Genomic DNA, 55,121 nt, shown 5'->3' on the forward strand with positions numbered 1-55,121 from the left:
GCTTGATCAACCAGAGGCCTTGGCCATCAGCATATTTGCCTGCGTCAAGGTTTCTGGCCCGCATCTGAGTAAGCGCATTCAGCTTCACAGCCCACCTTTTCGCATTTTGGGACTCGAACATGAGAGCCTACCCAATAGTCCACCTTTTGACATGCGAAATTGTGAAAATCAATGTTCAGCTATGTTGGGGGTACTCCGCGCATAGCATTGTGAAATAACGAGAAAAAATGCCAATATGTTCAGCTATGTGAAAATCGCTGTGAGTCCTCTTCTGGGCACCATTTCAATGACAATCGAGACCCGCTCCACGCCTTGCCGCTACGGCATGGGGCGATAGCGTTTGCGTGGTTTACGCGGGGCCTCTCCATCAGCTACGACCCCTGCCGAGAGTCGCGGAAATCCGCGGTTTTGCAGCAATGGGACTAGGGAAATGGATCTCGATTTCACCGAAGAGGAAAAGGCCTTCCAGCAGGAAGTCCGCGAATTTCTGAAGGAAAAGCTGCCCGCGCGCCTTTCGGAAAAGGTGCGCACCGGCAAGCGCCTGACCAAGGAAGACATGGAGGAATGGCACGCCATCCTCAACGAGCGCGGCTGGCTGGCCAATCACTGGCCGGTCGAATGGGGCGGCACGGGCTGGAGCGTGATGGAGCGCTTCATCTTCGAAACCGAAAGCGCCATGGCGCATGCCCCGCGCATCGTGCCCTTCGGCATCTCGATGCTCGCGCCGGTGCTGATGAAATACGGCAGCGAGGAACAGTGCCGCCATTACCTGCCGCGCATCCTCGACGGGACCGACTGGTGGTGCCAGGGCTATAGCGAACCGGGCGCAGGTTCGGACCTCGCCAGCCTCAAGACCGAGGCAGTGCGCGAGGGCGATCACTACATCGTCAACGGCCAGAAGACCTGGACGACGCTCGGCCAGTATGCCGACTGGATCTTCTGCCTCGTGCGCACGAGCAAGGAAGGCAAGAAGCAGGAAGGCATCTCCTTCCTCCTGATTGACATGAAGACGCCGGGCATCGAAGTGCGCCCGATCAAGCTGCTCGATGGCGATTTCGAGGTGAACGAGGTCTTCTTCACCGATGTGAAGGTGCCGGTCGAGAACCTCGTGGGCGAAGAGAACAAGGGCTGGACCTACGCCAAGTACCTGCTGAGCTACGAGCGCACCAACATTGCCGGTGTCGGCATGTCGATGGCGCTGCTCGACCAGCTCAAGGAAGCGGCGCAGACCACCATTCGTAACGGCAAGCCGCTCGCCGATGACCCGTTCTTCGCGCAGCGCGTCGCCAAGCTCGAGATCGACCTCGAGAACATGAAAACGACCAACCTGCGCGTGCTCGACGCGGCGGGCGCGGGCCACACGCCGATGGCGGAAAGCTCGATGCTCAAGATCCGCGGCACCGAGATCCGCCAGGAAATCACCGACCTCTTCCGCCGCGCGGCGGGCCGCTATGCGCAGCCCTTCGTCAGCGAGGCGCTGGAGGAAGGCTTCAACGGCGAGCCGGTCGGCCCCGAATGGGCTGCGCCGGTTGCGGGTGCCTATTTCAACAATCGCAAGCTTTCGATCTTCGGCGGCTCCAACGAGGTGCAGCGCGAAATCATCACGAAGGCCAAGCTGGAGCTTTAACCGACATGGATTTCTCGATTGGTGAAGACCGGCAGATGCTGGTCGATTCGTTCTCGCGCTTTCTCGCCGACAAGGCGGGCTGGGAAGCGCGCAATGCCGCGATCGAAAGCGACGAAGGCTTCGACAAGGACGTGTGGCAGGGGCTCGCCGAACTCGGCGTGCTCGGCGCGCTGTTCGGCGAAGAGGCAGGCGGTTTCGGCGGCACGCCGTTCGATGTCGGCGTGGTGTTCGGCGAAGTGGGCCGCGCAATCGCTGTCGGTCCGTTTCTCGCGACGCTGATCGGCGGTCGTATCCTGGCCGATGCCGGCGATACCGACACGCTAGAAAACGTCATCGCGGGTGCGACCATGCTGACGTTCGCGCATGAGCCGGCGGTCAACGCAGACGGCAGCATTGCCGATGCGACGACAGCAAGCGCTTCGGGCGACGGCCACACGCTGACCGGCCGCAAGGGCGTGGTCGACTACCTCGGCGCGGCGGACCTCGCGGTCGTCACGGCAGAGCTGGATGGCCAGCTGGCGGCATTCCTCGTCGACCTGACTGCCTCGGGCGTCGAACGCCGCGATTATCCGCTGGTGGACGGCGGCACCGCAGGCGAGCTGGTGCTCGACGGTGCGCCGGGCAAGCTGCTGGCGCGCGATGCGAAGGCTTCGGTCGACGCGGCGCATGCCATGGGGCTGGTCGGCACGGTTTGGGAAGCGGTCGCGGTGATGGACGTGCTGCGCGACAGCACGATCGACTACCTCAAAACGCGCAAGCAGTTCGGCATCCCGATCGGCAAGTTCCAGGCGCTGCAGCACCGCATGGCGACCGTCGCGCTCGAGATCGAGCAGGCGCGCTCCGCGGCGATCAATGCGGCGGCCAATTTCGACAAGGGCGAGACGGCGCGCGACCGCTTCGGCTCGGCAGCGAAATATACCGTCGGCAAGACCGGACGCCTCGCTACCGAGGAAGCGATCCAGATGCATGGCGGCATCGGCATGACGTGGGAGCTGCCGCTGTCGCATTTCGCCAAGCGCCTGACCATGCTCGGCCACCTGCTTGGCGACGAGGACGAACACCTCGCGCGCTTCATGGAGCTGTCGAAGGCGGCTTAATTTAGGGCTGCTCGGCCGGCACTGGCGGAGGCGCCGGTGCCGGCGGCAGGTCGCCGCGCGGATCGCTCTGCTCGAACACGACGACCGGCGGAGGCGCAGGCGGCGACGCTTGTCGCCAACCGGTCGATATGGCAAGTGCGAGGGCCGGGGCGCCGAGCAGGAGGAAGCAGCCGAGCACGACGCGCAGGCTTTCCTTCACCGGAAAACGCCCCGTCAGCATCAGCAGGCCGATGGTCGCTACGGCGAGGACACACAGGATCGTCGCCGTACTGCCCAGCAACGTGCCGTTGATCCATCCGATCGCGCTGCCGAGCGGGCTGCCGCCGCGCGCGTCGAACAGGCTGGCCGAGGCGAGTACTTCGGTCATTCGCGCACCAGCACCTGTGCAACCCTGCGCTTGCCGGCGACGCGCTCGAGCTGGACGAACACGTCGATGCTCTCGCGCACGTAATGGCGCACATCGTCGCGTGACAGCGTCGATCCTGCCTGCAGGACGAGCAGGGCGAGCTGTTCGATCGCGCGTTGCGGCGTGTCGGCATGGATCGAGGTCATCGAGCCGGGATGGCCGGTGTTCACTGCGCGCAGGAAGGTGAAAGCCTCCCGCCCGCGCAATTCGCCCAGGATGATGCGATCGGGGCGAAGGCGCAGCGCGGCTATCAGCAAGTCCTCGGCCGTGACGGCCGCTTCCGAAAGTTCGCCGCGTGCAGCAATCAGGCCCACCGCGTTCTCGTGCCGAAGCTTCAGTTCCTCGGTATCCTCGATCAGGACGAGGCGCTCCTCCTGCGGGATCTCGGCGAGGAGGGAATTGAGGAAAGTCGTCTTACCGCTCGAAGTGCCGCCGGCGACGATGATGTTCTGCCGGTTCGCCACTGCACTGCGCAGGTAATCCGCCGCCTCGCGGCCGCCCAGCGCGCGGTGCCGGCTCTCCGTTTCGAGCGCCGCTTCGCCGCCTTCGAGCGAAGCAAAGGCGTCGGCTTCATCCCAGTCGGCAAGCGAGAGATCGGCCGATACATGCTTGCGGATTGCGAAAGCATGGCCACTGCGTGTCGCGGGCGGGGCGCAGATCTGGACGCGCGAACCGTCCGGCAGGCTTGCAGCGAGCAGCGGCTGGGCGCGGCTGATCCCTTGCGACGACTGGGCTGCGATCTGCTTTGCGAGGCGCGAGAGGCGCTTCTCGTCCAGCGCCTTTTCCGTGTGCCGCTCGACCTTGCCGCCGAGGCTCTCGATCCAGATTTCGCCGGGCCGGTTGATCCAGATGTCGGTGACGTCCTCGCGCGCGAGATAGGGCGCGAGCGGCGCAAGGAAGCTGTCGAGATAGTAGCCCGCTTCCACCTCAGCCATCGACGGTCGAGAAGTCGAGATCGCGCGCGACGAAGACGGAAACGCTCGTCCCGTGGCGCACCTTGAGCGTCGGGAGGACGCGATTGCCGTCCTGCACCTGCACGTTCTGGGTGCTGCCGGGCAGGGCGACGATGACCCCGTCGGTCGCCTCGCTGGTCGCGATGCCGACGCCTATGTCGAGCACCGACTGGAGGACAGCTCCGCCGAAGCGTTGCCAGAACTTCGTATCGACATCGCCCTTGATGCCTGCGCGGCCGAGCGGGTCGGATGCCGGGGAATCGAGGGCGATCGTCACCCCGTCCGGGCGAATCAGACGCGTCCAGCGCACCCGTGCCCGTTTCTGCCCGGGTTGCAGGTCCGCCTCGTATTCCCCGTAGAGCCTGCTGCCGCGCTGGATGAGCACGCGGCTACCGTCGAAACCGCGCACGTCGAGTTGCACCAGGGCGCGCACGCCGCCGGGGCGGGTGGAATCGAGCGCGGTCTCGAGGACTGCGGGTATCACCGTGCCCTTGGGAATGGTGTAGCCGGGATTGCTGAACCGGTTCGCCGTGACGCGGCCTGTCTCGGTCGAGATGGCCTGGGTGACCTGGTCGCCCGAGCCGAATGTGCGGTCGAATACGACGGAAGGCGGAGGCGGTGCCGGCTGGAAGCTCGGCGGGGGAGGCAGGCTCTCGACGGCGGAAGACGACGGGGGCGGCAAGGGCTCGGCCCGTTGCAAGCGGATCGGCGCAGCTGCGATCGGCGGCCTGGCCTGCCGCGCGATGGGAGGGGGCGGCGCAAGGTCGAACCGACCGGGCACTGCGAGCGGCGCGGGTGAAGAAATGCGTCCGCCGGCAATGCCCCTTTCGGGCTGCAGCATGGGTGACTGATCGGCCGTGCGGCTGGCATTCATCGCCATGAAGATGCCGATCGAACCAAGCAGGGCGACCAGCAGGAACGCGTAGAGGCCGAGATTGCCCGGCTTGTCTGCAGCGACCACGGGCAGGCCGTCGTCCTTGGGTGTTGCGGTGTCAGCCATCGACCTGCTCCGGACGTTCGTTGCGGCGTGCGGTCGCCTTCTCCTTGTCGATCCGGAAGACGAGGCGTTGCCACACGCGGTCGATCACGAACACGTCGCCGCGCATGTGTCCGTTGACGACCTGTTCGTCACCGGTCGGCCCGATGGCGAACACCGCGGGCAGCGGCTGGTCGGGCGCGAATTCGATGCGGGTCACCCGGCCGTCGTCGCTGATCCTGCTGGGGCGCACCTCGCGGTCGCCGCGCACCCGGTAGCGCCAGGTCTCACCCGTCGGTTCGGGTTCGGCGAGCATGGCAGGCTGCTCGGCAGCGAGGCCGTTTGCTGCTGCGCCATAGTCGAAGCGCACGAGGTATGCTGCCATCAGGTCGCTGCTCGTGCGCAAGGAAAACTCGTAGGTGCGCGTCGCGGTCTCGACCCGCAGGTTTCCGGTTGCACCATCCGCGAGCGGGCGGATTTGCAGGCCATCGCCTTCGGCGGAAACATTGACCTGGAAATAGGGCGTATTGTCCGAAGTAATCCGCTCGATCTGCTCGCCCGGTTCGAGCAGGACAGTCAGCGTCGTCATCGGCAGGGCGGTCAGGATGACCGGTTCGCCCGGCGTCCACTGGACCGACTGGATGCGTGGGTTTTCCGCAGCCGGGACCGGGCTCACCTGCGCGGCGAGCGGCGACAGGCCGGCGAGGCACATGGGCAGGATGGCGAGCGCGATCCTCACTGTGCCGGCGCGCTTTCGGCTGCCGGGCGCGGGGTGAGGTGGCGCACGGCGGTCGGGGCTTCGACCGGCTCGGGCATGGTTTCCGCGTCGCGGCGATAGCGCGTTACCTGGAAGCCGAGCGGATTGAGCAGGCGGTCATCCTCGCTCATCGCATCATTGGTGAATTGGTAGCTGATCACCGCGGCCCAGTATTGCGGCGGTTGCGGCTGGGCGCCCGGATCGGTCCGCTGCGTGGTGAAGCGCACGAGTGCCGAATTGGCCGAGAGCGAAGAGATGCTCATGATCTCGGTCTCGATCGTGCCGCCCGACGGCATGTAGGCGAGCGGACTTTCGGGGTCCGAAGCGAGCATCTGGCGCTGGTAGCGCTGGCGCGCCTCGCCCGTGCTCCACAGCGAAACCTTGCGATAGTCGCGCTGCACGCTGTCGCCGTCGAAGCCTTCGCGCGAATGGATATATTGCGCGAGGAAAGAGCGGGTCAGTGCGGTATCGGGCGCAACGACCGCCTCGTCGAGCGGGGCGAGCGTTTCGACATTGCCGGTCTGGCGATCGACCAGCAGCGTATAGGGTTCGACCTGCTTGAGCGGCAGCATGATGACGATCGCGATTGCCAGCAGCGCGGCGATGGCGAGCGAAACGCTGGCAACGATCCACGCGACGCGGCGCGATTTTTCGAGGTCTTCGGTCACGCTGGTCGCCCAGCTGTCGCGGACCTCGTATGGCTCGTCGAGGAAGTCTTCGTGCGCGTTCATTTCAAATCATCCCTCCGGCGCGATGCAATCGATCCGCGATAGGCGGACCTGCGCCAGCTCGTCCCAATCCTGTCGATAGTCGCCGATGCCGCCGCGCTCCCGCTACCCGTGGCAGGAGCGGACGCCTGCCGGTCGCGGTCCGCCGCCGAAGCGGTCGAAAAGCCCGGGGACATACGGCCGGGCGCGTAGCCACGCTGCGAGGTGACGATCCGCTCGACGCTTTCCGCCGTTCGCTCAGCACGCGAAGCGGTCGGGGCAAGCGCAGCGGGCGCAGGCTGCAGCGTGGTGAACTGGTTCGTGCTTGTCGAGGATTGCAGGATCGGAAGCGAGGGCCAGCCGCGCGAGAAGGCGACCTTGCCGAGCAGCCAGATCATCCCGAACTTCACCAGCGTGAAGGCGAGCGCCATGGCGAAAATCTCGATCGGGGCGGATGGCGCGGCGTAGCCCAGCGCGCGGATGCGCAGCGCGTCGGCCAGCCAAGGCTCGACCATGGCAAGCTCGACCGCCAGCACGATGGTGAGGCCGATCGAGCCGATTACCACCAGCACCAGCCCCTTGACCCAACCGGCGAAAATCCCGCGCGTCGCATCGAACAGCAGCAGCGCCGCAGCCAGCGGGGCGAGGGCAAGCAAGAGCCCGCCGAGAATGCGTAAGAGCCCGAGCGAGCCGACGGTGCCCGCCAGGTAGAGCAGGCGCGCATAGCCGAATGCCGCATCGTCCTGCAGTGCGGACCCGGCGAAAGTCGGGCCGAGCGAACCACCCGCAAGGGAGGTGTTGTCTCCGCGGCCCGTTCCGACCTCGATCAGCCCGCTCAGCGTGTTGTCGACACCCTGTAGCCGGTCGACGAAGCCCGCCCCGGTCGCCGGAAGCGAAGAGGTGACTAGCGATCCGGCGATCTCTGCCGGCCCGAGCAATACGACATTGTAGATGAGCGTGCGGAAAGCGGGCCATGAAAAGGCCAGTGCCAACACGATGCCGACTTTCACCGCATCCAGCACCACGTCGCGTGCTCCCGGCGTCGGCCCGAACAGCAGCCTCACGCCATAAAGGGCGACGAACAGGGTCAGCATGCCGGCCATGAAGGTCGATGCCGCGCCGCCGGGCTCGCCGAGCGCCGCGTAGCCATAGCTGCCGAGCAATTGCGCCTGGCAATCGATATGCGCGAGGGTTCGCGATAGGAACTGGTCGCCGGTTATGATTGCGGGGCAGGCCATGGATCAGGCGGCCCTCTCGATCAGCGGGGCGAGCCAGGCTTCCGGATCGGTGCCCATCTTGGCCGAAATCTCGTCGAACAGGCGCACCGTGCTTTCGCGGCCCGACAGGATGGTCAGCAAATCGTTCTCGCCCGTCAGGTCGAGCCGGGCGACGACGCTGTCCTTGCCGTGCCGGATCAGGAAGCAGTGCGAATTGTCGGGCAGGGTGCGCACCAGGTCGAATTCGTGGCGGGAAAGGCCGAAACCGTTGATGTAATCCTCGGCGCGGGCCTTAGGATTGATCATGAAGATCTGCGTCGCGGCCTGTTCGAGGATCGCGCTTGCAATGCGGCTTTCAAGAGCGTCCTGCGCGCTCTGGGTGGCGAAGCCGACGATGCCGTTGCGTTTACGGATCGTCTTTTCCCAATCCTTCAGCCGCTGGACGAAGATGTCGTCGTCGAGTGCCTTCCACCCTTCGTCGATCACGATGACCGCCGGGCTTCCGTCGAGCCGTTCGTCCACGCGGTGGAAGAAGTAGAGCATGGCCGGGGTCCGGGCTGCCGGATCGTCGAGGATCGCGGTCATGTCGAAACCGACGGTCATCTCGGACAGGTCGGTCGTGTCCTGTGCATTGTCGAACAGCCAGGCCCGCTCGCCTTCGCCCCACCACGGGGCCATGCGGGCGTAGAGGTCGTCGCTGCGAGGCCGGTCGCTCCCGCGGAAAAGCTCGACGAGATAGCGCAGGCGGCGGCGCTTCATCGGCTGCTCGAAATTGGTCGCGACGGCATCGCGCAGCATGTCCATCTCGCTCGGGCCGACATCGCCCGCCAGCACTGCCAGCCAGTCGAGCAGGAATGCGCGGTTTTCGGCCGTGTCCTCGAGCTGGAGGGGGTTGAGGCCCGACGGCTGGCCGGGCGAGAGCCGGTCGTAGCGCCCGCCGATAGCGCGAATGAACAGCTCCGCGCCGCGATCCTTGTCGAACAGGATCGTGCGCGGTGCGAACTTCTGCGCCTGGGCGAGCAGGAAGTTGAGCAGCACCGTCTTGCCCGAGCCGGAAGGCCCGATGACGGTGAAATTGCCGAGATCGCCCTGGTGGAAATTGAAGAAATAAGGCCCGGCGGCAGTCGTCTCGAACAGGGTGACGGCATCCCCCCAGTGATTGCCGTGCGCGCGCCCGACCGGGAAATTGTGCAGCGAGGCGAAGCTTGCGAAATTGGTCGTAGAGACCAGTCCGCGCCGGCCGATATATCGGAAGTTCGCGGGGAACTGCGCCCAGTAGGTCGGCTCGAGCGCGATATCCTCGCGCACGCCGGTAATGCCGAGATCGGCCATCAGCGCGATGACTTCGGCAACATGCGAATTGAGCGTTTCGAGGCTCTCGGCATGGACCGCGATCGTCGTGTGATGCTCGCCGAAGCCTGCGCGTCCGGCGGCGACTTCGTCCTTCGCCGCTGCAAGTTCGTCGCGCAGCGAAAATGCCTCGTCCTCGGCCGATTGCATGCGCCGCAGCACCAGGTTCATGCGCGATAGCGCCTCGCGCCGTTCGACAAGTGCGAAGCTCTGGCTGATGTCGATCTCGAACGGCAGGCGCGACAGCTCGTCGAACATGCCGGGCATGGTTCGCCCCGGCCAGTCCTTGATCGAGACGAGGGCGCTGAAATTGCGCTTCAGGTGGCCCGAAGGCGCCAGCTCGACCGCGTCGCGCCCGAAGCTGATACGCCGCGCAGGTACGTGCAGGCCGAGATCGCCATGCGGGATCTGGACGGGTCGCATGTCGTGATTGAACAGGTAGGAGAGGAATTCGAGCGGTTCCGACCGGCGGCCCTCGGGGGTCTCGTAAACCTCCAGCACGCGCGGCTCGTACTGGCCCAGCGCTGCAACCAGCGCATCGACCGCGTTGCCGAGCGCGTGCCGGTCCGCAGCGATCCGTGCTGCATTGGTATCGGTCTTGCGGCCCAACCAGCCCTGCACGCGGTCGGCAATGCCGACCTTTCCCTGCAACGGGCGCCTTACGATGGTGAGGAACAGCTCGTTCACATAGAGCTGCTTTGCATCGAAGCGCCCGCGCCAGCGCTCGTCGAGTTTCGCTGCGAAACCATCGCCCTCGTCGGGCGAGAGCGACACGGCAGCCGAGCGCCGCACGAGGTGATGGTAGACCGCAAAGCGCGAGCTCGAAAGCGTGCGCAGCATCGCGTCGCGCAGTTCGGCGCGGTAATTCAGCTCGTCGCTGTCGGCGGTCTCGAACATCAGGCCGCCGAGCCGGATGGTCTGCATCAGCATGCCATCGCGCGTTTCGATCGTGCGTTCGTCGATATGCCGCGCATAGGGCAGGTGCTGCCCGGCAGGGGCCTCGCGGGCGATCGCCCTCTTGTCGCGGGTCAGGGGCGGTAGGAGTTGCATCGCCACAACGCGTGATTCTTGACCCGCGGGCAGTAGCGCACGCGTGTCAGCCAGAGATCGATGATGCGCGGCTCGCGCACGCACAGGATCATGCCGATGCCATGGATGAGCAGGGCAGCGAGGATGACCCACCAGCTTTTCAGGATCAGGAAAAGCTCCGCCGTGACGATAAGATTCACGACGAAATAGCTGTAGGTAACGCCGGCAAACATCTGCGGCCGCGTCAGCCCGGTAAACAAAATGTCCTGGCGCAGAGATTCTGCCATAGAATCGCGCTTGCCTCCCCATCCCAGCAAACGGGGCATGGGACCGCATTTCCGTAACAATTGCAACCGCGTTGCCGGTCGAAATCAGTCGCGCGTTAGCCTTGTCGCATGGCGGCACACATAAATGTGCGCGGCCCGCGAGGGGCAATTTCGCCAATGATGGGAGAGAAATGGTGCGGTCGAGAAGACTCGAACTTCCACGGGTTATTCACCCACAACGACCTCAACGTTGCGCGTCTACCAGTTCCGCCACGACCGCACTCGAGGGTTAGCGGGACGAGAGCCGTCCCGCTCGGTAGGAGCGCGCCACTAGCAAAGCGATATTGACTCGGCAAGCGCCTGTTTGCGCAGTTGCGAGAAATAATTCGGGACGCGCGCGATCTTCGGCGCTAGCGCTCGCCCTTCCAGCCGATCTCGGCATATTTCGCCGACTTGGGAATATTGGTCGCCGCCTCGTTGATCGTCAGGCTCTCGCCCGGTGCCAGCGTGTCCTGCGGCGGCATGACGATCCAGTCGTAGACCTTGCGCTCGCGCTGGTCGCGCATGACGATCAGGATCGGCGGTACGCGCACCGTCTCGCGCCCGACATTGGTGATGGTGCCGCTCGCGCCGAAGAATTCGGTCCCGTTGGGAAGCGTGCGGCGGTCCTGCTGGTCGGCCGGGAAGTCGAGCACGAGATCGGGCTGCTCCGGCCCGAACAGCGGGCGGCTGACCGGCACCCAGTCTGGGAAGCCGTAATAGCTGACTGCGACGACCGTGCCGGTCGCGACCAGCGCAAAGACGGCTGCCGCAGCGGTCCAGATCTTGAGCGGGTTGCGGCGACCGCGGAAGGGCGGCTCGTATTCGAACTGCGAAACCTCGTCGTAGTCCTCTTCCGGCGGCGGGGCCGGCTGCGTCTCGACGACTGAGGGAACGGGCTCCGGCTCGGCCTCGACCGGCTCGTCCCTTTCGGGCGCTGCGATCGGAGGCGGCGGATGCGGTGCGTCGTCTACCGCCTCTTCGGCCTGCTCGTTCGCGGCCGGTTCCTCGACAGGAGCCGGTGCTGGTGCAGGCGGCGGAGGAGGAGGGGGCGGAGGAGGAGGGCTGGCTTCGGCCGTGCGCTGCACGCCGTCGAACCCTGGGCGCGCGCTGGGCGAAGGCGCTGCCTTGGCCGTTTCGGGCGCGGAAATTTCCGGACCGTCCTGGAACCAGCTGTGCCGGCATTTGGCGCAGCGCACGGTGCGGCCTTCCACGCCGATGGCACTGTCGGGAACGACGTAGCGCGTCGAACAGGCGGGGCAGGCGATAATCATCGTGACCGAAGTTCTTACGTTCCCGCGACTTGTGCAACAAGGCTTGCAGGCTGTGGGCAGCCGCGACAGTGGCTTTTTTCCACATGGAAGGACCGCTATAGGCCCGCAACGATGCTAATTACCGGCCAATCGAGCCCGTTTTCGGGGGCGCCGTCATGACCGGCCCTGACGGCGAGGTCGTCACATTCGACAATGTCGGCTTGCGATACGGCCCGGATCGCGAGGTGTTGAGCGACGTCTCCTTCACGCTTTTTCCCGGCAGTTTCTACTTCCTCACCGGCGCGAGCGGCGCGGGCAAGACCTCGCTCCTGAAGATGCTCTACCTTGCGCAGCGCCCGTCGCGCGGCGCGATCCGCATGTTCGGGACCGACGTCATCACCCTGCCGCGCAAGAAGCTGCCGGCCTATCGCCGCCGCCTCGGCGTCGTATTCCAGGATTTCCGCCTCGTCCCGCACCTGTCGGCGTTCGACAATGTCGCACTGCCGCTGCGTGTCTCGGGCGTGCGCGAGAGCGATCTCGCCAAGCCGGTCGCCGACATGCTCGACTGGGTCGGCCTGTCGCACCGGCTCGATTCGAAACCTGCAACTCTGTCCGGCGGTGAACAGCAGCGCGTCGCCATCGCCCGCGCGGTGATCGGGCGGCCCGACATGCTGGTGGCCGACGAGCCGACCGGTAACGTCGATCCCGACATGGCGCTGAAGCTGCTGCGCCTGTTCGAGGCGCTCAACCGGCTGGGGACGACCGTGGTGGTCGCGACCCACGATGTGCACTTGCTCAAGAAAGTGCCGGAATCGCTCATCATGCGGCTCGACAAGGGGCGGCTGTCCGACCCGACCGGCGCGCTGCGCTACCCGCCGCGACCGATGACGCAGGGGCGCAGCGCATGAAGAAGCCGCCGACCGTCGGCCGCTCGATCGTGCGCGGTTTCTCGCGCTTCGGCGGCCAGCGGGCCGCCCAGCTCGTCCCGCAAGCGCGGCTCGCAGGGCCGATGCCGTGGGTCATCGCGATCATGGTAGCGCTCGTCGTCGTCGCTGCGGCGGGCGGGCTGGCCCTGAGCAATATCGCGGGCACTGCGCGCGCCGAGCTTGCCGGCGGCGCGACCGTCCAGATCCTCGAAGCCTCGCCGGAGCTGCGCGAGCGGCAGGCTGCCATCGCCATCGCCTCACTCGAAGCGGACCCGGCAGTCGCCTCGACCCGCCGCGTGCCCGACGAGGAACTCGATGCGCTGCTCGAACCCTGGCTCGGCGTTGGGGTCGACAACGAAACCGTGCCGGTCCCCGCATTGATCGACGTGCGCCTGGCAGGTCCGGCGACGCAGGATGTGCTCGACCGGCTGCAACGCGATTTGGCGGAGCGCGCGCCCGATGCGCGGATCGATGCACAGGCAAGCTGGCTCGGCCCGGTATTCGACGCGATCGCCTCGCTGCAATATCTCGCACTCGCGCTGGTCGTGTTGTTGGCGCTGACAAGCGTCGCGGCAGTGTGGCTCGCAGCCCGCAGCGCGCTCGGCGGCAATTTCCCGACGATCGAGGTTGTGCACATGCTGGGCGGCACGGATGCGCAGATCGCACGTATTTTCGAGCGCTCGATCGGCTTCGACGCGACGCTCGGCGGGGCTGTCGGCCTTGCTGCCGGAGCGGGCGCGGTGCTGCTGCTCGGCAGGCAATTCGATGCGCTCGGTTCGGGCATGATGGCGGGCGGCGCCCTCGGCATGGTCGATTGGGCGATCATCATCGCGATCCCCTTCGCTGCCATCGCCATCGCCATGATCACCGCGCGGCTGACCGTGCTCCTCGCGCTGAGGCGGATCCTGTGATGCGGCGTTTCCTTGCAGGCCTGGCAGTCGTGTGGTTCCTCGGCTTCCTGTGGTTCACCATCTGGCTGCCCGGTCCGCTCGACGCGAAGACCGGCGATGCGGCCATCGTGCCGACCGGCGCGGCTGGCCGTATCGAGCGCGGGCTCGAACTGCTCGACCAGGGCAAGGTCGAGGCGCTGCTCGTCACCGGCGTCGATCCCGAGGTGAAGCCGGGCGAATTCGCCGCGCAGTTCGAGGTTTCCGAGCAGCAGATGGAATGCTGCGTAACGCTCGGTTCGATGGCGGTCGATACGCGCGGCAATGCGACCGAAACGGCGGAATGGGTCGAGGGACGCAAGCTCAAGTCGGTGCGCCTCGTGACGACCGACTGGCATATGCGCCGCGCCCGCGTGGAACTTCGCCGCGCGCTGCCCGACGACGTGGCGATCCGCAGCGATGCAGTGCCGTCGGAGCCTTCGCTGCGCATCCTCTTCCTCGAGTATCACAAGCTGCTCGCGACCTGGATTTTCGGGCTCTGGAGGGGCTGAGCGGCAATGACCCTCCTGCGCAATCTCCTCTACTATCCCGTTTTCTATATCGGCAGCCCGATCCTCGTGCTGATCGCGATGCCGATCATGTTCATCAACGCCGAGGCCTACCGCAAGTGGGTGCGCATCTGGGCGCGGTTCCATCACTGGTGCCTCAAGAACCTGCTCGGCATCCATATCGAGATGGAAGGCGGCCCGATCGAGGGGCCGGCGCTCTATGTCTTCAAGCACGAAAGCATGCTCGAGGCGCTCGATCTGCCGCGGATCTTCGAATACCCCGCGCCCTTCGCCAAGCAGGAGATGTTCGACCTGCCCGGCTGGGGGCTGGTGGCCGAGCGCTATGGCTGCGTGCCCGTCGCGCGCAACCAGGGGGCGAAGGCGCTGCGCAAGATGGTCGCGGCGGCGAGGGAGCGCTCGTCGCAAGGGCGCGAGCTGGTGCTGTTTCCGGAAGGTACGCGCATCCCGCATGGCACGGTTGCGCCGCTGAGGCCTGGGTTCGCGGGGCTCTACAAGCTGCTCCACCTGCCGATTGTGCCGGTCGCGGTGAACTCGGGGCCGCTCTACCATCGCTGGATCAAGCAGCCCGGGACGATCACCTACAAGTTCGGCGAGACGATCCCGCCCGGCCTGCCGCGCGCCGAGGTCGAGAAGAAGGTCGAGCAGGCGCTCAACGCGCTCAACAGCTGATCAGTGATCCTTGCGCCCGAAGTCGGGCCGCGCATCATCCTGCCCTTCCTCGATGATCGAACGCCGGATCGCGCGGGTGCGGCTGAAGAGCTCGTGCAGCTTCTCGCCATCGCCATTGCGGATCGCGCGCTGGAGGGCCGAGAGATCCTCGTTGAAGCGCCCGAGCACTTCGAGCACCGCATCGCGATTGTTGAGGAAGACATCGCGCCACATCACCGGATCGGACGCGGCAATGCGCGTGAAATCGCGGAAACCGCCGGCGGAATACTTGATCACCTCGCCGCGCGTCACATCCTCGAGGTCGGAGGCGGTCCCGACGATGGTATAGGCGATGAGGTGCGGGATGTGGCTCGTCACAGCGAGGACGAGGTCGTGATGCTCGGCATCCATGATCTCGACCTTCGCGCCGAGACCTTCCCAGAACTGCGTGAGTTTGGCGACGGCATCGGAGGGCGCATCCTCCTGCGGTGTGAGGATGCACCAGCGGTGGCTGAACAGGCTGGCGAACCCGGCATCCGGCCCGCTTTGCTCGGTACCGGCAACCGGGTGGGCCGGGATGATGGTGTGATCGGGCAGGGCCGCGGCCAAGGCCTCGCCGACCGATTGCTTCGACGAGCCGACATCGGTCACCACCGCACCGGCAGGCAGGCTGCCGGCGAAATCGCGCGCCGCATCGGCCATTGCGCCGACGGGCACGCAGAGGATGACGAGATCGGCATCAGCGACAGCCTCGCTGGCGGTTTCCTTGACGGAATCGACCAAGCCGAGCTGTGCAGCGCGCTCGCGGGTCTTGGGATCGGCATCGTAGCCCGTCGTGGTGCAGCCGGTCAGGTTCTCGCGGATCGCAAGGCCGAGCGAGCCGCCGAGCAGGCCGAGGCCGATGATCGCAACGCGCTCGAAACTCATCCCGCCTGCTCCGCTTGCTCGCGGATGATCGCGGCGATCGCGTCCATCTGCTCGCGCGTGCCGATGGTGATGCGCAGCGCATGGGGCAGCCCCTGTCCCGGCAGATGCCGCACGGCATAGCCGCCGTCGGCCAGTGCCTGCAGCGCAGTCTCGGCCGAAAGCGCGCCTTCGAACAGGACAAGCAGGAAGTTCGCCTTGCTCGGCACCGTGCGGATGCCGTGATTGCCGAGCGCATCCATCGCCTCGGCAAAGCGCTGCAATTCGGCGGCATTATGCTCGCGCGAATGTTCGACGAATGACTGGTCGCCGCAGGCCGCTTTTGCCGCCGCCTGCCCGTGGTTGGTCACGTTGAACGGCCCGCGAATGCGGTTGAGCGCATCGACGATATGCGGCGCGCCGGTGCCCCAGCCGATCCGCTCGCCGGCAAGCCCGTAGATCTTGGAGAAGGTCCGGGTGACGAGCACGTTCTCGTGGGCGGCGGCGAGTTCGAGGCCTCCGTCGTCCTCCGCCGCCGTGAGATACTCGCCATAGGCCTGGTCGAGCACGAACAGCACTTCGCGCGGGAGGCCGGCATGGAGGCGCGCAATCTCCTCGCGCGGCAGGTAGGTTCCGGTCGGATTGTTCGGATTGGCGAGGAACACCACCCGCGTCCGGTCGGTGACGGCTGCGAGCAGCGCATCCACATCCATGGAGTAGTCGCGGTCCTCCGCCTCGACCGGCGTCGCGCCGCAGCGGCGCGCAGCGATGTCGTAGACCGAGAAGCTGTAGCGCGAGAACAGCACTTCATCGCCCGGCCCGGCATAGGCCTGCGCGGCAAGGTTGAGCAGTTCGTCCGAGCCCGTCCCGCAGACGATCCGCGCCGGATCGACGCCGTGCAGTTCGCCGATCGCCGCGCGCAGGGCAGTCGCATCGGGATCGGGGTAGAGCGCCGGATGGCGGGCCTCTGCCATTGCAGCCAGCGCCGCCTCGCTGCAGCCGAGCGGGTTCTCGTTGGCGGAAAGCTTCACGAGCTCGCGCCCGTCGCTCGCCTTGGCCTTGCCCGGCACATAGGCATGAATGCCCTCGATCCAGGGCTTTATGGTCGGCCGGTTGTTGTGCGGTTCGTCTGCCATCGTGGGTTTCAGGCCATAAAGAAATACAGCCCTTCGACAAGTTCGGGGCGAGCGGATAGAGAAGCTTTCCCTAGACCCGTTCGCGCGGGACCTGTCGATGCACTCTTGTTTCGTGTGACCCAAGGCCAGATTTGAGCACGCCCTTCCAGACCCTCTCGCTTCCGACCGACCTGCCGCTCGACAGCGGACAGGTGCTTTCGGGCGTGCAGATCGCTTACGAGACCTATGGCGAGCTGGCGGGCGACAAGTCGAACGCGATCCTCATCTGCCATGCGCTGACGGGCGACCAGTATGTCGCGAGCACCCATCCGGTGACCGGCAAGCCGGGCTGGTGGGAACGCATGGTCGGACCCGGAAAGCCGATCGACACCGATCGCTACCACGTGATCTGCGCCAATGTGATCGGCAGTTGCATGGGCTCGACCGGCCCGGCGAGCGCGGCTGCGGATGGCGCGCCCTATGCGATGCGCTTCCCGGTCATCACCATTCGCGACATGGTCCGCGGGCTCGTCGCGCTGCTCGATGCGCTCGGGATCGAACGGCTCCATGCCGTGGTCGGCGGATCGATGGGCGGGATGCAGGCATTGAGCCTCGCGGCCAACTGGCCCGAGCGCGCCGAGCGCGTTCTCGCCATCGCGACGACCGCTCGCCACTCGGCACAGAACATTGCTTTCCACGAAGTAGGGCGGCAGGCGATTATGGCCGACCCGAACTGGCAGGGCGGGGACTATTACGGCGGCGAAAGTGCGCCCGATGCCGGCCTCGCGGTTGCGCGCATGGCGGCGCACATCACCTACCTGTCCGAGGAAGGGCTGACCGAGAAATTCGGTCGCCGCTTGCAGGACCGCGAGGAAAAGACATTCGGCTTCGATGCGGATTTCCAGGTCGAGAGCTACCTGCGCTACCAGGGCAGCGGCTTCACCCGGCGCTTCGATGCGAACAGCTACCTCTATATCACCCGCGCGATGGATTATTTCGACATTGCCGAAGAGCACGCCAAGGACGGGCAGGAAGGCAAGCTTGCGGATGCCTTCGCCGGCACGAAGGCGCGCTTCTGCGTGGTCAGCTTCGACAGCGACTGGCTCTACCCGACTTCGGAGAGCCGCCATGTCGTCCACGCTCTCAATGCCGCCGGCGCGCCGGTCAGCTTCGTCGAACTGTCCGCACCGTTCGGGCATGACAGCTTCCTGCTCGATGTCCCCGCGCTCGACCGGGTGGTGAAGGGTTTCCTCGATGGGTGACGCATTGCGCCCCGATCTCGCGGTGATCGCCGCCCATGTGCCGCAAGGCGCGCGCGTGCTCGATGTCGGCTGCGGCGACGGGGTGCTGCTCGCCACCTTGCGCGACGAGAAGGGCGTCGATGCGCGCGGGATCGAGATCGATCCGGTATGCGTCGAGCGCTGCGTCGCGCGCGGGCTGTCGGTGGTGCAGGGCGATGCTGACAAGGACCTGACCTTCTATCCCGACGGCGCGTTCGACGTCGCGATCCTCAGCCAGACACTGCAGACCGCCGCGCGGCCCGACCACATGCTGCGCGAACTGCTGCGCGTCGGCAGCCGCGCCTTCGTCAGCTTCCCCAATTTCGCCTACTGGCGCATGCGCTGGGCGCTGATGAGCAAGGGTCGCATGCCGGTGACGCGTCATCTGCCGGTCAGTTGGTACGAGACGCAGAACATCCACCACGTGACGGTGAAGGACTTCGAACAGCTCGCCGCCGACCTCGGCATCGTGATCGAGAACCGCTGGTTCTTCACTCGCGAGCACGAAGTCGCGAAGGGCGGCGCCAACTGGCGCGCGGAATATGCACTGTTCGAAGTGAGCGGGCGCTAGGCCTTCAACCGCTCCACATGCCACGCGACATGGTCGGCCATGAAGGTCGAGATGAAGTAATAGGAGTGGTCGTAACCCTCCTGCATGCGGATTTCCGGCTGCATGCCCGCTGCCTCGCATACCTCGACGAGGCGGTGGGTCTGGAGCTGTTCGTCGAGGAAGTTGTCCGCCGTTCCCTGGTCGACGAGGATGTGGTCGTGCCGCGCACCATCCTCGATCAGGGCGACGGCGTCGTATTCGCGCCAGCTCGCCCGGTCATCGCCGAGGTAGCGCCCCAAGGCTTTCTCGCCCCAGGGAACCTGGCTCGGCGCGACGATCGGGCTGAAGGCGCTGATCGACCGGAAGCGTTCGGGATTTCGCAGCCCGATCGTCAGCGCACCGTGGCCGCCCATCGAATGGCCGGTGATCGACTGCCGGGTCATATCGAGCGGGAAATTCTCGGCAACCAGTTCGGGTAGCTCGCGCTCGATATAGCTGCGCATGCGGTAGTGCTTGCGCCACGGCTCGCGCGTCGCATCGACATAAAAGCCAGCGCCCTTGCCGAAATCGTATTCGTCCGCCGCGTCGGGAACATCGTCACCGCGAGGGGATGTGTCTGGCGCGATGAAGGCGACGCCCGCCTCTTCGCAGGCGCGTCTGAACTCGCCCTTCTCGGTGACATTGGCATGCGTGCAGGTGAGGCCCGAAAGGTACCAGATCAGCGGGACGGGCCGGTCCTCCTCCATCGGCGGGAGGAAGAGCGAGAAGGTCATCTCGCAACCGGTCTCTTTCGAGCGGTGCTTGTAGACACCCTGCGTGCCGCCATGGGCCCTGTTTTCGCTGACGGTTTCGATGGCGGTTTCGATGGTCATTCCTCGTCCTTGGTCGGGATGGGTGCGACAAGCGCGTCGTGACCCCAATGTTCGAGCAGGCGCAAAGTGTCCGCGCCCGAAAGGCCGATGGTGGCCGTGTTGCGCAGGGGATGGACGTTGACGCGCCCGGCTTCCGCCAGTCCCCGGTCGATGACGACCGTGATGCTGCCCGGTTCGGCATTGATCATCGCGAGCGGGGTCACCGAACCGGGCGAGATGCCGATCAGCCGCTCCATGTCTTCCGCCTTGCCGAAGCTCACGCGCTTGCACCCGATCGCTTGGGGCAGGGCTTTCAGGTCGACGCGGATTTCGGCCGGCACGGTGACCAGCCAGAAGTCGCCGCCTGCATCCTTCAGGAACAGGTTCTTGGTGTGCTCGCCGGGGATGTGGGCCTTGAGGTCGCGGCTTTCATCGACGGTGAAGACCGCCGGGTGCTCATGCGCCTCGAAGGAAATCGAAAGCGCGGCGAGATCCGCCATCAGGCCGTCCTCGCCGCGCATTCCCGGATCAGCCCATGCGGTGCAGCGCGCAGAGCTTGTTGCCGTCGGGATCGCGCAGGTAGGCAAGGTACATGCCCGAGCCCGGGCGCTCGCCGGGCGGGTCTTCGATGGCCGTGCCGCCCGCTTCGACGCCCGCGGCGTGCCATGCATCGGCCTGCTCCGGGGTCATCGCGAAACCGATGGTGCAGCCATTGCCCGCAGTCGCCGGCTTGCCGTCAATCGGCTGGGTCACGAGGAACGCGCCGCCATTGTGGAGGTACATCAGGCGGCCCTTGTCATCGACGATGGCTTCCTTGCCGCCGATCGCCTTGAAGGTCGCATCGTAGAACTTTTTCGAACGCTCGATGTCGTTCGAGCCGACCATCATGTGACTGTACATAGTTCTCTCCCTTAGGTTTCGATTCGCCACCTTAGGCGCGGCGGCAGGCGGTGCAAGCGCTCAGATATCGACTGCCACCTTCGCCGTCGCGTGGTCGCCCGAATTGGGTGTGCCCTCGGTGTCCATCACGAACAGTTTCGCTTCGCCGCGCGGTGCGCGGGGCCGGTGCTCGGTGCCCTTCGGCACGACGATCATCTCGCCGGGCGAGAGCTTTTCGGTCCGGTCGCGGAAGTCGATTTCAAGCTCGCCCTCGATGACCAGGAACAGCTCGTCCGTATCGGGGTGGCTGTGCCAGTGGTAATCACCTTCGACCTTGCACAGGCGAACCTCGTTCCCGTTGAAGCGCGCCGCAATGCGCGGAGCCCATTGCTCGGTAAACTGGCCGAACTTGTCGGCGAGGTTGACCTTGGCGCCCATCAATAGACGACGACGCTGCGGATGCTCTCGCCGGCGTGCATCAAATCGAAGCCCTTGTTGATTTCATCGAGGGTGAGGACGTGCGTGATCATCGGGTCGATCTCGATCTTGCCGTCCATGTACCAGTCGACGATCTTGGGCACGTCGGTCCGGCCCTTGGCTCCGCCGAACGCGGTCCCGCGCCAGTTGCGCCCGGTCACGAGCTGGAACGGACGGGTGGAGATTTCCTTGCCCGCCTCGGCCACGCCGATGATGATCGAGGTGCCCCAGCCCTTGTGGCAGCATTCGAGCGCGTCGCGCATCACGTCGGTGTTGCCGGTGCAGTCGAAGCTGTAGTCCGCCCCGCCGTCGAGCATGTTGACCAGCGTTTCGACGACGCTGCCGACATCCTTGGGATTGACGAAGTCGGTCATGCCGAACTTGCGACCCCATTCTTCCTTGTCGGGATTGATGTCGACGCCGACGATGCGGTCGGCCCCGGCCATCTTCGCACCCTGGATCACGTTGAGGCCGATCCCGCCGAGGCCGAAGACGACCACGTTGTCGCCCGGGCGAACGTCGGCGGTATTGACCACTGCGCCGACGCCGGTGGTTACGCCGCAGCCGATGTAGCAGCTGGTCTTGAACGGCGCGTCCTCGCGGATCTTGGCGACGGCGATCTCGGGCAGGACGGTGAAGTTCGAGAAGGTCGAGCAGCCCATGTAGTGGTAGATCGTCTGCCCCTTGTAGGAAAAGCGGCTCGTCCCGTCGGGCATGAGGCCCTTGCCCTGCGTTTCGCGGATAGCGCTGCACAGGTTGGTCTTGCCCGAGAGGCACATCTTACACTGGCGACATTCGGGGGTGTAGAGCGGGATGACATGGTCGTCCGGCTTCACGCTGGTCACGCCTGCGCCGACTTCGCGGATGATCCCTGCGCCTTCATGGCCGAGGATGCTCGGGAAGATGCCTTCGCTGTCGAGACCGTCGAGCGTGTAGGCGTCGGTATGGCAGATACCGGTCGCCATGATCTCCACCAGCACCTCGCCCTCTTTCGGTCCCTCGAGGTCCAGTTCGACGATCTCGAGCGGCTTCTTGGCTTCGAAGGCGACGGCGGCGCGGGTTTTCATGGACTGAATTCTCCTGTCGAATCTGCGGGCGCACCATTGCTCTGCCGACGCTCACATGGCCAGTGTTTCTTTTGCGCCCGCAGGAATGGGGGGAAGGGCGAATACCGGCTGCTGGTCGTGAACCTCGAAAACCGCGAAGTGCTTTCCGCCGAGACTGTCGAGCCGGTCCCGGTCGGGTGATGCATTCCGCTTGGTTTCCATACGGCTTGGTCTAATCAGGGCGAATGAGTCGCAATCCTTTCTTCCGATCGTTGCTCGCCGCCTTCACGGTGCTGACGGGCGCCGCCTCAACCGCAGCCTGTGCGCAGGACAGCTCCGCCCACCCGGCTGTTGAGGAATTCGTCGAATGGCAGGCAGCGAACGAACTGCCCGCAGCCTTCATCGAAACGACCGGTCCGGCGCCGGAGACCCGCGGCGGGAACAGGATCGGCGGGCAGGTCTGGCTGCCCGAGGGCACCGAGTGGCCGGTTGCGAGAGACGGCAAGCCGATGACCTTCCTTGCGCAGATCGACTTCGCCGAACTCCCGCCTCTGCCCGACTACCCGGCCAGCGGCGTGCTGCAGTTCTTCATCGGGCGCGACGACCTCTACGGCGCGAATTTCGAGCAGCCGGAAATGGGCGATTTCAAGGTGCTGTGGCATGAGAATTTCACTGCGGAAGGTCGTTACGAAACCGGGCCGCAGTCGCAGCAAGGCAAGTACGACGACTTTTCACCGCTCTACGAGGCCGCTTCGAGGCGCGGCGTAGGCTTCAAGGCCGTTGCCGCCCCGCACCGTCCGTCGATCGACAGCTGGCTGACCGAACGCGACAAGGATCGCTTGCCCGCGTCGGACGACAGCGCGGCATGGGATGCGATCTACGAGCATGAAAACGCACAGGCCGGGCCAACCGACTTTGGTGTGTCGCACATTGGCGGGCATCCGGAGTTCACCCAGTCGGACTGGCGCGCGAACGCACCCTACCAAGACGTCGACCGCGTATTGCTGAACCTGTGGAGCATGGACGAGGCCGGCCTGATGTGGGGCGACAGCGGGCAGGGGCAGTTCACCATCCGGCGCGAAGACCTGCTGAAACGCGATTTCAGCAAGGTGTTCTACCAGTGGGACTGCTACTGACCGGCGAAGCGGCCGCCAGCCATGCTTGGCTCTCCCTCGCTGCTGGGCTACTCCTGCGCTGAGGCGAGGGAAGGGAGAGTTCCATGCCGCGACTGAAACAGGCCGGGCGCGAGGCGGGTAATCCCTATGCCGACCGGATTTTCGACCTTCTGTTCGGCGACCGCGATCCGATTGCCGAACCGGGCACGGCAACGGGGACGCCGGGCAATTGGTGGACGGTGTTCAACATCGTCCCCGATGCGTTTCGCCATACGACCGAAGGCTTCCAGTTCTACCGCTCGCCCGAGCGAAAGCTCGACCCAAGGCTGCGCGAGCTGGGGCAGACCCGGGCCGGGTTTTCGGTCGGTTCGCAATTCGTCTTCTCCCAGCACTGCAAGGCCAGCCGCGATGCCGGGCTGAGCGAGGAGCAGGTGAGCGCCATTCCGCATTGGGCCGTGGCCGATTGCTTCAGCCCCATCGAGCGCGCGGTCCTCGCCTACACCGATGCGCTGGTGCTGCAACACGGACGGGTGCCGGACGGCGTATTCGCGGTGCTGCAAGAGCATTTGTCGGACGAGGAAATCCTCGAGCTCACCTACATCACGGCGACTTACATGATGCATGCCGTGATGACCCGCGCGCTGCGCCTGGAATACGACGATGTAGACGAGCGGGTGGTCGAAGTGCCTGCCCCGACGGACGGCGGCTCGGGCGATGTCATGAGCATGGTCGACAGGAAGGACGACGAACGATGAGCTATCACCATCTCGCTCTTGCCGCGAAGGACATGAAGGCGACCCACGAATTCTACGAAGGCGTGATGGGGTTCGAACTGGTCAAGGTGGAAGTCGCCCCGGTGATCACCGGCGGATGGGGCAAGCATTTCTTCTACCGGATCGACGGTGACGACAGCCGCTTCATCGCCTTCTGGGAACTGCGCGACACGCCGAATTCCGAGGACTACATCTTCGACCTGAACAAGGCCGCCAACCTGCCGCCGATGACCAACCACTACTCGTTCGCGGTCGATAGCGACGAGGAACTGGCGCAGTGGCGCGAGCGCTGGCGCGAAGCAGGTCTCAAGGTGTTCGAGATCGACCACAACTGGTGCAAGTCGATCTACACCACCGACCCGAGCGGCAATGCGGTCGAGTTCTGCCTGACCACGGGAGAATTCACTCCGGCCGACAGGGAACGCGCGCTGGCGGCGCTGGACGAGACCGAATTCAATCCCTCCCCGGCGCCTGCCTATATGAAAATGTGGGAGCCGGTGGACGCCTAGCCTTCAGGCCGGGGCGCCCGTTTGGCCCGGCCTCATCCCTCGTGGACGGTCTTGGGCACCATGCAGGCCATGACGCCTTCCGGGCCGTCCTCGCTGCCGTGGCCCGACCATTTCACCCCGCCGAAGGGCGCATCGACGGCCGACACGCTGCCGGTGTTGAGCGCGAGCATGCCTGCCTCGATCTCGGCCGCGAGGCGGCGGCGGCGCGCCGGGTCGCTCGTCCAGGCATGGGCGGCAAGGCCATAGGGCAGGCGGTTCGCTTCCTCGATCATCGCATCCTCGCCGCTCATCGGGTTGAGGATCGCGACCGGGCCGAACGGTTCCTCGTTCATGATCTCGGCATCGAGCGGCACTTCCGACAGGACGGTCGGCTGGTGGAAATAGCCCTGGTTGCCGATCCGCTCGCCGCCGGTGAGCAGTTTCGCGCCCCTGTCCTTCGCATTGGCGATCTTCGACTGGATGCCGTCGACGCCGCGCGCATTGGCCATCGGACCCATCTGCACGCCGTCCTCGAAGCCGTTGCCGACCTTCACCGCCTCGGCCCGTTCGACGAAACCGTCGCGGAATTTCTCGAACACGTCTTCCTGGATCAGGAAGCGCGTCGGGCTGACGCAGACCTGGCCTGCGTTGCGATATTTGTTCGCGGCCATCGTGTTGAGCGCCTTCTCGACATCGGCATCGTCGAACACCAGCACCGGGCCATGGCCGCCGAGCTCCATGGTCGTGACCTTGAGGTCTTCCGCCGCGAGCTTGGACAGGTGCTTGCCGACTGCGGTCGAGCCGGTGAATGTCACCTTGCGGATGATGGGCGAGCCGAGCAGGTGGCGGCTGACCTCGTCCGGCACACCGAAGACGCATTGGACCGCATCGCCGGGCACGCCCGCATCGAGCATGGCCTGAACCAGCGCGATGCCCGCAGCCGGGGTCTCCTCGCTCGGCTTGACGATGACCGAGCAACCCGCGGCAAGCGCGCCGCCGATCTTGCGCATGACATTGATTGCCGGGAAGTTCCAGGCGGAAAAGCCTGCGACCGGACCGACCGGATGGTACTGGACTTCGACCCGGCTACCCTCGGGCCGGACCAGCGTGCGGCCATAGAGGCGCTTGCACTCTCCCGCGTAGAATTCGAGCAGCATCGCGCAGTACATCGTCTCGCCGATTGCTTCCTTGACCGGCTTGCCCTGTTCGAGCGTCAGCAGTTGCCCGATGTCGGACGCGCGCTCGCGGATCAGTTGGGCGGCCTTGAGCAGGGTCGATGCACGCTCGTCCGCCGACTTGCGGCGCCAGGTGTCGAAGCCCGATTTCGCATTGGCGAGCGCATCGTCGAGGTCGCTTGCCGTTGCCTTGGGAAGCTGGCCGATCACCTCCTCGGTAGCCGGGTCGACCACTTCGATCGTCTCGCGTCCCTCGGTGATCTTTTCCCCGCCGATGAGCAGGTTGAGCGTCGTGTAATTGGCCATGCCGGCATTCCCCTGGCTTGATAGTCGATTGTTCAGCTTGTCCCAGCTAGGGGAGTTTGCATGACGTTCAACCCGCGCCTCGCCTTTTCGCTCTTTCCTGCCCTGCTGCTCGCCCAGTCGCCGCTTGCAGCGCAGGTTCCGCAGCTGAACCTCGAACAGCAGACCGCGCTGAAGTGTTCCGCTGCTTTCGCGATCGTTGCCGACGGGCAGGCGCGCGGAAATGCCGAGGCACAGGCCTGGCCCGCGATGGCGGATCGCGGGCGCGAATTTTTCGTCCGCAGCTCGGCGCGCATCATGGACGAAACGGGCATGAACCGTGACCAGATCAGCGCGGCCCTTTCCGCCGAGGCGCAGAAGCTGTGGGACGAGGGCACTATCGAGCGCGTCATGCCGGGCTGCCTCATGCTGCTCGACGCTTCCGGTATCTGATTTTCACCGCATCGCGCTGTTTGTCCGCCACAATCTGTGTGGACGCGCGGGCTGCCATGCTGCATGAGCAAGTTCCATGTGGCGCCTCTACCAATTCCCGCTCTGTCCCTTCAGCCGCAAGGTGCGCCTGCTGCTGAGCGAGAAGGGCGTCGGCTATGAGCTGTGGCGCGAAAATCCGTGGGACAATCGCGACGAGTTCTGGGCGCTGAACCCGGCAGGCCGCACGCCCGTCCTCCACGATCCCGAACGCAAGATCACCCTGTGCGACAGCCGGGCGATCTGCGAATATTTCGAAGAGACGGTCGACAAGGCGCCGATGATCAACGGCACCAATTCGAACCGCGCGGAAATCCGCCGGCTGGTCGCCCTGTTCGACGAGAATTTCTTCGGCGACGTCACCGCCCCGCTGCTGCACGAACGCATGAAGAAGCGCCTGATCCTGCGCCAGCCGCCGGATTCGCGCGTGCTGCGCGAGGCGATGAAGCTCGCTCACGGCCATCTCGACTACATCGACTGGCTGATCGACAACCGCACCTGGCTGGCCGGCGCGACCATGAGCCTCGCCGACCTTGCCGCCGCCGCCCAGATTTCGGTCGCCGATTACCTTGGCGGTATCGACTGGTCGGGGCACGAGCAGTCCAAGGGCTGGTACGCGGTCTTCAAGAGCCGCCCGAGTTTCCGTCCGCTCTTGTCGGAGCGCATGGAGGTCATCCAGCCGCCGAGCCACTACGCGCAGGTCGACGCCTAGTCGCGAGGGGCTTTGCGATCAGGGTGGCGGACCCCATATTCCGGTCGAAGGAGATCCCCCATGTCCGATGCGAAATCCGTCACCGACAATGAATGGCGCGACAAGCTGACCCCCGAGCAGTTCCACATCCTGCGCGAAAAAGGGACCGAGCGCGCGTTCACCGGCAAGTACGACAAGTTCTACGAGGACGGCGAATATTACTGCGCCGGCTGCGGCCACAAGCTGTTCGAGAGCGAGGACAAGTACAATTCCGGCTGCGGCTGGCCCGCCTTTACCGCGCCTGCGGAAGGCGACGCGCTCGAAGAGCATCGCGATACGTCTTTCGGCATGATCCGGACCGAGGTCACCTGCTCGAACTGCGGTGGGCATCTCGGCCACGTGTTTCCCGACGGACCTCCCGAAGCGGGCGGCCTGCGTTATTGCATCAACAGCGCGGCACTCGATTTCGAAGCGGAGGACAAGTGAGCGAATTGCCGTTCACGCCGGGTTACACTTCGCCTATGCACCCAAGGGCCTGATCGATGCGCCACGGATTTCGGCGCCAGCTGAATCAAGGGTGGATGGTGAAGAGAGGAAGCCGGCGGAACGCCGCCGCAAACCGTAAACCGAAAAAGGTCAAGCAGAAGCCGTCCGGCGTGAAGCTGTGGATGCGCCGCTTCGTCGTATGGGGCGGGACGCTGGCGCTGATCGGCGTGCTGTTCCTCGGCCTGGCGGTCGGCTTCGCCGCGCAGAGCCTGCCGAGTTTCTCCGAACTGAAGGCGACGCAGAACGCGCAGACCATCGTCGTGCGCGCGCGCGACGGGACCGAAATCGTCGAACTCGGGCCGAGCTACGGCAAATGGGTCGACGGCGACGAAATCCCGCAGGTGATGAAGGATGCGATGATCTCGGTCGAGGATCGCCGCTTCCACTCGCATTTCGGCGTCGATCCGATCGGCCTCGTCCGCGCGGTCTGGGTCGCGGCGACGGGTAACGGGCGCGTCTCGGCTACCTCGACGATTTCGCAGCAGCTTGCGCGCAACCTGTTCCTCAACTCCAACCGCACGGTCGACCGCAAGATGCGCGAAGCCGTGCTGGCGATGGCGCTCGAATGGAAGTTCTCCAAGGACGAGATCCTCGAGCTCTACCTCAACAAGGTCTATTTCGGCGGCGGCGCCTACGGCATCGACAGCGCGAGCCGGAAATTCTTCAGCCACCCGGCGACCGAGCTTTCGACCGGCGAGGCCGCGATCATCGCAGGCCTGGTGAAAGCGCCGAGCCGCTATTCCCCGACCGCCGACGTGCAGGCCGCAGTCGACCGCGCACAGGTCGTCCTGCGCCTGATGAAGGAACAGGGCCGGATCGATCCGGGCGTTTCGGTCGATCCTTCGGCAGTCCAGCTGAAGGAAGAGCGTGGGCAGAACTCGGTGCGCTATTTCACCGACTGGGCGCTGCCGCAGCTCGACCTGCTGCTGCCCGAAACCTTCGAGCCGATCGAAGTGTGGACCACCATCGACATCGGCATGCAGCGCGCGGCCGAAACCGCCATCAGCTCCCACACACCGGGCGGCGCGCAGGGCGCGCTGGTCAGCGTCGATCGCGACGGGGCGATCCTCGCGATGATCGGCGGGACCGACTACGTCGAAACCAATTACAACCGCGCGACCGACGCCGTGCGCCAGCCGGGTTCGAGCTGGAAGCTGTTCGTCTACATGGCCGCGCTCGAAGCGGGCTACACGCCGGAATCGAGCGTGCGCGACGTGCCGGTCACCATCGACGGCTGGAGCCCGCGCAACTCGGGCGGCAATTACGCCGGCGAAATCGACGTGCGCACGGCCTTCGCCTATTCGAAGAACACCGTCGCGGCACAGCTCGGCTACGAAGTCGGCTTCGGCACGGTCGCCAGCATGGCGCGCCGCTTCGGCATTACCACCCCGGTCTCGACCTATCCCTCAATGGTGCTGGGCACCTCCGAGACGCGCCTGATCGACATGACACGCGCCTTCGCGGCGGTTTCCGCAGGCGGGCGCTCGGTAGAGCCCTACGGCATCGTCAAGGTCACCACCGCGAGCGGCGAGACCATTTACGAGCACCAGAAGTCGCGCAGTTCGCAGCTGGTGCCGGAATATGTCGCTGCCGGGATCACCGACCTGCTGCAATCGGCCGTCGCCACCGGTACGGGCCGCGCCGCGCAGATCGGGCGTCCGGTCGCCGGCAAGACGGGCACGACGAGCTCGAACAAGGACGGCTATTTCGTCGGCTTCTCCTCAGGCATCACCACCGGCGTGTGGATGGGCCGCGACGACAACAAGGCTGTCGGCGGATTGCAGGGCGGTCGCGCCCCGGCGCAGGCCTTCGCCGCCTACATGCGCTTTGCGGTGAAGGATCGTCCGATCGAGAAGTTCAACACCGACGTGCAGCTTCCCGAATGGCAACTGGAACCCGACGACGAGTTCTATTTCGGCGATCCGGAAGACTATTACTACATCGACGAGCAGGGGAACCTGATCGAGCCGGGTGCGCCCTCGACCCCGCGTCCGGGACAGGGAGAAGGTCCATTCCCGATCGAGGGGCAGGACGAGGGCGACGTGATGGATCGTCCGCGCAGCAGGCCCGCGCAGGGCGGCGGCGAAGGCTCGCAAGCGGCGAGCGACGATTTCCTCGACCGCGCCACCGGGGGCGATCAACCGGCGCCGCCGCGGCCGCCGGTCCGGGTGCTGCGGCCCAGCCCGTCGCCGCCTCCTCAACCGCAGCGCTAGAGGCTCCACGAAAGAAGAAGGGCCGCTCCCCGAGGTGGGAAGCGGTCCTTTCCTTTGGCTCGGTGAGCGCCGGTCCTAGCGGATGCGAACCGCGCGGTAGACCGGATTGCCGCCCGCCCGCTGGAAGCGCAGCAGGACCGCTTCGCGCCCCGCAGCTTCCGCCTCGCGGATCGCCATTTCGAGGTCTGCAATGCTGCTGAGCGGCTGGTAGTTCGCCGTGAGGATGATGTCGCGGCGGCGCAGGCCCTTGCGAGCCGCGTCCGAGTTCGGATCGACACCTGCGACGGCGAGGCCGCTCGTATCGGCACCGGCACCGAGCTGGCGCGCGATCTGCGGGTTCATTTCGACGACCTGCAGGCCGAGCTTCTCGAACACGACATTGTCGGCGTCCATGTTCTCCGGCAGGTCCTGGTCTTGGCTGTCCTGGTTGAACATCTGGCTTCGAGCCAGCTCTTCCTCGGTCGGGCGCTTGCCTACGACGACATTGACCGTGCGGCTCTGGCCGTTGCGGATCAGTTCGATCGGGATGCGCGTGCCCGGCTTGATGTTGGCGACGAGGAACGACAGCGTCTGGTCGCGCGTGACGGTCTGGCCGTTGACGCTGGTGACGATGTCGCCCGGCTCGATACCGGCATCGTCGGCAGCCTCGTCGGGAACGACGATCTGCACCAGTTCGCCGCGGTTCTTCGGCAGGCCGAGCGAGTCGGCGAGGTCGTCGCTGACCGGCTCGATGCTGACGCCGAGGTATCCGCGCTCGATCGCTTCACCGACCTTGAGCTGCTCGACGATCGGGGCGGCGACTTCTGCCGGAATGGCGAAGCCGATGCCCACGCTCGCGCCGGTCGGCGAGAAGATGGCGTTGTTGATGCCGATCACATTGCCCTGCATGTCGAACAGCGGGCCGCCCGAGTTGCCCCGGTTGATGCTGGCGTCGGTCTGGATGTAGCGGTCGTAAGCGCCGCCACCGGTGTTGCGCAGGACCGAGGATACGATCCCCGAAGTCACCGTGCCGCCGAGGCCGAAGGGGTTGCCGATCGCGACCACCCAGTCACCCGTGCGGGCCTGCGTGGAATCGCCGAATTTCACGAAGGGAAAGGCTTCGCGTCGGCTGATCTTCAACACCGCGAGGTCGGACGCGGCATCCGCGCCGACCAGTTCAGCTTCGTATTCGCGCCCGTCGGCGAGAGTGACGGTGATTTCCTCGACCGTGCCGCGACCGTTCGGGCTCACGACGTGGTTGTTGGTCACGACATAGCCGTCAGCCGAAATGATGAAGCCCGAGCCGAGCGACTGCGCCTCGCGCGTCTGCGGCTGCTGGGGCTGCTGGCGGCGGAAAAGCTGGCCGAGCGGCGAACCGGCGAAGGGGTTGGTGTTCACCTCGACGCGCTGGCGGGTCGAGATGTTGACCACTGCGGGCTGCAACTGCTCGGTGAGGTCGGCGAAACTCGCCGGGGCACCGGCGCGCGGCACGACATTGGTCATGCGGCTGTCGTCGTTCTGCGCCACCTGGGCGCCGGCGGGATGGCCGGTCACCAGGGTGATGGCTGCGCCACCAACCAGCAGCGCCGAAGTCAATCCATAAGCGTATCGCACAGGCTTCACGTCCTCTAGTTCCTCTTCCATAGCATATACGGTCTACAGGCGCATAAAGACGCCTTGGGTTCCCGACCGAATACGGGCCAATTGGCCTGAATGCCGATTGAACGGCGATGTTGTCCGTCGAACCGTGTGGGCACCTCGTCCACGGGTCCCCTTCGGCCCGATCAGCGCCTGCCGCGGAACTGCCTCAGATATTCGTTGTCCGGCGACAGGATGAAATTGCTCTCCGCCCCGTCCTCGCGCTGGGCGAAGGTCGCATCATAGCTCTGCATGGCGCGGTAGAAATCGTAGAACTGCGGATCCTGGCCGAACGACTGCGCATAGGTGCGCGCTGCCGAGGCGTCGGCTTCTGCCCGGATGATGCGCGCGTCGCGTTCACCCTCTGCACGGATGGTCGCAGCTTCGCGCTCGCGATCGGTTTCCATCCGGCGGAAGGCGGATTCGAGCGGCGTGCCTTCGGGCAGGTCGGTCCGCATGATCCGCACGTCGATCACCTGCGCGCCGTATTCGCGCGCCTGGCGGTCGAGATTGTTGCGGATGTTGGTCATCGCCGTGCCGCGCTCTGCCGTCAGCATTGCCTGGAAGGTACGGCGGCCGAGTTCCTGGCGCAGCACCGAGTTGAGGATCGGTTCGAGCTGGCGGCGCAGGTTCTCGGTCGTCTGCGCGCGCTGCACCATGCGAACCGGGTCGATGATGCGGAAGCGGGCGTAGGCGTTGACGAGCAGGCGCTGCTGGTCGCTCGAAAGGACCTGCTGGTCGGTCATCTCGAGATCCATGACGCGCTTGTCGATCCGCACGACATTGTCGAGCAGCGGGATGCGGTACCACACGCCCGCGCCGGTGCTGCCGAAGCCCTGGTCGGGCTTGAAGCGGTTGACCACGGTGACGGGTTCACCACCGCGCAGGATCACGACCTGTTCTTCCTCGGAGACGACGAACAGGGTCGAAAGCACCGCGATGATCAGCGCGACGACCGCGATGATGGTGAGCTTGTGATTTTCCCAGACGGTCTGCATCGATTACTGTCCTTCGGCCGGAGCGGCAGGCGTTGCGCTGCTGCTGCGCGCACGGCGCTGGATTTCGGGTAGCGGGAGATAGGGCGTCACGCCGTCGGCCTCGACAATCGTCTTGTCGGTCTGGCTGAGGATGCGCTCCATCGTCTCGTAATAGAGGCGCTGGCGGGTCACCTCGGGTGCGAGGCGGTATTCCTGGTAGACCCGGTCGAACGCCTCGGCTTCACCGCTGGCGAGGTTGAGGACGCGCTGCGCATAGGCGCGGGCGCGGTTGCGCGCCGCGTCAGCGTCCTGCTCGGCTGCGGAGACGTCCTTGAACGCCTCGACCACGCGGGTCGGCGGGTCGGTCTTGTCGATTTCGACACCCTGCACCTGGATACCGGCGCGATAGGCATCGAGGATCGCCTGCATGCGGGTGCGCACGCGCTCTTCGATTTCCGCACGGCCCTGGCCCGAGAACGTCTCGTCCAGCGTCTTCTCGGCGACCGAGGCGCGCATCGCGGCTTCGGCCACTTCGCGAACCGTTTCGATCGGTTCGGCGAGCTGGAACTTGAAGTTGCTCAGGTCCTTGATGTTGAAGCGGATGATGTAGGACAGGTTCACCAGGTTCTGGTCGCCCGTCAGGATCAGCTTTTCCTCGCCGTCGGCGGGGAAGGTCAGCTGGCGAACGTTCTGCACGTTCTCGATCTGCACGGTTTCGAGCGGCCACGGCATGGTGACCTTGATGCCCGGCTGGAGCGTGCGGCTGTAGGAACCGAGCGTCTTGACGACGCCTTCCTCGCCCGCCTCGACCTGGTGGACCATGGTCGTCAGCAGGCCGAGCGAAACGAGGCCGACCACGAATACGGGGAACCAGCTCTTGCCACCGGGGCGCTTGGGCAGGCGGAAATTCGGACCGCCCGGGCCACCGCGCCGCGGGCCTTCCGGGCCGCGATTCTTGAAAATGTCCTCGATATTGGCCGAGCGCCGGTCATCGCCGCTGCTCGGTGGCAGCCACGGATTCTTCGGCCCTTTCGGCTTGTCGGACGGCGGCTGGTCGCCGCTGCCTTCGTTGTTCTCTCCGTCGCCGGGGTTGCCACCCCACGGGCTCTTGCCTGCCATCGCGAGACCGAACCTCTCTTTAAACCCACGCAATGTGTCCATGACCCCTTTATAGGTGTCGATTGTTGGAAAAACAGGGGTTGTGGCAGCGAAATTGCTGCTAGGACCGGCGGCGATGGACGAAGAGGCTCTCAAGGCGCGCCTGCCGGCCTCGATCGCGGCGCGCGTACAATCTGCAAGGCTGACCAATGGCACCGCGACGCTGGTGCTCGACGTGACCGGCTGCGACGAGACCACTCGCAATGGGCTCGAAGCGGCTGCGCGAGAGATTCTCGGCGAAATCGAAGGCGTCGAGGACGTGCGCATCGCGATGACCGCCGACCGCGTGCAACGCCGGATCATCGCGATCGGTTCGGGCAAGGGCGGCGTCGGCAAGTCGACGCTGACGACGAATCTCGCGGTCGCGCTGCAGAAGCTCGGCCGCAAGGTCGGACTGGTCGATGCCGATATCTATGGCCCCTCGCAGCCGACGCTGCTCGATACAAAGGGTGCCAAGCCCGAAGCGCGGGACGACAAGCTGGTGCCGGTGCAAAGCCCGCTCGGCATTCCGATGCTCTCAATGGGGCACCTCGTCGAACCGGGCCGTGCACTCGCCTGGCGCGGGCCGATGGCGGGCAATGCGATGGGCCAGCTGATCGACGCGCATTGGGGTGATGCCGAGCTGATCCTCGTCGACCTGCCGCCGGGCACTGGCGATGTGCAACTCTCCATGCTTCAGAAGCACAAGCCCGCTGGCGCGGTGATCGTCTCCACACCGCAGGACCTTGCGCTGATCGATGCGCAGCGCGCGGCGAACCTGTTCGACGGCGGCAAGGTGCCGATCATCGGGCTGGTCGAGAACATGTCGGGCTATGCCTGCCCGCATTGCGGGGAAATCAGCCACCCCTTCGGCGAAGGCGGCGTGCAGGCCGCGGCGGAAGGCACGGGCATTCCCTTCCTCGGCCGCATCCCGCTGGCGATGGCAATCCGCGAGGCAAGCGACGCTGGCAATCCGCCTGCTGCAGGCGAGGGCGAGGAGGCCCAGCCATTCATGGCGATCGCGCAGCGTATCGTCGAATGGCTCGACACGCCGCAGTCCGGGAACGAGGGCTGAGATGAAGGTCAGCCGGCGCGGGCTCCTGATCGGTTCCGCTGTCGGCGGCGGCCTGCTGGTCGCCTGGTATCTTTCGCCGCGCGAATTTCCCAACCCGCTGCCCCCGGTCAATGGCGAGCATGCGTTCGATGCCTGGCTACGCATTGCCGAGGACGGCGTGGTCACCGTCGCCGTGCCGCAGCTTGAAATGGGACAGGGCGTGACGACGATCCTCCCGCAGGTCGTCGCTCATGAACTAGGCGCGGACTGGCGGCAGGTCGCTGTCGAGCCCGCGCCGCCGAGCGGGGCCTATGCAAACGTCCCGCTCGCAGCGAAGTGGTCGGCGCTGTGGATGCCGCGCTTCCCGGACCTCGCGAACGACCCCGACGGCTACTTCGCGACGCGCTTCGCGCAGGACAGGCGCTTCGCTGCGACGGCAGAGGGAACCTCGCTTGCCGCCTACGAGCAGGCCTGCCGCGAAGCGGGCGCAAGCGCGCGGGCCATGCTGGCGCAGGAAGCGGCCGATCGCTGGGATGTCGCGTGGGAAGAATGCGCTGTCGAAAACGGCCGCGTAACCCATGGCGAGAAGTCATTCACTTTCGGCGAACTGGCCGCAGGTGCTGCCGAACAGAGCGCGCCCGATCCGCCGCCGCTGCGCCCCGAATTGCTGGCCGAGCGTCCCATTCCGGGCGAGGCCGATGCGCCGACCGCATTCCCGCGCCTCGATTTGCCGAGCAAGGTCGACGGCACCTACCTGTTCGCAGGCGACGTCCGCCTGCCGGACATGGTCTATGCCGCGATCAAGCATGGCCCGATGGGGCGGCATAGCGAGCTCACATCCTATTCGGTCGATGCGGTCGCGGGCATTCGCAATCTCGTGGGCGTGGTCGAGGGCAACAATTGGCTCGCCGCCGTCGCAACCGACTGGTGGAGCGCGGACAAGGCGGTCGAGGCGATGACCCCGCGCTGGCGGGTCGATGGCATGGTCGACACGCTCGCGATCGACCAGGCGCTCGAAGCAAAGCTGCAGAGCAGCCCGTCGCACCGCGTCGAAGAGCGCGGCGAGGGCGATGCGCTGATGGAAAAGCCCGATGTCGCCATCCGCTACGAAGTCGCGCCCGCGCATCACGGGACGCTCGAGACGACCAGCGTGACCGCGCGCTTCGCCAACGGGCGGCTCGAACTGTGGCTCGCTTCGCAAGCTCCCGAATTCGCGCGTGTCGCCGCTGCCAAGGCGGTCGGCATTTCTGAAGAGGATGTCATTCTCTATCCCATGCCCGCCGGCGGCAGTTTCGACCGGCGGCTGGAGCATGACCACGCGATCGAGGCAGCGCTGATTGCGCGCGAAATCGGCCGGCCGGTGCAGCTCGTCTGGTCGCGCTGGCAGGAACAGCTTGCTTCACTACCGCGCACGCCCGCGGTTGCCATGATGACGGCGCGCGTTCCGCATGGCGGCAATGGCATCATCGACACGATGCGCGCCCGGATCGCGGTCCCATCGACGACGCGCGAGTTCGGAGCCCGCCTGTTCGACAACCGCACGCGCCGCGCTGCCATGGCGCAGGCGGCGGACGAGCCGGACCCGCTGGCGGTCGAAGGTGCGCTGCCCTTCTACGGCATCCCCAACGCGGCGGTCGATCACGTGCCGGTGAACATCCCGCTGCCGACGGGGCGGATGCGCGGCAATTCGCACGGCTACACCGCCTTCTTCGTCGAAAGCTTCCTCGACGAGATTGCGCGCGACAACAACCGCGAGCCCCTGTCCTACCGCATCGAAATGCTCGGGCAGGACGCGCGCATGGTGGCCTGCCTCCAGCAAGCCGCCCGCCTCGCCCAGTGGGACGGAGGCATCGACCAGAGCGGGCAGGGGCTTGCGTGTCACCGCATGGGAACTGCCGAGACCGGCGGGCGCATCGCGTGCATCGCCACCGCCCGGCGGGACAGCGGCGGCGTGCGGGTGACGAAGATTTCCGCAGCAGTCGATATCGGCCGGATCGTCAATCTCGACATTGCGCGCCAGCAGATCGAAGGCGGGCTGATCTTCGGCCTCGGCATCGCGGTCGGTGCACCTGCCGCCTATTTCGAAGGCCTGCCGCTCGCCCAGCGTCTCAGCCAGCTCGACCTGCCGCTGCTGTCCGATTGCCCCGAGATCGAAGTCGATTTCATGACCAGCGAGGCGGAACCCTTCGATCCGGGCGAGCTGGGCGCAGCGGTTGTCGCGCCGGCCATCGCCAATGCACTTTTCTCTGCAACCGGTCTTCGATTCCGGCGTTTGCCCCTCATATCGGAGGGCCTATGACCTGGCAGACACAAAAGCTTCCCGGCGATCACCCGCCGGTAAAAAGCGGGCGCGTCGGCGTCCTGGTGACCAATCTCGGAACGCCCGATGCGCCCGACGCCAAGTCGGTGCGGCGCTACCTGGCGGAGTTCCTGTCCGACCGCCGCGTGGTCGAAATCCCGCCCATCGCCTGGCAGCCGATCCTGCGCGGCATCATCCTCAACACGCGCCCGAAGAAGAGCGCGCACGCCTATAGCCAGGTGTGGACCGAGGAGGGCTCGCCGCTCGCGGTCATCACGCGGCAGCAGGCGGAAGGGCTGCAGGCGCGCCTCGGCGATGACGTGCTGGTGCGCTGGGCGATGCGCTACGGAACACCCGCCATCGGCGACGTAGTTCAGGAAATGCGCGACGAGGGCTGCGACCGCATCCTGTTCGCGCCGCTCTATCCGCAATATTCGGGCGCCACGACGGCAACCGCTGTGGACAAGCTTGCGGAAAAGCTGGGGGCGATGCGTTGGCAACCCGCCGTGCGCACGCTGCCGCCCTATCACGACGATCCGACCTATATCGATGCACTCGCGGCCGACCTCTCGCGCCAGCTCGAAGCGCTCGATTTCGAGCCGGAGGTGCTGCTGCTGAGCTTCCACGGGGTGCCGCAGCGCACGCTCGAGCAGGGCGATCCCTATCATTGCCACTGCTGCAAGACCGCCCGCCTGCTCGAAGCTGCGATGAACCGGCCGAACCTGCGTTTCGTGACGACCTTCCAGTCGCGCTTCGGCCCTGCGAAGTGGCTCGAGCCTGCTACCGATGCGACGATCGAGGCCGAGGCGGGCAAGGGCACGAAGCGGATGGCCGTCGCCATGCCGGGCTTTTCGGCGGACTGCCTCGAAACGCTCGAGGAGATCGCGCTGGGCGGGAAAGAGAGCTTCATGGAAGCCGGCGGCGAACGCTTCGCCGCGCTCTCCTGCCTCAATGCGAGCGAGCCGGGAATGGACATGCTCGAAAGCATGGTCAGGCGCGAATTGTCCGGCTGGATTTAGCGTAAGAGTTTACTTACACTGTGGTCAGTAAGGAGCTTTCCCATGGCCACGCTAGCCCCGCACCATCCCGCCGAAACGGCGCCGACCCACTGGACCGAAGGCAACCCCTCGGACGATGCACTTGCCCATATCCCGGGTGAGGGCGGCTGGCCGCTGGTCGGCAATACCTTCAAGATGCTGGCCGACCCGCACGCCTTCACGCGCCGCATGGTCGAGACCTATGGACGGGTCTACAAATCGAAGGCATTCGGCGGCTGGAACGTCGCGCTGATCGGTGCCGACGCGAACGAGCTGGTGCTGTTCAACCGCGACAAGATCTTCTCGAACGAGCAGGGCTGGGGTCCGGTGCTCGACCAGCTGTTCCCGCGCGGGCTGATGCTGATGGACTTCGACCATCACCGTGCCGATCGCCGCGCGCTCTCGATCGCTTTCAAGCCGGAGCCGATGCGTCACTATTCCGGCGCTCTCAACCGCGGGATCGCGGGCCGTGTCGCCGAGTGGGCAAACACCCAGATGCTGTTCTATCCGGCGATCAAGAAGCTGACGCTGGACCTCGCCGCCGACAGCTTCATCGGCATTCCGTGGGGACCGGAAGCGGACCGCATCAACGAGGCATTCGTCTACATGGTGCAGGCCTCGGTCGCGCCGATCCGCAAGCCGCTTCCGGGCACGCTGATGCGCAAGGGAGTGAAGGGCCGCGAGTTCCTCGTCGACTATTTCACCAAGGAAACCCACCGCCGCCGCGCAGAGGGCGGCGGACAGGACATGTTCAGCCAGTTCGCCACCGCCGAATATGACGATGGCTCGCTGATGCCGATCGATGAGGTGGTCGATCACATGAACTTCCTGATGATGGCCGCGCACGATACGATCACCTCGAGCGCGACCTCGCTGATCTATTATCTCGCGGCCTATCCCGAGTGGCAGGAGAAAATCCGCCAGGAAATCATCTCGGTGACCGGAGGCCTCGGTTCCGACGGCAAGCCGCGCGACCTGTCCTACGACGACCTCGGCAAGCTCGACCTGACCGAAATGGCATTCAAGGAAGCGCTGCGGATGATCCCGCCGGTTCCCTCGATGCCGCGCCGCGCGCTCAAGAGCTTCGAGTTCGGCGGCTATCACATCCCTGCCGGGACGCCGTGCGGGATCAATTTGTACTACGTCCACCACGATGAAAAACACTGGGACGATCCCTTCACCTTCGACCCGATGCGATTCACGCCGGACAAGGTGAAGGCGCGCCACAAATATGCATGGGTGCCTTTCGGCGGAGGCGCGCACATGTGCCTCGGCCTGCACTTCGCCTACATGCAGGTGAAGATCCTGCTGGCGCAGCTCCTGCCGCAGTACGAAATCACCATCGAGGAAGGCTACGACCCGGCGTGGAAACCGTGGCCGATCCCCCAGCCCAAGGATGGGCTGAAAGTGACGTTCAAAAAGATCTGAGAACCGTCTCGGGCGGCGAAACGGACAGCCTGATCAGAAATCCCAGGCGATGCCGTCCTTGACCCAGTCGCCGTAGCGCGTCGGGCTCTTCTCGCGCGGCTCGTCCTTGTCGGGATCGACCGCCTTCGGTTCGGGCGGGGGCTCGTTCGTCCAGTGAGCGGGCTTCTCGAACGACTTTGCGGCCCTCGATTTCTCGGTGCTTTTCTCGGTCTTGTTCGTGTCCTTGGTCATATGAAGGAAATGCGCGGGCTGGCGGAAGGTTTCAAGCGCGTCTAGGCGCATTGCGATGACCGAAACCGAAGGACTTCCCGCGCGGCGCGCCGCGTTGCAGATGCTCGATGCCGTGCTCCACCGGGGCGAGACGCTCGAACAGGCGGAGCGCAATGCCGTACGTCGCCTGCGCAGCCCGGCGGACAAGGCGCTCGCGATTGCGATCACCAACGAGGCGCTGCGCTGGCTGACCGATCTCGATGCGCTGATCGACAGCGCGACGCGCAAGGTCCTGCCGGCCGATGCCAAGGCACGTTCGGTCCTGCGCATCATGCTGGCGCAGAAGCTGCGGCTCGAGACACCGGCTCACGCCGTGATCGCAACGGGCCTGCCGCTCTTGACGGGCGGGCCACGCAGGCTTGCGCACGGCGTGTTCTCGACGCTTGACAAGCAGGACGTTGCGCTGCCCGAAGCACCGACACTGCCCGAAGCCGTCCGCGAACGTTGGGGCGCGATGGCGCCGGATATTGCAACCGGGCTTGCCAAGCCGCCGCCCCTAGACCTCTCGCTCAAGGACGCTGCGCGCACTGCCTCGCTCGCTGCCGAGACGGGCGCGGGCAGCTTTGCGCCCGGACACCTGCGCCTGCCGCGTGGCACGCCGGTCGACCGCATTCCGGGTTTCGGCGAGGGCGAATGGTGGGTGCAGGACATCGCCGCATCCATCCCGGCGCGTTTGCTAGGCCCGGGCGAGGGGCGCAGTGTGCTCGACCTGTGCGCCGCGCCGGGCGGCAAGACGCTGCAGCTCGCGGCGGCGGGCTGGCAAGTCACAGCGCTCGACAAGAGCGGGCGGCGGATCGAGCGGCTGCGCGACAATTTGCGCCGTACCGGGCTGGAGGCGGAAACCGTCAAAGCCGATGCGCTGACCTACACGCCGGCCAAGCAGTTCGACGCAATCCTGCTCGATGCGCCGTGCAGCGCGACCGGTACCTGCCGCCGGCATCCCGACGTGCTGCACCGTATCGGCGAGCGCCAGATTGCCGAGCTTGCCGAATTGCAGGAAGCGCTATTGAAGAAAGCCGCCGAATGGCTGCCTTCGGGCGGGACACTGATCTATGCGGTGTGTTCGCTGGAGCGGGCAGAGGGCGAGGAGCAGGCCGCGAAACTGGGGCTCGAACCCTATCCCATCACCGCCGGGGAACTTCCCGCAGGCTTGCAACCGACCTCGGAAGGCTGGCTGCGCACCCATCCGGGCATGCTGTCCGATGCGGGCGGGCTCGACGGCTTCTTCGTCGCGCGCTGGCGCAAGGCCTAGTGGATTTCGAGCTGGATGTAGCTGCAGTCCCGACCGGCCTGTGACACGGTCAGATACATGTAATTGAGGTCGCGGTTGTTGAGGTCGACCCTGAAGGGTGAGCCGATCTCGACATAGTGGACGAACCGGCAATCGCCCCCGGCGATGATGACTCCGGGGTCCTTTTCATACAGCGCCGCGAATTGCCGCGCACATTCGGCGAGGTGCGTCGCGTTCACGTGATCGCCCGAACCGGTCAGGTGGCGCGAGGCCGGTGGCAGGCCGTTCTCCGCAGTAATCAGCCCGGTCGCGCTCGGTTTGGCGTCATCGGTGAGGCGCGAAATCAGCGAATATTCGCCGTCGGGAACACCGGTTTCGGATCGCGGCGCGTAGTCCAGCGTGGGCGCCGGGCCATTCTTCCCGACATCGCTCTTTGCGCCAGCGCGCCAGCCTTCGAAGTCGCGGGTGCGGAAGACGACGCCCTTGCCGCACAGGTCGCAAAGCTCGCCGCCGTCCTCGTCCCACAACATGATCTCGAAAGCGTCGTCGCCTTTCAGCTCGATATTCGAGATGCGGCCGCGCGCGGCATGCTTGGTTGCAGTCGGGCGCGTATGCCAATTGTCCCAGGTGAGTGCGGACCAGCGCGTCGGGTCGAGCGTGCCGCGCGCGAGCGCTCCGCCGATGCTGACCCAGAAGCATTGCGTCTGGATCACGATCGGGTGGTACGGCGGCAGTTCCAGCCAGGGCCATGCCTCGACATCCTGCGAGCAGGTGAACTCTACCGTTCCGTCCGGGGCGACGACCGGGTCCGCGATATAGGAAATGTCCGTCGGGATCGGCATGGCGCGATCGTGTCACCGACACGCGCGCGGCGCAATCCCTTCGGACCGTTTCCGATCAGTCGCTTTTGACCTTGTTCTGGAAGCTCTTGCGCAGCTTCATCAGCTTGGGCGGGATGACGGCGAGGCAGTAGGGGTTCCGCTGGCCTTCGCCTTCCCAGTATTCCTGGTGGTAATCCTCGGCCGGATACCACTGCGCGGGGCCTTCGATGGTCGTCACGGCCTTGCCGCCGTTCTCGGCGTTCCAGCGCGCGATGGCCGCTTCCGCCTCGGTGCGCTGGTCGTCGCCAAGCGGGAAGATCGCGCTGCGATACTGCGTGCCGACGTCGTTGCCCTGCCGGTTGAGCTGGGTCGGGTCGTGCGTGCCCATGAAGACGTCGTAGATTTCCGGCAGGCTGATGACCTCGGGATCGAATGTCACCCGGATCGCCTCGGCATGGCCGGTATCGCCGCTGCAGACCTGCTTGTAGGTTGGATCGGCAACGGTCCCGCCGATATAGCCGCTCTCGACCCCGCTCACGCCGACCACGTCGCGGAACACCGCTTCGGTGCACCAGAAACAGCCGCCTGCAATGATCGCCTGCTGGGTATTGTTCATCGATTGCTCCATCGTTTCGGAACCCGATGTAGGAACAGGCGGTTCGCTTGTCATCGGCTCGCTTGTCATCGCGGGCCAAACCCTTATTGCTCGGGCACACAGTTTTACTTGGGAGAAAATCCGATGCGCACCCTGATCGCTGCAACTGCAGCCAGTCTCGCTCTTGCCGCCGCGCCGGCATCCGCCGACAACCACAAGCAGATGGACCATTCCAAGCACGCCGGGATGGATCATTCGAAGCACGATACCGCGATGTTCATGAAGCATCATGGCGAGGCACTGTCGGCTGCGATCAACCATCCCTCGCGCGCCGAGGATCGGGCTCGCGACCAGTATCGCCACCCGGCCGAAACGCTCGCCTTCTTCCACGTCGCGCCGCACATGACGGTCGGCGAATATGCGCCCGGCGGCGGCTGGTATTCGCGCCTGCTGGGCCATTATCTCGGCGGCGAGGGCAAGCTCGTCGGAATCTATGCCAACCCGCTGACCGCGACCGCCGACGAGGAGCGCCGCGAGCGCCTGCGTGCAAGCGCCGCCGGGTTCGGTGACGAGGTTGCCGGTTACACGGGCCTTACGGCAGACAACTTCTCCGGTATCACGCTGGAATCCATCTCCGACGAGCAGCGCGGATCGCTCGATCGCATCCTCGTCATTCGCGGGCTGCACGGCATCACCCGTAGCGGCATTGCCGATACCGAAATTCGTGCGATGCGCGAACTGCTCAAGGATGACGGCATGCTCGGCATCGTGCAGCACCGCGCAAAGGCCGATGCCCCCTTCAGCTACGTCGACGGCAGCCGCGGCTACCTTCGGCAGAACGATGTCATCAAGTTCATGGAAATCAACGGTTTCGAACTGGTCGGGACGAGCGAGATCAACGCCAACCCGATGGATACCGCGGACCACGAGCGCGGGGTCTGGGAAATGCCGCCGGTCCAGGCGACCAAGCGCGCCGACCTTGCCGACAAGGGCGAGAGCGACCGCATGACGCTGCTGTTCAAGAAGCGTCCGTAAGACTATGGGCGGCGGCGACATGACCGCTTCACGCAACATAACCGTCGCCGCCCTGCAGCTCGCGCTCGCCGCCAGGGACGAGAGCGAGAATATCGATGCCGTCGCCCAGCTCGTCGAGAAAGCGGCGGGCGAGGGGGCGCAGATCATCCTCCCGCCCGAGCTGTTTTCCGGCGAGTATTTCTGCCGCGAGGAAGAGGAAGAACTGTTCGCGCTGGCGCGTCCGACCGCCGAGCATCCGAGCGTGATCGCGATGCGCAAGCTGGCGAGGTCGCTCAAGGTTGCGATCCCGACCAGCTTCTTCGAGCGCGATGGGCATCACTATTACAACACGCTCGCCATGATCGATGCCGATGGCGAGATCATGGGCACCTATCGCAAGAGCCATATTCCCGACGGTCCCGGCTACGAGGAGAAGTACTACTTCCGGCCGGGGAACGACGGGTTCAAGGTGTGGGACGTTTTCGGCGCGCGCATCGGTGTCGGGATCTGCTGGGACCAGTGGTATCCCGAATGCGCGCGCGTCATGGCGCTGATGGGCGCCGAATTGCTCTTCTACCCGACCGCAATCGGCTCCGAACCCTATGACGCCGACCTCGATACGAGCCGCATGTGGCGCCGCGCGATGCAGGGGCATTCGGTCTCGAACTGCATGCCGGTGATCGCCTCCAACCGCATCGGGCACGAGGGGCCGGAAGACCGCGCGCAAAGCTTCTACGGCCACAGTTTCATTTCCAACGAATGGGGCGATCTCGTCGCCGAATTCGGCGCGAAGGAAGAGGGTGTGCTGGTTGCGACGCTCGATCTCGGCCAGGCGGCCAAGCACCGCGCCGGCATGGGCTTCTTCCGCGACCGCCGCCCGCAGCTTTACGGGCGCATCTGCGAAGACATTTGAGCCGCGAGGTCTATCTCCTCGCGCTTGGCTCCAACCGGCGCCACCATCGCCATGGCGACCCGCAGCGGATCGTCCGGCAGGCGGTGGTGGAACTGGCAGAGCTTGGCGATATCGCCGCGCTTTCGCCGATCATCGCGAGCGATCCCGTCGGCCCGTCCGACCGGCGCTTCGCCAACGCAGCGGCGCTTCTCCACACCGATCTCGACCCGCGCGAGCTATTGGGCGAGCTCAAGCGCATCGAGCGCTCGTTCGGCCGCAGGCGCGGGCCGCGCTGGGGCGCGCGGGTGATCGACCTCGATATCGTGCTGTGGTCGGGCGGCGTCGTGGCCGAGCCGGACCTGATGATCCCGCATCTCGAATTGCATCGCCGCGACTTCGTGCTGGGGCCGGCCAAGGCCATCGCACCGCGCTGGCGCGACCCGATTTCGGGCCTCACCATCCGGCAACTGGATGCACGCTTGACCAAGCGCCGCCGCGCCCCTAGGTGACGCCCCGCACACCGCGAAGGCATCCGGCCCGAGCGTCACTGTGGGCCCTTAGCTCAGTCGGTAGAGCAACTGACTTTTAATCAGTAGGTCGCAGGTTCGACCCCTGCAGGGCTCACCACCCCTCCCGCGAAAATCACAGCTTGAGCTGGCCGGTCTTCATCGCTTCGTAGACCGCCTCGCCGCGCGAATGGACGGCGAGCTTGCGGTAGATCGACTTTACGTGATTGCCCACGGTGAGCGGCGAAATGCCGAGGCTGCGCGCGGCTTCCTTGTAGCTCTGCCCCTTGGCGAAGAGTTCGAGCAATTCCACCTCGCGCGGGGTCAGGCCCGCATCCTCGCCCTCGACCTGTTCCATGGTCGGGACCTTTTCCTTGCGCAGGCGGTCGAGCAGGTAGACCGCGGCGGCGGCAGAGACCGGTGCGCCGCCATTCAGCGTCGCCTCGATCCCGTCGAGGATTTGCGACACGCTCGAATCCTTGAGCAGGTATCCATCGGCGCCCGAGCGGATTGCGGTGACGACAGTCTCGCGGTCGCCGAAGCTCGTAACGATGAGGATCTTGGTGTCGCTCGTCTCGCGGATTTCGGGGATGAAATCGAGCCCGCTGCCATCGGGCAGGCCTATGTCGAGCAGGACCAGATCGGGCTTCTGCGCGAGGATTTCGCGCGCCTTGGCGAGATTGGGGGCGACTCCGGCCAGGTCGAGACCGTCCTCGTCGCTGACGATCTCGATGAAATGCTCGCGCACGTTCGGATCGTCCTCGACGATGGCAATGCGGTGATGCCAGTCCCTGGTGTTCTCGGTCATCGCGTCAGTCTTCCGGATACGCTCGATGTGCGGTCTTGCCCGCATGCATGGTAGCCGAGGGCATCGCCAAGCACCAAAGCCGCAAATGTGGCATCCGGAGAGGGAGGCGCGTCATGCGGCAGCCTTCCTATCGGAGGCCTCTTCGGCAGGGTAGGGCGGGATGGAAACGCGCACGCTGCCGCCTCCGGTCTCCGGCGTACCATAGTCGATTTCCGCGCCGATCGAGCGGGCGCGCACGCGCATGTTCTCAAGCCCATGCCCGCTCCGCCCGGCGCGTCCACCTTGGGCGATGCCTTTGCCGTCGTCGGTGACGCAGATGCACAGCCAGTCGCGGCGTTCGGGGCAAGGCTCGAGCATGACCGCGATCGTCGTTCCGCCCGAGTGCTTGAGCGCATTGGTGACGGCCTCCTGCAGGATGCGGAACAATTGCAGCGTCTTGCGCGGCGGATAGTCGGGCAATGCGCCTGCCAGGCGATTGACCCAGACGAACTTGAAGCCTGCATCCTCGATGCGCGGCTGCAACCGGTTGCGATAGCTGGCGAGGGCGGAGTCGAGCGATTCCCCGACCGAATCCATCGAATCGATCATCAGCCGCATCTCGTCGATCACCTGCTGCAGCCCTTCGGCCACGCGGTCCGGTTCTGCCTTCCCGCGGCGGGCGGCGAGCAGCATGCTCATCAGCTGGCTGCCGAGGCCGTCGTGCATGTCGCGCATGATGCGCTGGCGTTCCTCGCCGAATGCCTGCTGGCGCACGAAGCGCTTCTCGCGCTCGTGCGCTTCGGCCAGTTCCGCCTCGCGCAGGTCGAGCTTGGCCTGGAGCAGGCGGTTGATCTCGTTCGACGAGCGGAAGAGGTGGAACCGCCGCGCGAAGAAGGCGACGGCGAGCGCCAGGATCAGTACCGGCTGCGAGCCGGGAAGCACGCCGACATTCGTGTCGTGCACCCACGTATTGTAGAGGAACCATCCGATCAGCGTTGCAAGCAGGATCATCACGGCGGCCTCCCACACGCGGTCTTCGGCCGGATTGCGCAGGAAGTGCCACACCAGCCGCCCGATGGTCGCGACCACGAAGACGAGGCCGAGCTGGTCGAGCACCTCTTCCGACACGGTGAAGGCATCGATCGGCTGGCTGACGAGCATGAACCACCCGATGATCGCCGCTCCGATTCCGAAGAGGGCGAGGATCGCCTCGCGGAAGAAGCGCAGCGGCTTTTCGGTCCAGGCATCCACGAAGACCGGCCAGCAGGCGGACATGAACAGGAAAATGATCGAATAAGCCGCGCCGCGCTCGAAGCCCTGTAGCGGGAAGTCGATCCAACGATAGAACAGCGCATGCAGCGCCCAGCTGAGCGTCAGCAGGAAAAGCCATGCCGGGATTGCCCTCTCGCTTGCGCGCAGGGCGGCAAAGCCGACCAGCAGGGCGAGGGTGAAGGTGACCCCGATCATGGTGTTGCGCCAGTCGTTGAAGAGGAAATCGGTCCAGCTGAACGCGGCCTCGATCGCCTCGTATTCCCCGAGCAGTGGCGGCGGGATATCGGCCTCGCGCGGGAGGTCGAAGATGATGATGCTGTCGAGCGTGTTCGTGCCTTCGCGCAGGAAGACGGGCGCGACCTGCATGATGCGCTTTTGCGAACCGTTGTAGGTCAGCGCGCCGAATTCCGCCGAGCCGGGGGTCGCGAAGACCTCGCCATTGACGACGTAGCGGATGTGATCGCCCGAAGCGTTGTCGAGCAGGGCGAGGCCGGAAGGCGGCACCTCGTCCAGCTCGAAAGTGATGCGGGTCGCGTAGACGCCCTTCTCGAACATGCGCAGCGAGGGATCGAACGGCTCGAATTCCGCTCCTGCCAGCCCTGCCTTGTCGGGCGTCGCAAGTGCTGCCTGCTGCACGTCCTGCAATTCGACGAAAGCCGGGCGCTCTTCCGGCCGCCAGCGCACCATGTTGGGATAGAAGACGAGCCAGTAGGCCGCCTGTACAGCGAGGACGGCGAGCAGCAGTTTGGTCCACGGATGGGCGGCGACCCTCGCCAGCGTTCCACCCGCGCCCCGCGACATGCGCGCGTTTGCTTCCTCGACCATCAAGCGCCTCCTTTGGCGCGACCGGTGGACCAAAAGCGCCGTGGCCGCGCCATGCCATATTCATGGCAGGCTTTCCGGCCCGTGCAAGCAGCGGGGTCGTGCAAATTCAGCGATTTGCGGCTGCGGGGCGAGCTATTTCACGTTCTCGCAGGCGATGCGCGTGGTGCTGTGCGAACTGCGACGCACACCGCCACCTTCGAGCTTGAGCAGGGTGAAATCATACAGGTTGCAATGGTCCGGATTGCGCGGATTGCGCGCCGCGATCGCGGCATCGTGCGTGCGCCCGATGATCCGCCCGACACTGTCGCGTTTGACGCCCCAGCCTCCGCGCGGATTGATCTTGAGGATTTCCCAGTCGATCCCGCTGGTACCCCATGCCGTGCGGAACATCGCGACGAGTGCAGGGTCGTTTTTCGTCGCAGGCGGCATGCTCACACTCGCGGCCTTGGCCAGCGCCGCCTGCTCGAGCGCATTTCCGGCCCCTTCGCGCGAACCGTATCGCGCGAGTTCCGCGCCGACCTTCTGATGCGCGGCGCGGTAGGTCGCATCGTCGGGAAAGATCATCGTTGCAGCATAGAGCGCGGTCTCGATCGCGAGCATTTCGTTGTAGATCAGCGTCGGCATGTTGGGATTGCTTCCGGCATTGCGCGCCATGCGGGTGGCGGCCCAGTCGATCTCGTGATCGACCCTGCCGGCAGTCCGGTCGAAGGCCTGCTTCATCTGCATGCGGTTCGACTGCTGCATCTGCGGCGGCACACCGGCATAGCCGTTCGCCGCGATCCTTTCCGCCGCCGAGCGGATTTCGCCGACTTCCCGGTCGATCCGCTCGCCGTCCCAGTTGGAATCGATCGTCGTCGTCAGCTTCATGACATCCTGCATGTAGGCGTTGGTGTCGTTGCCGCCGCTGCGCTGCATGACGGCAGGCTGCTGGTTCGAGTTTCGCTGCGTGCGCGCTGCTTCACCGCCGCCGGATGGCAGCTTCACCGAGGGGACCTTCGGCACGCGCGGCAGCTTGGGAAAGCCCTGCGCGGCGGCGAAGCCGGGCGCGACAAGGGCCGAACAGGCGAGCGCGGCAAGCGCGATTCTGGAAAATGGCATGGTAGTCTCCCGTCATTGAATTTGCGGGAGATTTTCGCTGCGGCAGGCGTATGCGCCAATGCCATGGCTATGCCATGCCATTGCCTGCCACAGATCTGGCGGGCGGTCAGTTCGCTTCGGGCAGGCCTGCCTTGCGGAACAGGGCGAAGCCGATGAACTCGGCCTTGCGGCCCATCACCAGCCGGTTGAAGACAAGCGCCGCAATGACCGAGGTAACCAGTGTCACGACCATGAAGTCGATGTAGTGCATCGCGACCAGCCCGGCCGGCTGGAGCCAGAAGCTGAAACCGCCGTAGAGCGCGACGCCCCAGACAACGCCCGCGATGGCCGCCGGTGCGCCGACATTGCGGAACAGCAGCCCCGCGATGAAGGCCGAGAGGATCGGCATCGACAGCAGGCCGTTCAATTGCTGGAGCAGGTTGATGATGCTCTCCGCCGTCATGAACATCGGGACGAGCATGATCGCGAGGATGGTCGCCAGCACGCTCATTACGGCACCGAGCTTCCAGTGGTTCTCGACCTCGCCGACATATTGCTCGTGGAAGTCGACCGAATAGAGCGCGACGGTGGAATTGAGCACTGCGCTGAAAGTCGTGATGACCGCCGCAGCGACCATCGCGGCAAATGCGCCCGACAGCCAGGCGGGAAGGACCTCGGCGACGAGCATGCCGTATGCCCGGTCGCCCACATCGCCGAACAGCTGGTAGGCGACGACGCCCGGTAGCACGACGATCGGCGGAACGATCAGGATGCGGATGAGCGCGGCGGCAAACACGCCCTTGCGCGCTTCCTTCACCGTCGGGGCGGCCATGGCGCGCTGGGTGATGTTCTGGTTGGTCGACCAGTAGAACACCTGGATGAAGATCATGCCGGTAAACAGCGTGTGGAACGGGATCGGGCTGTCGCTCGCCCCGACCATTGTCAGCCGCTCGGCAGGCACGTTCGACAGGTCGAAATCGACTGCGGCGAGGGCGAGGAAGACGATCAGCAATGCAAGCCCGAGGATGCCGATGCCCGAGTAGGTGTCCATCACCGCGACGGCCCTTAGTCCGCCGAAGATCGTATAGGCCGCACCGATGACCGCGAGGATCGCGGAGAAGACGATCAGCGGTATCTGCGCACCGAACAGCGACTGCAGGAACAACCCGCCCGAATAAAGCGCAGCGGGCAGGTAGATGAGGATATTGCCGAACAGGAACAGGCCCGAAATCAGCGTGCGTATCGAGCGCCCGCCATATCGCCGCTCGAGCAGTTCGGTCACCGTCGTACAGTTGTATCGGTAGTAGAGCGGCACGAAGACGAAAGCGAGGATCATCAGCCCGACGAAACCGGCGATTTCCCACCACGCGAGCAGCAGCATCTGGTTACCGTTCATGCCGACGAGCTGGTCGGTCGACAGGTTCGTCAGCGTGATCGCGCCCGCGACGAAAACCCAGCTCAGCCCCTTGCCGGCGAGGTAGACGTCCTGCTCCGACCCGTCGTGCCGCTTCGCCTGCCGCACATTGAGCCAGGTGAGCAGGCCGACCAGCGCGGTCAGGCCCAGGCATACCGCCAGTTGCACGGCATTGCCGTATTGCGCGCTGTCTCCGAACACCCTCGCGATCCCCTCTATCTCTTGCCTGCCAACAGCTAGCCGCTTGTCTTGCCGCTGCCAATTGGCGCATGGCGGGCGATGCACCGATTGGAGAGCGCGATGCGTCTGGGCTGCTGCTATTTCCCCGAACACTGGCCTCAGGATATCTGGGCCGAGGATGCGCGCCGGATGAAAGAGGCGGGTCTCTCGCTCGTGCGGATCGGCGAGTTCGCCTGGAGCCGTATCGAACCCGAGCCGGGCCGTTTCGACTGGGGCTGGCTCGATCGCGCGATCGATGCGCTGCACGGGGCGGGGCTGGAGGTCATGCTCTGCACGCCGACCGCGACGCCGCCCAAGTGGCTGGTCGACCGCATGCCCGACATGATCGCGCTCGATGCAGCGGGTCGCCCGCGCGGTTTCGGATCGCGGCGGCACTATTGCTTCAGCCATGCAGGATACGCGCAGGAGGCGGCGAGGATCACCCGCGCAGTTGCCGGGCGATATGGCGACCATCCCGCCGTCGTCTCGTGGCAGACCGACAACGAATACGGCTGCCACGATACGGTAGAGAGCTTCTCGCCCGCCGCGCGCGATGCATTCCGCGCGTGGTGCGGAGCGCGCTACGGCAGCGTGGATGCGCTCAACGAGGCGTGGGGCAATGTGTTCTGGAGCATGGAGTACCGCTCCTTCGACGAGATCGAGCTACCCAACCTCACCGTCACCGAGGCGAACCCGGCCCACTGGCTCGCCTTCAGGCGATTTTCGTCCGACCAGGTGATGGCGTTCAACGCGGCGCAGGTGGAAATCCTGCGCGAATTGTCGCCCGGGCGCGACGTGACCCACAACGCGATGGGCTTCTTCACCCAGTTCGACCACCACGACCTCGGCGCGCAGCTCGATGTCATCACGTGGGACAGCTACCCGCTCGGCTTCCTCGACGTCTTCCCGTTCTCGCCGCAAGACAAACTCGCCTACGCGCGGCAGGGCCATCCGGACATCGCCGCCTTCCACCACGATCTCTATCGCGGTTGCACGGAAGGCGGGCGCTGGGGCGTGATCGAGCAGCAGCCCGGGCCGGTGAACTGGGCGCACCACAATCCCGCGCCGCTGCCGGGCATGGTGCGCCTGTGGACGATGGAGGCAATGGCGCATGGGGCGGAAGTCGTCAGCTATTTCCGCTGGCGGCAATTTCCCAAGGCACAGGAGCAGATGCACGCCGGCTTGCTCAGGCCCGACAGCGAGGCTGCGCCTGGGCTAGGCGAGGCAACGCAGGCAGCGCGCGACATTTCCGCGCTTGGCGAGATCGGCGGGTCGGTGAAACAGGTCGCGCTGCTGTTTTCTTACGACAGTGAGTGGGTGACGCTGACCCAGCCGCAAGGGCGCGGATGTTCTGCGCTCTGGGCGGCGTTCTCAGCCTATTCCGCGCTCAGGCAGATGGGGCTGAATGTCGACATCGTGCGGCCCGGAACCCCGCTCGACGGATATGCGATGGCGGTAGTCCCGTGTCTTCCGATCGTGAGCGATGCCGCGCTGGCGAGCCTCGAGGCATTCGAGGGTCAGGTCGTAATCGGCCCACGCAGCGGCAGCCGCGACGAGGACTTCGCCATTCCCGACGGCCTCGCGCCGGGCAAGCTGCGCACGGTGTTCGAAGGCAGGGTCGCGCTCAGCGAGACGCTGCCGCCGGGCGTCGAGCATGCGGGCGAGGGCTGGGTTGTCACCCGCTGGCTCGACCGGATCGAAAGCGAGGCTGAGAGCGAGCTGGCAGCCTGCGACGGAACGGTCGCGTGCTGGAAGTCGGGAAGGGTGCGTTACTGCGCCGGATGGATGGAGGGCTCACTCGCCGCCGAGGTGTTGGGGCGCGCCACACGCGATGCCGGCCTCGAGACAATCGACCTGCCGGAAGGCATGCGCCTCCGCCGGACCGCGAACCACTGCTTCGCGTTCAACTATTCCGCCGAAGGGCGCGAACTTCCTGCCGAAGTTTCAGGCGAGGCGGTAATCGGCTCGCGAGTGCTGGAACCCGCCGGCTATGCCGCGCTGCGCTTGTCGAGCCACTGAGCGAGCTTCACCCCGCCGGTGATCAGGAACGGCACCAGCACGATGCTGAGCACGACCTTGGCGATGACCTGTCCGAGCATGAGGTTCGCGATCGGGAACAGGCCGTAGAAGGCGAGGAAGATGAAGATTACCGAATCGATCGCCTGGCTCAAAGCCGAAGCGACCGCACCGCGCACCATCAGGCCGAAAGTGCTGCCTTCGCCGTTGCCGCGCAGCTTGGAGAAGATCCACACGTTGAGCAGCAGCGAGACGAGATAGGCGGCCGGGCCGGCAGCCCACACGCGCCAGACGGTTGCATGGACCCGCTCGAATGCAGCAAGGTCGTCCGCGCGCCCTTCGAGCATCTCGGTCGATGCGGGCAGGTTGAGCACAAGCTGCATGAGGAGCGAGGCGATCAGCAGCGGCACGAAGCCCCACCAAACGATGCGGCTGGCGACTTTCTCACCGTAGAGCTGGGCGACGGTGCTCGAGATCACGACCAGCAGGAGGAAGGCGAAAATGCCCGCTTCCACGGCGAGGTCGGTCGGCGGCAATTGCACCTGCTTGAACGCGAGCACGCCCGCCAGGACGGTCATCCCGCCATACAGCAGCATGTAGACGAACAGGCCGCGCGGCATGGCTGCTGCGGCGAGGTATTGGGCGTTCCGGGGCGTATTGTCGTGCTCGGTCATGGAGGGTGACTATGGCGAGACGGGCGAAAAGGAAAGTGGCGCCGCGACTCTAATCTGTGGGCGGGTGTTTGACTGTGCGCGCGCAAAAGGCGAAGGCAGGTCAACAGATTCGGTTACGAAAGAAACCATGCATCCCATCCTAGCAAGCCTGCTCGGCATCGTGGCGATCCTCGGCATCGCATTCCTGCTGTCCAACGCGAAGACCAAGATCAACTTGCGTATCGTCGGCGCCGCATTCGCGCTCCAGGCGCTGATGGCGCTGCTGGTCCTGCGAACGCCGTGGGGCGTGAAGGCGATCCAGGGCCTGTCGAACGGCGTAATCGCGCTGCTCGACTATTCCAAGGCGGGCATCACCGCGATCTTCGGGCCGATGGATGCGAACCCCTTCACGAACACCTTCGTGATCGCGGCGCTTCCGGTCATCATCTTCTTCGCCGCGCTGGTCTCGATCCTCTACCACTGGGGCATCATGCAGCGGCTGGTGAAGTGGGTCGGTGGTGCGATCGGCTGGATCACCGGCATCAGCCGGGTCGAGGCGCTGGGCAGCGCCGCCAACATCTTCGTCGGGCAGTCGGAAAGCCCGCTGGTCGTGCGCCCCTATCTCGCCTCGCTCCCGCCGTCGCGCCTGTTCACGCTGATGTGCGTCGGCATGGCGGGTGTCGCAGGCACGATCCTTGCCGCATATGCGAGCTTCATCGGCGCAGACGCAGTGCCGTTCCTGCTCGCCGCAGCCTTCATGTCCGCCCCCGGCGGTATCCTGATGGCGAAGATCATCATGCCTGACGATGGCGATTATTCGGACATCGTCGGCGACGTGAACCTGCCGGAAGCGCGCATCAGCTCCGAAGGCCCGGCTGCACTCACCGAAGGCGGCAAGGCGCATGAGGTCGAAGTCGCGGAGACTTTCGAGGAAGGCCACCGGCCCGCCAATGTGATCGAAGCAGCCGCGCAGGGCACGCAGACCGGTGTGAAGCTGGCCGTTGCGGTCGGTGCGATGGTGATGGTCTTCGTCGCCCTCGTCGCGCTGGCCAACGGCATCCTCGGCGGGATCGGCGGCTGGTTCGGTTACCCCGATCTCAGCTTCCAGCAAATCCTCGGCTACGTCTTCGCGCCGATCATGTACCTCATCGGCATCGCCGACTGGGAGCAGGCGCAAGTCGCCGGCGGCCTGTTCGGCACCAAGATCGTGCTCAACGAATTCGTCGCCTTCATCGAGCTCGGCCAGCTCGAGGGCCTGACCGAACGCAGCCGCGCCATCGTGACTTTCGCACTGTGCGGCTTTGCGAACTTCTCTTCCATCGCCATCCAGATGGCTGTAACGGGCGGACTTGCGCCAAATCAAAGACCGGTGATTGCAAAGCTGGGATTACGCGCGCTCGCCGCAGGCTCGCTCGCCAACCTGATGAGCGCTGCATTGGCGGGCCTGTTCCTACCGCTTTGACGCCCCTTACGCTAAGATAAAGACCATGACCGACATCGCATCCGTATCCATCGCGCGTCCGCTCGATGACGTGGCCGACGAACTCGGCCGCAGCTTTTCCGAATTCGGCTTCGCCGTCATCCGCGACCACGGCATCCCTGCCGAGCTGATCGCCAAGGCCGAAGAGCTTTCCAAGCAGTTCTTCGCCCTGCCGGAAGACGTGAAACGCAAGTATCACATCCCCGGGGGCGGCGGCGCGCGGGGCTACACGCCGTTCGGCACCGAGAAGGCGAAGGATGCCAAGGTCCACGACCTCAAGGAATTCTGGCACATCGGCCGCAGCCTCGCCGAAGGCCACGAGCTGTCGGAATACATGCAGCCCAACGTGTGGCCCGAAGAGTTGCCCGAGTTCCGCGAGACCTTCCTCGCGCTTTACAGAGCGTTCGAGGAAGCGGGCGACCGCGTGCTGCGCGCGATTGCGATCCACCTCGGTCTCGAGGAAGATTTCTTCGTCCCGACCGTGAAGGACGGCAACTCGGTCATGCGCCTGCTGCGCTACCCGCCGCTCGAAGGCGAGGAAGCCGAAGGCGCGATCCGCGCCGCCGCGCATGGCGACATCAACACGATCACCCTGCTCCTCGGTGCCGAGGAAGCGGGCCTCGAACTGCTGACCAAGCAGGGCGAGTGGAAGGCCGTCGACGTGCCCGAGGGCGCGCTGGTCATCAATGTCGGCGACATGCTCGACCGGCTGACCAACGGCAAGCTTCGTTCGACGACACACCGCGTAGTTAATCCGCGCGGCGAAGCGGCCTACCGAGCGCGCTATTCGATGCCGTTCTTCCTGCATTTCCGGCCGGATTACGTGATCGAAACGCTGCCTTCCTGCGACGACGGAAACGCGCCGGAGCCGATCTCGAGCCACGAGTTCCTCCTCCAGCGCCTGCGCGAGATCAACCTGG

General features: G+C 65.4%; 56 protein-coding genes and 2 tRNA genes (2 of these 58 running past the window's edge). 27 read left to right on the top strand and 31 right to left on the bottom strand.

Going from position 1 to position 55,121, the window contains the following annotated elements:
• On the bottom strand, positions 1 to 88 hold the start of the coding sequence (locus EO245_RS04230) for a site-specific integrase (RefSeq protein ID WP_199798680.1). Its footprint begins 1,064 nt before the window's first position; the window shows 88 of its 1,152 coding nt (coding positions 1–88); its start codon is at positions 86 to 88; the stop codon falls past the left edge of the window.
• Between the two features lie 342 nt (positions 89 to 430).
• Here EO245_RS04230 and EO245_RS04235 point away from each other — a divergent pair, with 342 nt between their 5' ends.
• Together EO245_RS04235 and EO245_RS04240 are read left to right on the top strand one after the other, a co-directional pair.
• Entirely contained in the window at positions 431 to 1,627 is a 1,197-nt protein-coding gene (locus EO245_RS04235; RefSeq protein ID WP_128891758.1) for an acyl-CoA dehydrogenase family protein, read from the top strand.
• Positions 1,628 to 1,632: 5 nt separating this feature from the next.
• Positions 1,633 to 2,724: an acyl-CoA dehydrogenase family protein gene (locus EO245_RS04240; protein ID WP_128891759.1), complete on the top strand. Its 1,092-nt coding sequence runs from the start codon at positions 1,633 to 1,635 to the stop codon at positions 2,722 to 2,724.
• 1 nt (position 2,725) lies between these two features.
• Here EO245_RS04240 and EO245_RS04245 read toward each other — a convergent pair whose 3' ends face one another.
• The 10 genes from EO245_RS04245 to EO245_RS04290 form a co-directional block, all read right to left on the bottom strand.
• Positions 2,726 to 3,091: a TrbC/VirB2 family protein gene (locus EO245_RS04245; RefSeq protein ID WP_128891760.1), complete on the bottom strand. Its 366-nt coding sequence runs from the start codon at positions 3,089 to 3,091 to the stop codon at positions 2,726 to 2,728.
• Positions 3,088 to 4,065: a P-type DNA transfer ATPase VirB11 gene (gene virB11 / locus EO245_RS04250; protein ID WP_128891761.1), complete on the bottom strand. Its 978-nt coding sequence runs from the start codon at positions 4,063 to 4,065 to the stop codon at positions 3,088 to 3,090. The genes EO245_RS04245 and virB11 overlap by 4 nt, the downstream gene beginning before the upstream one ends.
• Positions 4,058 to 5,083: a TrbI/VirB10 family protein gene (locus EO245_RS04255; protein WP_128891762.1), complete on the bottom strand. Its 1,026-nt coding sequence runs from the start codon at positions 5,081 to 5,083 to the stop codon at positions 4,058 to 4,060. The genes virB11 and EO245_RS04255 overlap by 8 nt, the downstream gene beginning before the upstream one ends.
• On the bottom strand, positions 5,076 to 5,798 hold the full coding sequence (locus EO245_RS04260) for a TrbG/VirB9 family P-type conjugative transfer protein (protein WP_128891763.1): 723 nt from the start codon (positions 5,796 to 5,798) through the stop codon (positions 5,076 to 5,078). The genes EO245_RS04255 and EO245_RS04260 overlap by 8 nt, the downstream gene beginning before the upstream one ends.
• The gene (locus tag EO245_RS04265) at positions 5,795 to 6,547 is read right to left on the bottom strand and encodes a virB8 family protein (RefSeq protein WP_128891764.1); all 753 of its coding nucleotides are present in this window, start codon (positions 6,545 to 6,547) and stop codon (positions 5,795 to 5,797) included. The genes EO245_RS04260 and EO245_RS04265 overlap by 4 nt, the downstream gene beginning before the upstream one ends.
• A complete protein-coding gene (locus EO245_RS04270) occupies positions 6,544 to 7,761 on the bottom strand; it encodes a type IV secretion system protein (RefSeq protein ID WP_128891765.1) in 1,218 nt (405 codons plus the stop codon). The genes EO245_RS04265 and EO245_RS04270 overlap by 4 nt, the downstream gene beginning before the upstream one ends.
• A 3-nt stretch (positions 7,762 to 7,764) precedes the next feature.
• A complete protein-coding gene (locus EO245_RS04275) occupies positions 7,765 to 10,140 on the bottom strand; it encodes a VirB4 family type IV secretion/conjugal transfer ATPase (protein WP_128891766.1) in 2,376 nt (791 codons plus the stop codon).
• Positions 10,119 to 10,406, bottom strand: coding sequence for a type IV secretion system protein VirB3 (locus EO245_RS04280; RefSeq protein WP_128891767.1), 288 nt, complete (start codon positions 10,404 to 10,406; stop codon positions 10,119 to 10,121). The genes EO245_RS04275 and EO245_RS04280 overlap by 22 nt, the downstream gene beginning before the upstream one ends.
• A gap of 171 nt (positions 10,407 to 10,577) precedes the next feature.
• Positions 10,578 to 10,665 (bottom strand) — tRNA-Leu (locus EO245_RS04285).
• A gap of 130 nt (positions 10,666 to 10,795) precedes the next feature.
• Positions 10,796 to 11,698 (bottom strand): zinc-ribbon domain-containing protein, encoded by a 903-nt coding sequence (locus EO245_RS04290; protein WP_128891768.1) that lies wholly within the window; start codon positions 11,696 to 11,698, stop codon positions 10,796 to 10,798.
• Positions 11,699 to 11,853: 155 nt separating this feature from the next.
• Between EO245_RS04290 and ftsE the strand changes: the two genes are divergently transcribed.
• From ftsE to EO245_RS04310, 4 genes are read left to right on the top strand one after another with little or no spacing between them, the layout of a single operon-like run.
• On the top strand, positions 11,854 to 12,585 hold the full coding sequence (gene ftsE / locus EO245_RS04295; RefSeq protein ID WP_128891769.1) for a cell division ATP-binding protein FtsE: 732 nt from the start codon (positions 11,854 to 11,856) through the stop codon (positions 12,583 to 12,585).
• Complete coding sequence (locus EO245_RS04300; protein WP_199798681.1) at positions 12,582 to 13,514, top strand: ABC transporter permease; 933 nt, start codon at positions 12,582 to 12,584, stop codon at positions 13,512 to 13,514. Before ftsE ends, EO245_RS04300 begins: the two co-directional genes overlap by 4 nt.
• Positions 13,514 to 14,041 carry a YdcF family protein gene (locus EO245_RS04305; RefSeq protein ID WP_370246173.1) on the top strand — a complete coding sequence of 176 codons (528 nt, stop codon included), beginning with the start codon at positions 13,514 to 13,516 and terminating at the stop codon, positions 14,039 to 14,041. The genes EO245_RS04300 and EO245_RS04305 overlap by 1 nt, the downstream gene beginning before the upstream one ends.
• Before the next feature lie 6 nt (positions 14,042 to 14,047).
• Positions 14,048 to 14,728, top strand: a complete 681-nt coding sequence (locus EO245_RS04310; protein ID WP_128891771.1) for a 1-acyl-sn-glycerol-3-phosphate acyltransferase — start codon at positions 14,048 to 14,050, stop codon at positions 14,726 to 14,728.
• Here the strand turns inward: EO245_RS04310 and EO245_RS04315 are convergent, their stop codons facing one another.
• Complete coding sequence (locus tag EO245_RS04315) at positions 14,729 to 15,634, bottom strand: prephenate/arogenate dehydrogenase family protein (protein WP_128891772.1); 906 nt, start codon at positions 15,632 to 15,634, stop codon at positions 14,729 to 14,731.
• A complete protein-coding gene (hisC, locus tag EO245_RS04320; RefSeq protein WP_128891773.1) occupies positions 15,631 to 16,746 on the bottom strand; it encodes a histidinol-phosphate transaminase in 1,116 nt (371 codons plus the stop codon). The genes EO245_RS04315 and hisC overlap by 4 nt, the downstream gene beginning before the upstream one ends.
• Positions 16,747 to 16,877: 131 nt before the next feature.
• On the opposite strand from hisC, the gene EO245_RS04325 reads away from it, so the two are divergent.
• Both EO245_RS04325 and metW read left to right on the top strand, forming a co-directional pair.
• On the top strand, positions 16,878 to 17,987 hold the full coding sequence (locus EO245_RS04325) for a homoserine O-acetyltransferase (protein WP_128891774.1): 1,110 nt from the start codon (positions 16,878 to 16,880) through the stop codon (positions 17,985 to 17,987).
• Positions 17,980 to 18,576: a methionine biosynthesis protein MetW gene (gene metW, locus EO245_RS04330; RefSeq protein WP_128891775.1), complete on the top strand. Its 597-nt coding sequence runs from the start codon at positions 17,980 to 17,982 to the stop codon at positions 18,574 to 18,576. Before EO245_RS04325 ends, metW begins: the two co-directional genes overlap by 8 nt.
• Here the strand turns inward: metW and fghA are convergent.
• From fghA to EO245_RS13360, 6 genes are read right to left on the bottom strand one after another with little or no spacing between them, the layout of a single operon-like run.
• The gene (gene fghA / locus EO245_RS04335) at positions 18,573 to 19,427 is read right to left on the bottom strand and encodes an S-formylglutathione hydrolase (protein WP_128891776.1); all 855 of its coding nucleotides are present in this window, start codon (positions 19,425 to 19,427) and stop codon (positions 18,573 to 18,575) included. The genes metW and fghA overlap by 4 nt on opposite strands.
• A complete protein-coding gene (locus tag EO245_RS04340) occupies positions 19,424 to 19,906 on the bottom strand; it encodes a prolyl-tRNA synthetase associated domain-containing protein (protein ID WP_370246174.1) in 483 nt (160 codons plus the stop codon). Before EO245_RS04340 ends, fghA begins: the two co-directional genes overlap by 4 nt.
• 28 nt (positions 19,907 to 19,934) lie before the next feature.
• Positions 19,935 to 20,306, bottom strand: a complete 372-nt coding sequence (locus tag EO245_RS04345) for a VOC family protein (protein ID WP_128891778.1) — start codon at positions 20,304 to 20,306, stop codon at positions 19,935 to 19,937.
• Positions 20,307 to 20,366: 60 nt separating this feature from the next.
• Positions 20,367 to 20,723 (bottom strand): cupin domain-containing protein, encoded by a 357-nt coding sequence (locus EO245_RS04350; RefSeq protein ID WP_128891779.1) that lies wholly within the window; start codon positions 20,721 to 20,723, stop codon positions 20,367 to 20,369.
• Positions 20,723 to 21,829 (bottom strand): S-(hydroxymethyl)glutathione dehydrogenase/class III alcohol dehydrogenase, encoded by a 1,107-nt coding sequence (locus EO245_RS04355; protein WP_128891780.1) that lies wholly within the window; start codon positions 21,827 to 21,829, stop codon positions 20,723 to 20,725. The genes EO245_RS04350 and EO245_RS04355 overlap by 1 nt, the downstream gene beginning before the upstream one ends.
• Positions 21,830 to 21,880: 51 nt before the next feature.
• On the bottom strand, positions 21,881 to 22,030 hold the full coding sequence (locus EO245_RS13360) for a hypothetical protein (protein ID WP_164931261.1): 150 nt from the start codon (positions 22,028 to 22,030) through the stop codon (positions 21,881 to 21,883).
• A 23-nt stretch (positions 22,031 to 22,053) separates the two neighbouring features.
• Here EO245_RS13360 and EO245_RS04360 point away from each other — a divergent pair, with 23 nt between their 5' ends.
• From EO245_RS04360 to EO245_RS04370, 3 genes are all read left to right on the top strand, one after another.
• Positions 22,054 to 22,944: a YwqG family protein gene (locus tag EO245_RS04360; protein WP_128891781.1), complete on the top strand. Its 891-nt coding sequence runs from the start codon at positions 22,054 to 22,056 to the stop codon at positions 22,942 to 22,944.
• Positions 22,945 to 23,027: 83 nt separating this feature from the next.
• Positions 23,028 to 23,678, top strand: coding sequence for a carboxymuconolactone decarboxylase family protein (locus EO245_RS04365; protein WP_128891782.1), 651 nt, complete (start codon positions 23,028 to 23,030; stop codon positions 23,676 to 23,678).
• A complete protein-coding gene (locus EO245_RS04370; RefSeq protein WP_128891783.1) occupies positions 23,675 to 24,205 on the top strand; it encodes a VOC family protein in 531 nt (176 codons plus the stop codon). The genes EO245_RS04365 and EO245_RS04370 overlap by 4 nt, the downstream gene beginning before the upstream one ends.
• Before the next feature lie 32 nt (positions 24,206 to 24,237).
• Here the strand turns inward: EO245_RS04370 and EO245_RS04375 are convergent, their stop codons facing one another.
• Positions 24,238 to 25,665: an NAD-dependent succinate-semialdehyde dehydrogenase gene (locus tag EO245_RS04375; protein ID WP_128891784.1), complete on the bottom strand. Its 1,428-nt coding sequence runs from the start codon at positions 25,663 to 25,665 to the stop codon at positions 24,238 to 24,240.
• Between the two features lie 60 nt (positions 25,666 to 25,725).
• On the opposite strand from EO245_RS04375, the gene EO245_RS04380 reads away from it, so the two are divergent.
• From EO245_RS04380 to EO245_RS04395, 4 genes are all read left to right on the top strand, one after another.
• A complete protein-coding gene (locus EO245_RS04380; protein ID WP_128891785.1) occupies positions 25,726 to 26,094 on the top strand; it encodes a hypothetical protein in 369 nt (122 codons plus the stop codon).
• Between the two features lie 76 nt (positions 26,095 to 26,170).
• Positions 26,171 to 26,842, top strand: a complete 672-nt coding sequence (locus EO245_RS04385; RefSeq protein WP_128891786.1) for a glutathione S-transferase family protein — start codon at positions 26,171 to 26,173, stop codon at positions 26,840 to 26,842.
• Positions 26,843 to 26,902: 60 nt separating this feature from the next.
• Positions 26,903 to 27,307: a peptide-methionine (R)-S-oxide reductase MsrB gene (msrB, locus tag EO245_RS04390; protein ID WP_128891787.1), complete on the top strand. Its 405-nt coding sequence runs from the start codon at positions 26,903 to 26,905 to the stop codon at positions 27,305 to 27,307.
• 95 nt (positions 27,308 to 27,402) lie between these two features.
• On the top strand, positions 27,403 to 29,580 hold the full coding sequence (locus EO245_RS04395) for a PBP1A family penicillin-binding protein (protein WP_128891788.1): 2,178 nt from the start codon (positions 27,403 to 27,405) through the stop codon (positions 29,578 to 29,580).
• A gap of 75 nt (positions 29,581 to 29,655) precedes the next feature.
• Here the strand turns inward: EO245_RS04395 and EO245_RS04400 are convergent, their stop codons facing one another.
• The 3 genes from EO245_RS04400 to hflK form a co-directional block, all read right to left on the bottom strand.
• Positions 29,656 to 31,203 (bottom strand): Do family serine endopeptidase, encoded by a 1,548-nt coding sequence (locus EO245_RS04400; RefSeq protein WP_128891789.1) that lies wholly within the window; start codon positions 31,201 to 31,203, stop codon positions 29,656 to 29,658.
• Between the two features lie 140 nt (positions 31,204 to 31,343).
• Positions 31,344 to 32,195, bottom strand: coding sequence for a protease modulator HflC (gene hflC, locus EO245_RS04405; RefSeq protein ID WP_128891790.1), 852 nt, complete (start codon positions 32,193 to 32,195; stop codon positions 31,344 to 31,346).
• 3 nt (positions 32,196 to 32,198) lie between these two features.
• Positions 32,199 to 33,293: a protease modulator HflK gene (gene hflK, locus EO245_RS04410; RefSeq protein ID WP_128891791.1), complete on the bottom strand. Its 1,095-nt coding sequence runs from the start codon at positions 33,291 to 33,293 to the stop codon at positions 32,199 to 32,201.
• Positions 33,294 to 33,408: 115 nt separating this feature from the next.
• Between hflK and EO245_RS04415 the strand changes: the two genes are divergently transcribed.
• The 4 genes from EO245_RS04415 to EO245_RS04430 are packed head-to-tail and all read left to right on the top strand — an operon-like array spanning position 33,409 to position 39,129.
• A complete protein-coding gene (locus EO245_RS04415; RefSeq protein ID WP_128891792.1) occupies positions 33,409 to 34,386 on the top strand; it encodes an Mrp/NBP35 family ATP-binding protein in 978 nt (325 codons plus the stop codon).
• 1 nt (position 34,387) lies between these two features.
• The gene (locus EO245_RS04420) at positions 34,388 to 36,664 is read left to right on the top strand and encodes a xanthine dehydrogenase family protein molybdopterin-binding subunit (RefSeq protein WP_128891793.1); all 2,277 of its coding nucleotides are present in this window, start codon (positions 34,388 to 34,390) and stop codon (positions 36,662 to 36,664) included.
• Complete coding sequence (gene hemH, locus EO245_RS04425) at positions 36,661 to 37,683, top strand: ferrochelatase (RefSeq protein WP_128891794.1); 1,023 nt, start codon at positions 36,661 to 36,663, stop codon at positions 37,681 to 37,683. Before EO245_RS04420 ends, hemH begins: the two co-directional genes overlap by 4 nt.
• Before the next feature lie 42 nt (positions 37,684 to 37,725).
• A complete protein-coding gene (locus EO245_RS04430) occupies positions 37,726 to 39,129 on the top strand; it encodes a cytochrome P450 (protein ID WP_128891795.1) in 1,404 nt (467 codons plus the stop codon).
• Positions 39,130 to 39,162: 33 nt separating this feature from the next.
• On the opposite strand, the gene EO245_RS04435 is transcribed toward EO245_RS04430, so the two are convergent.
• Complete coding sequence (locus tag EO245_RS04435) at positions 39,163 to 39,360, bottom strand: DUF1674 domain-containing protein (protein ID WP_199798682.1); 198 nt, start codon at positions 39,358 to 39,360, stop codon at positions 39,163 to 39,165.
• Between the two features lie 55 nt (positions 39,361 to 39,415).
• Here EO245_RS04435 and EO245_RS04440 point away from each other — a divergent pair, with 55 nt between their 5' ends.
• Positions 39,416 to 40,651, top strand: a complete 1,236-nt coding sequence (locus tag EO245_RS04440) for an RsmB/NOP family class I SAM-dependent RNA methyltransferase (RefSeq protein ID WP_128891797.1) — start codon at positions 39,416 to 39,418, stop codon at positions 40,649 to 40,651.
• On the opposite strand, the gene EO245_RS04445 is transcribed toward EO245_RS04440, so the two are convergent.
• Both EO245_RS04445 and msrA read right to left on the bottom strand, forming a co-directional pair.
• Positions 40,648 to 41,472, bottom strand: a complete 825-nt coding sequence (locus EO245_RS04445; protein WP_128891798.1) for a hypothetical protein — start codon at positions 41,470 to 41,472, stop codon at positions 40,648 to 40,650. The genes EO245_RS04440 and EO245_RS04445 overlap by 4 nt on opposite strands.
• 55 nt (positions 41,473 to 41,527) lie before the next feature.
• Positions 41,528 to 42,067, bottom strand: coding sequence for a peptide-methionine (S)-S-oxide reductase MsrA (msrA, locus tag EO245_RS04450; protein WP_128891799.1), 540 nt, complete (start codon positions 42,065 to 42,067; stop codon positions 41,528 to 41,530).
• A 123-nt stretch (positions 42,068 to 42,190) separates the two neighbouring features.
• Here msrA and EO245_RS04455 point away from each other — a divergent pair, with 123 nt between their 5' ends.
• The 4 genes from EO245_RS04455 (at position 42,191) to EO245_RS04470 (ending at position 44,579) form a co-directional block, all read left to right on the top strand.
• A complete protein-coding gene (locus EO245_RS04455; RefSeq protein WP_128891800.1) occupies positions 42,191 to 43,081 on the top strand; it encodes a class I SAM-dependent methyltransferase in 891 nt (296 codons plus the stop codon).
• A gap of 19 nt (positions 43,082 to 43,100) precedes the next feature.
• Positions 43,101 to 43,973, top strand: coding sequence for an N-carbamoylputrescine amidase (gene aguB, locus EO245_RS04460; protein WP_128891801.1), 873 nt, complete (start codon positions 43,101 to 43,103; stop codon positions 43,971 to 43,973).
• Positions 43,970 to 44,461, top strand: a complete 492-nt coding sequence (gene folK / locus EO245_RS04465) for a 2-amino-4-hydroxy-6-hydroxymethyldihydropteridine diphosphokinase (protein ID WP_128891802.1) — start codon at positions 43,970 to 43,972, stop codon at positions 44,459 to 44,461. Before aguB ends, folK begins: the two co-directional genes overlap by 4 nt.
• A gap of 42 nt (positions 44,462 to 44,503) precedes the next feature.
• Positions 44,504 to 44,579: transfer RNA gene (locus EO245_RS04470), tRNA-Lys, on the top strand.
• Between the two features lie 15 nt (positions 44,580 to 44,594).
• Here the strand turns inward: EO245_RS04470 and EO245_RS04475 are convergent.
• From EO245_RS04475 to EO245_RS04490, 4 genes are all read right to left on the bottom strand, one after another.
• The gene (locus EO245_RS04475; protein ID WP_128891803.1) at positions 44,595 to 45,266 is read right to left on the bottom strand and encodes a response regulator transcription factor; all 672 of its coding nucleotides are present in this window, start codon (positions 45,264 to 45,266) and stop codon (positions 44,595 to 44,597) included.
• Positions 45,267 to 45,377: 111 nt separating this feature from the next.
• Positions 45,378 to 47,342 carry an ATP-binding protein gene (locus EO245_RS04480; protein WP_128891804.1) on the bottom strand — a complete coding sequence of 655 codons (1,965 nt, stop codon included), beginning with the start codon at positions 47,340 to 47,342 and terminating at the stop codon, positions 45,378 to 45,380.
• 132 nt (positions 47,343 to 47,474) lie between these two features.
• Positions 47,475 to 48,440 (bottom strand): hypothetical protein, encoded by a 966-nt coding sequence (locus EO245_RS04485; RefSeq protein ID WP_128891805.1) that lies wholly within the window; start codon positions 48,438 to 48,440, stop codon positions 47,475 to 47,477.
• A gap of 106 nt (positions 48,441 to 48,546) precedes the next feature.
• Positions 48,547 to 50,034, bottom strand: a complete 1,488-nt coding sequence (locus EO245_RS04490) for a sodium/solute symporter (protein WP_128891806.1) — start codon at positions 50,032 to 50,034, stop codon at positions 48,547 to 48,549.
• A gap of 78 nt (positions 50,035 to 50,112) precedes the next feature.
• Here EO245_RS04490 and EO245_RS04495 point away from each other — a divergent pair, with 78 nt between their 5' ends.
• The gene (locus EO245_RS04495; protein WP_234026958.1) at positions 50,113 to 52,071 is read left to right on the top strand and encodes a beta-galactosidase; all 1,959 of its coding nucleotides are present in this window, start codon (positions 50,113 to 50,115) and stop codon (positions 52,069 to 52,071) included.
• Here EO245_RS04495 and EO245_RS04500 read toward each other — a convergent pair.
• A complete protein-coding gene (locus EO245_RS04500) occupies positions 52,041 to 52,742 on the bottom strand; it encodes a queuosine precursor transporter (RefSeq protein ID WP_128891807.1) in 702 nt (233 codons plus the stop codon). The genes EO245_RS04495 and EO245_RS04500 overlap by 31 nt on opposite strands.
• Positions 52,743 to 52,869: 127 nt before the next feature.
• On the opposite strand from EO245_RS04500, the gene EO245_RS04505 reads away from it, so the two are divergent.
• Together EO245_RS04505 and EO245_RS04510 are read left to right on the top strand one after the other, a co-directional pair.
• Positions 52,870 to 54,183, top strand: a complete 1,314-nt coding sequence (locus EO245_RS04505) for a NupC/NupG family nucleoside CNT transporter (RefSeq protein WP_128891808.1) — start codon at positions 52,870 to 52,872, stop codon at positions 54,181 to 54,183.
• Positions 54,184 to 54,208: 25 nt separating this feature from the next.
• Positions 54,209 to 55,121 carry the 5' portion of an isopenicillin N synthase family oxygenase gene (locus tag EO245_RS04510; protein ID WP_128891809.1) on the top strand. It continues 5 nt past the right edge of the window, so only the first 913 of its 918 coding nucleotides appear in the window; the start codon lies at positions 54,209 to 54,211; its stop codon lies beyond the right edge, outside the window.

This window comes from Erythrobacter sp. HKB08, from assembly GCF_004114695.1.
Taxonomy (GTDB): domain Bacteria; phylum Pseudomonadota; class Alphaproteobacteria; order Sphingomonadales; family Sphingomonadaceae; genus Parerythrobacter_A.

Bases quoted from the DNA above. Each gene is read 5' to 3' on its own strand.
- EO245_RS04455 (WP_128891800.1), top strand. From the start codon at position 42,191: ATGCGCACCCTGATCGCTGCAACTGCAGCCAGTCTCGCTCTTGCCGCC.
- metW (WP_128891775.1), top strand. From the start codon at position 17,980: ATGGGTGACGCATTGCGCCCCGATCTCGCGGTGATCGCCGCCCATGTG.
- EO245_RS04315 (WP_128891772.1), bottom strand. From the start codon at position 15,634: ATGAGTTTCGAGCGCGTTGCGATCATCGGCCTCGGCCTGCTCGGCGGC.
- EO245_RS04485 (WP_128891805.1), bottom strand. From the start codon at position 48,440: ATGCCATTTTCCAGAATCGCGCTTGCCGCGCTCGCCTGTTCGGCCCTT.
- EO245_RS04480 (WP_128891804.1), bottom strand. From the start codon at position 47,342: ATGGTCGAGGAAGCAAACGCGCGCATGTCGCGGGGCGCGGGTGGAACG.
- aguB (WP_128891801.1), top strand. From the start codon at position 43,101: ATGACCGCTTCACGCAACATAACCGTCGCCGCCCTGCAGCTCGCGCTC.
- EO245_RS04500 (WP_128891807.1), bottom strand. From the start codon at position 52,742: ATGACCGAGCACGACAATACGCCCCGGAACGCCCAATACCTCGCCGCA.
- EO245_RS04415 (WP_128891792.1), top strand. From the start codon at position 33,409: ATGGACGAAGAGGCTCTCAAGGCGCGCCTGCCGGCCTCGATCGCGGCG.
- EO245_RS04275 (WP_128891766.1), bottom strand. From the start codon at position 10,140: ATGCAACTCCTACCGCCCCTGACCCGCGACAAGAGGGCGATCGCCCGC.
- virB11 (WP_128891761.1), bottom strand. From the start codon at position 4,065: ATGGCTGAGGTGGAAGCGGGCTACTATCTCGACAGCTTCCTTGCGCCG.
- EO245_RS13360 (WP_164931261.1), bottom strand. From the start codon at position 22,030: ATGGAAACCAAGCGGAATGCATCACCCGACCGGGACCGGCTCGACAGT.
- EO245_RS04245 (WP_128891760.1), bottom strand. From the start codon at position 3,091: ATGACCGAAGTACTCGCCTCGGCCAGCCTGTTCGACGCGCGCGGCGGC.
- EO245_RS04365 (WP_128891782.1), top strand. From the start codon at position 23,028: ATGCCGCGACTGAAACAGGCCGGGCGCGAGGCGGGTAATCCCTATGCC.
- EO245_RS04305 (WP_370246173.1), top strand. From the start codon at position 13,514: ATGCGGCGTTTCCTTGCAGGCCTGGCAGTCGTGTGGTTCCTCGGCTTC.
- hisC (WP_128891773.1), bottom strand. From the start codon at position 16,746: ATGGCAGACGAACCGCACAACAACCGGCCGACCATAAAGCCCTGGATC.
- EO245_RS04310 (WP_128891771.1), top strand. From the start codon at position 14,048: ATGACCCTCCTGCGCAATCTCCTCTACTATCCCGTTTTCTATATCGGC.
- hemH (WP_128891794.1), top strand. From the start codon at position 36,661: ATGACCTGGCAGACACAAAAGCTTCCCGGCGATCACCCGCCGGTAAAA.
- EO245_RS04505 (WP_128891808.1), top strand. From the start codon at position 52,870: ATGCATCCCATCCTAGCAAGCCTGCTCGGCATCGTGGCGATCCTCGGC.
- EO245_RS04385 (WP_128891786.1), top strand. From the start codon at position 26,171: ATGTGGCGCCTCTACCAATTCCCGCTCTGTCCCTTCAGCCGCAAGGTG.
- EO245_RS04270 (WP_128891765.1), bottom strand. From the start codon at position 7,761: ATGGCCTGCCCCGCAATCATAACCGGCGACCAGTTCCTATCGCGAACC.
- EO245_RS04445 (WP_128891798.1), bottom strand. From the start codon at position 41,472: ATGCCGATCCCGACGGACATTTCCTATATCGCGGACCCGGTCGTCGCC.
- EO245_RS04345 (WP_128891778.1), bottom strand. From the start codon at position 20,306: ATGTACAGTCACATGATGGTCGGCTCGAACGACATCGAGCGTTCGAAA.
- EO245_RS04290 (WP_128891768.1), bottom strand. From the start codon at position 11,698: ATGATTATCGCCTGCCCCGCCTGTTCGACGCGCTACGTCGTTCCCGAC.
- EO245_RS04495 (WP_234026958.1), top strand. From the start codon at position 50,113: ATGCACCGATTGGAGAGCGCGATGCGTCTGGGCTGCTGCTATTTCCCC.
- EO245_RS04280 (WP_128891767.1), bottom strand. From the start codon at position 10,406: ATGGCAGAATCTCTGCGCCAGGACATTTTGTTTACCGGGCTGACGCGG.
- EO245_RS04300 (WP_199798681.1), top strand. From the start codon at position 12,582: ATGAAGAAGCCGCCGACCGTCGGCCGCTCGATCGTGCGCGGTTTCTCG.
- msrB (WP_128891787.1), top strand. From the start codon at position 26,903: ATGTCCGATGCGAAATCCGTCACCGACAATGAATGGCGCGACAAGCTG.
- EO245_RS04420 (WP_128891793.1), top strand. From the start codon at position 34,388: ATGAAGGTCAGCCGGCGCGGGCTCCTGATCGGTTCCGCTGTCGGCGGC.
- EO245_RS04350 (WP_128891779.1), bottom strand. From the start codon at position 20,723: ATGGGCGCCAAGGTCAACCTCGCCGACAAGTTCGGCCAGTTTACCGAG.
- EO245_RS04440 (WP_128891797.1), top strand. From the start codon at position 39,416: ATGACCGAAACCGAAGGACTTCCCGCGCGGCGCGCCGCGTTGCAGATG.
- EO245_RS04475 (WP_128891803.1), bottom strand. From the start codon at position 45,266: ATGACCGAGAACACCAGGGACTGGCATCACCGCATTGCCATCGTCGAG.
- ftsE (WP_128891769.1), top strand. From the start codon at position 11,854: ATGACCGGCCCTGACGGCGAGGTCGTCACATTCGACAATGTCGGCTTG.
- hflC (WP_128891790.1), bottom strand. From the start codon at position 32,195: ATGCAGACCGTCTGGGAAAATCACAAGCTCACCATCATCGCGGTCGTC.
- hflK (WP_128891791.1), bottom strand. From the start codon at position 33,293: ATGGCAGGCAAGAGCCCGTGGGGTGGCAACCCCGGCGACGGAGAGAAC.
- EO245_RS04400 (WP_128891789.1), bottom strand. From the start codon at position 31,203: ATGGAAGAGGAACTAGAGGACGTGAAGCCTGTGCGATACGCTTATGGA.
- EO245_RS04435 (WP_199798682.1), bottom strand. From the start codon at position 39,360: ATGACCAAGGACACGAACAAGACCGAGAAAAGCACCGAGAAATCGAGG.
- EO245_RS04240 (WP_128891759.1), top strand. From the start codon at position 1,633: ATGGATTTCTCGATTGGTGAAGACCGGCAGATGCTGGTCGATTCGTTC.
- EO245_RS04370 (WP_128891783.1), top strand. From the start codon at position 23,675: ATGAGCTATCACCATCTCGCTCTTGCCGCGAAGGACATGAAGGCGACC.
- EO245_RS04430 (WP_128891795.1), top strand. From the start codon at position 37,726: ATGGCCACGCTAGCCCCGCACCATCCCGCCGAAACGGCGCCGACCCAC.
- EO245_RS04255 (WP_128891762.1), bottom strand. From the start codon at position 5,083: ATGGCTGACACCGCAACACCCAAGGACGACGGCCTGCCCGTGGTCGCT.
- fghA (WP_128891776.1), bottom strand. From the start codon at position 19,427: ATGACCATCGAAACCGCCATCGAAACCGTCAGCGAAAACAGGGCCCAT.
- EO245_RS04355 (WP_128891780.1), bottom strand. From the start codon at position 21,829: ATGAAAACCCGCGCCGCCGTCGCCTTCGAAGCCAAGAAGCCGCTCGAG.
- EO245_RS04395 (WP_128891788.1), top strand. From the start codon at position 27,403: ATGGTGAAGAGAGGAAGCCGGCGGAACGCCGCCGCAAACCGTAAACCG.
- msrA (WP_128891799.1), bottom strand. From the start codon at position 42,067: ATGAACAATACCCAGCAGGCGATCATTGCAGGCGGCTGTTTCTGGTGC.
- EO245_RS04360 (WP_128891781.1), top strand. From the start codon at position 22,054: ATGAGTCGCAATCCTTTCTTCCGATCGTTGCTCGCCGCCTTCACGGTG.
- EO245_RS04380 (WP_128891785.1), top strand. From the start codon at position 25,726: ATGACGTTCAACCCGCGCCTCGCCTTTTCGCTCTTTCCTGCCCTGCTG.
- EO245_RS04265 (WP_128891764.1), bottom strand. From the start codon at position 6,547: ATGAACGCGCACGAAGACTTCCTCGACGAGCCATACGAGGTCCGCGAC.
- EO245_RS04375 (WP_128891784.1), bottom strand. From the start codon at position 25,665: ATGGCCAATTACACGACGCTCAACCTGCTCATCGGCGGGGAAAAGATC.
- EO245_RS04340 (WP_370246174.1), bottom strand. From the start codon at position 19,906: ATGGCGGATCTCGCCGCGCTTTCGATTTCCTTCGAGGCGCATGAGCAC.
- EO245_RS04235 (WP_128891758.1), top strand. From the start codon at position 431: ATGGATCTCGATTTCACCGAAGAGGAAAAGGCCTTCCAGCAGGAAGTC.